Origin of the sequence: Paenibacillus sp. CF384, from assembly GCF_900106745.1 — a bacterium.
Lineage (GTDB): Bacteria > Bacillota > Bacilli > Paenibacillales > Paenibacillaceae > Paenibacillus_Z.
The window spans coordinates 230,687-288,357 of record NZ_FNNV01000006.1 but is presented as its reverse complement, the minus strand read 5'-3'; the positions used below and the strand labels follow the sequence as shown (position 1 = coordinate 288,357).

Annotated in this window: 48 protein-coding genes and 1 riboswitch (2 of these 49 running past the window's edge); of the genes, 40 read left to right on the top strand and 8 right to left on the bottom strand. The window is 51.1% G+C overall.

Annotated elements, in window-relative coordinates; genetic code table 11:
* A protein-coding gene (locus tag BLW29_RS13140) for a Gfo/Idh/MocA family protein (protein WP_090980126.1) crosses the window boundary here: on the top strand, positions 1-671 show its 3' portion. The gene continues 316 nt to the left of window position 1, outside the view; the window shows 671 of its 987 coding nt (coding positions 317-987); its start codon lies off the left edge, out of view; its stop codon occupies positions 669-671.
* Between the two features lie 64 nt (positions 672-735).
* Here BLW29_RS13140 and BLW29_RS13135 read toward each other — a convergent pair whose 3' ends face one another.
* On the bottom strand, positions 736-1,608 hold the full coding sequence (locus BLW29_RS13135; RefSeq protein ID WP_090980124.1) for an AraC family transcriptional regulator: 873 nt from the start codon (positions 1,606-1,608) through the stop codon (positions 736-738).
* 156 nt (positions 1,609-1,764) lie between these two features.
* Here BLW29_RS13135 and BLW29_RS13130 point away from each other — a divergent pair, with 156 nt between their 5' ends.
* From BLW29_RS13130 to sigK (BLW29_RS13110), 5 genes are all read left to right on the top strand, one after another.
* On the top strand, positions 1,765-2,091 hold the full coding sequence (locus BLW29_RS13130; RefSeq protein ID WP_090980122.1) for a UxaA family hydrolase: 327 nt from the start codon (positions 1,765-1,767) through the stop codon (positions 2,089-2,091).
* Positions 2,088-3,251, top strand: a complete 1,164-nt coding sequence (locus tag BLW29_RS13125) for a UxaA family hydrolase (protein ID WP_090980120.1) — start codon at positions 2,088-2,090, stop codon at positions 3,249-3,251. The genes BLW29_RS13130 and BLW29_RS13125 overlap by 4 nt, the downstream gene beginning before the upstream one ends.
* 26 nt (positions 3,252-3,277) lie before the next feature.
* Positions 3,278-4,384: a Gfo/Idh/MocA family protein gene (locus BLW29_RS13120; protein WP_256208585.1), complete on the top strand. Its 1,107-nt coding sequence runs from the start codon at positions 3,278-3,280 to the stop codon at positions 4,382-4,384.
* 176 nt (positions 4,385-4,560) lie between these two features.
* Positions 4,561-4,770: a hypothetical protein gene (locus BLW29_RS13115; protein WP_371264714.1), complete on the top strand. Its 210-nt coding sequence runs from the start codon at positions 4,561-4,563 to the stop codon at positions 4,768-4,770.
* 38 nt (positions 4,771-4,808) lie between these two features.
* Entirely contained in the window at positions 4,809-5,510 is a 702-nt protein-coding gene (gene sigK, locus BLW29_RS13110; protein ID WP_090980118.1) for an RNA polymerase sporulation sigma factor SigK, read from the top strand.
* A 59-nt stretch (positions 5,511-5,569) separates the two neighbouring features.
* On the opposite strand, the gene BLW29_RS13105 is transcribed toward sigK (BLW29_RS13110), so the two are convergent.
* Positions 5,570-7,105, bottom strand: coding sequence for a sulfatase family protein (locus tag BLW29_RS13105; protein ID WP_090980116.1), 1,536 nt, complete (start codon positions 7,103-7,105; stop codon positions 5,570-5,572).
* Between the two features lie 110 nt (positions 7,106-7,215).
* Here BLW29_RS13105 and BLW29_RS13100 point away from each other — a divergent pair, with 110 nt between their 5' ends.
* The 8 genes from BLW29_RS13100 (at position 7,216) to BLW29_RS13070 (ending at position 18,985) form a co-directional block, all read left to right on the top strand.
* Positions 7,216-8,094, top strand: a complete 879-nt coding sequence (locus BLW29_RS13100) for an AraC family transcriptional regulator (RefSeq protein WP_090980114.1) — start codon at positions 7,216-7,218, stop codon at positions 8,092-8,094.
* A 63-nt stretch (positions 8,095-8,157) separates the two neighbouring features.
* A complete protein-coding gene (locus BLW29_RS31415) occupies positions 8,158-8,316 on the top strand; it encodes a hypothetical protein (RefSeq protein ID WP_177186608.1) in 159 nt (52 codons plus the stop codon).
* 73 nt (positions 8,317-8,389) lie between these two features.
* Entirely contained in the window at positions 8,390-9,979 is a 1,590-nt protein-coding gene (locus tag BLW29_RS13095; protein WP_090980112.1) for a recombinase family protein, read from the top strand.
* A 21-nt stretch (positions 9,980-10,000) separates the two neighbouring features.
* A complete protein-coding gene (gene sigK / locus BLW29_RS13090; protein WP_090980109.1) occupies positions 10,001-10,531 on the top strand; it encodes an RNA polymerase sporulation sigma factor SigK in 531 nt (176 codons plus the stop codon).
* A 242-nt stretch (positions 10,532-10,773) separates the two neighbouring features.
* Complete coding sequence (locus BLW29_RS13085) at positions 10,774-16,032, top strand: hypothetical protein (RefSeq protein ID WP_090980107.1); 5,259 nt, start codon at positions 10,774-10,776, stop codon at positions 16,030-16,032.
* 208 nt (positions 16,033-16,240) lie between these two features.
* Complete coding sequence (locus BLW29_RS13080; protein ID WP_090980105.1) at positions 16,241-17,167, top strand: nucleoside hydrolase; 927 nt, start codon at positions 16,241-16,243, stop codon at positions 17,165-17,167.
* Positions 17,160-18,068 (top strand): ribokinase, encoded by a 909-nt coding sequence (rbsK, locus tag BLW29_RS13075; RefSeq protein WP_256208584.1) that lies wholly within the window; start codon positions 17,160-17,162, stop codon positions 18,066-18,068. The genes BLW29_RS13080 and rbsK overlap by 8 nt, the downstream gene beginning before the upstream one ends.
* Before the next feature lie 11 nt (positions 18,069-18,079).
* On the top strand, positions 18,080-18,985 hold the full coding sequence (locus BLW29_RS13070; protein WP_177186607.1) for an AraC family transcriptional regulator: 906 nt from the start codon (positions 18,080-18,082) through the stop codon (positions 18,983-18,985).
* A gap of 55 nt (positions 18,986-19,040) precedes the next feature.
* Here BLW29_RS13070 and BLW29_RS13065 read toward each other — a convergent pair whose 3' ends face one another.
* Positions 19,041-19,823 carry a phytanoyl-CoA dioxygenase family protein gene (locus BLW29_RS13065; protein WP_090980100.1) on the bottom strand — a complete coding sequence of 261 codons (783 nt, stop codon included), beginning with the start codon at positions 19,821-19,823 and terminating at the stop codon, positions 19,041-19,043.
* 217 nt (positions 19,824-20,040) lie between these two features.
* Between BLW29_RS13065 and BLW29_RS13060 the strand changes: the two genes are divergently transcribed.
* From BLW29_RS13060 to BLW29_RS13025, 8 genes are all read left to right on the top strand, one after another.
* Positions 20,041-21,555 (top strand): RICIN domain-containing protein, encoded by a 1,515-nt coding sequence (locus BLW29_RS13060; RefSeq protein ID WP_090980098.1) that lies wholly within the window; start codon positions 20,041-20,043, stop codon positions 21,553-21,555.
* A gap of 198 nt (positions 21,556-21,753) precedes the next feature.
* Positions 21,754-23,556: a sensor histidine kinase gene (locus BLW29_RS13055; protein WP_090980095.1), complete on the top strand. Its 1,803-nt coding sequence runs from the start codon at positions 21,754-21,756 to the stop codon at positions 23,554-23,556.
* Complete coding sequence (locus BLW29_RS13050) at positions 23,557-25,224, top strand: response regulator (protein WP_090980092.1); 1,668 nt, start codon at positions 23,557-23,559, stop codon at positions 25,222-25,224.
* A gap of 142 nt (positions 25,225-25,366) precedes the next feature.
* Positions 25,367-27,094, top strand: coding sequence for a type 2 periplasmic-binding domain-containing protein (locus BLW29_RS13045; RefSeq protein ID WP_090980091.1), 1,728 nt, complete (start codon positions 25,367-25,369; stop codon positions 27,092-27,094).
* A 74-nt stretch (positions 27,095-27,168) separates the two neighbouring features.
* Complete coding sequence (locus BLW29_RS13040) at positions 27,169-28,098, top strand: ABC transporter permease (protein WP_090980089.1); 930 nt, start codon at positions 27,169-27,171, stop codon at positions 28,096-28,098.
* A gap of 13 nt (positions 28,099-28,111) precedes the next feature.
* Positions 28,112-28,990 carry a carbohydrate ABC transporter permease gene (locus tag BLW29_RS13035; protein ID WP_090980086.1) on the top strand — a complete coding sequence of 293 codons (879 nt, stop codon included), beginning with the start codon at positions 28,112-28,114 and terminating at the stop codon, positions 28,988-28,990.
* A 38-nt stretch (positions 28,991-29,028) separates the two neighbouring features.
* Positions 29,029-29,997: a glycoside hydrolase family protein gene (locus tag BLW29_RS13030; protein ID WP_090980084.1), complete on the top strand. Its 969-nt coding sequence runs from the start codon at positions 29,029-29,031 to the stop codon at positions 29,995-29,997.
* A 210-nt stretch (positions 29,998-30,207) separates the two neighbouring features.
* The gene (locus tag BLW29_RS13025) at positions 30,208-31,311 is read left to right on the top strand and encodes a polysaccharide deacetylase family protein (RefSeq protein ID WP_090980082.1); all 1,104 of its coding nucleotides are present in this window, start codon (positions 30,208-30,210) and stop codon (positions 31,309-31,311) included.
* A gap of 273 nt (positions 31,312-31,584) precedes the next feature.
* Here the strand turns inward: BLW29_RS13025 and BLW29_RS13020 are convergent, their stop codons facing one another.
* Entirely contained in the window at positions 31,585-32,127 is a 543-nt protein-coding gene (locus BLW29_RS13020) for a hypothetical protein (protein ID WP_143044398.1), read from the bottom strand.
* A gap of 150 nt (positions 32,128-32,277) precedes the next feature.
* Positions 32,278-32,422, bottom strand: a riboswitch (SAM riboswitch).
* Positions 32,423-32,554: 132 nt separating this feature from the next.
* Between BLW29_RS13020 and BLW29_RS13015 the strand changes: the two genes are divergently transcribed.
* The gene (locus BLW29_RS13015) at positions 32,555-33,532 is read left to right on the top strand and encodes an aldo/keto reductase (RefSeq protein ID WP_090980078.1); all 978 of its coding nucleotides are present in this window, start codon (positions 32,555-32,557) and stop codon (positions 33,530-33,532) included.
* A 68-nt stretch (positions 33,533-33,600) separates the two neighbouring features.
* Here the strand turns inward: BLW29_RS13015 and BLW29_RS13010 are convergent, their stop codons facing one another.
* Positions 33,601-34,539: a helix-turn-helix transcriptional regulator gene (locus BLW29_RS13010; RefSeq protein ID WP_090980076.1), complete on the bottom strand. Its 939-nt coding sequence runs from the start codon at positions 34,537-34,539 to the stop codon at positions 33,601-33,603.
* Positions 34,540-34,634: 95 nt separating this feature from the next.
* Here BLW29_RS13010 and BLW29_RS13005 point away from each other — a divergent pair, with 95 nt between their 5' ends.
* From BLW29_RS13005 to BLW29_RS12970, 8 genes are all read left to right on the top strand, one after another.
* Positions 34,635-35,411, top strand: coding sequence for an SDR family NAD(P)-dependent oxidoreductase (locus BLW29_RS13005; protein ID WP_090980074.1), 777 nt, complete (start codon positions 34,635-34,637; stop codon positions 35,409-35,411).
* Positions 35,412-35,460: 49 nt separating this feature from the next.
* Complete coding sequence (locus BLW29_RS13000) at positions 35,461-36,468, top strand: sugar phosphate isomerase/epimerase family protein (RefSeq protein WP_090980072.1); 1,008 nt, start codon at positions 35,461-35,463, stop codon at positions 36,466-36,468.
* The gene (locus BLW29_RS12995) at positions 36,465-37,271 is read left to right on the top strand and encodes an SDR family NAD(P)-dependent oxidoreductase (protein WP_090980070.1); all 807 of its coding nucleotides are present in this window, start codon (positions 36,465-36,467) and stop codon (positions 37,269-37,271) included. The genes BLW29_RS13000 and BLW29_RS12995 overlap by 4 nt, the downstream gene beginning before the upstream one ends.
* Positions 37,268-38,029, top strand: coding sequence for an SDR family NAD(P)-dependent oxidoreductase (locus BLW29_RS12990; protein ID WP_090980068.1), 762 nt, complete (start codon positions 37,268-37,270; stop codon positions 38,027-38,029). The genes BLW29_RS12995 and BLW29_RS12990 overlap by 4 nt, the downstream gene beginning before the upstream one ends.
* Positions 38,030-38,080: 51 nt before the next feature.
* The gene (locus BLW29_RS12985; protein ID WP_090980066.1) at positions 38,081-39,073 is read left to right on the top strand and encodes an aldo/keto reductase; all 993 of its coding nucleotides are present in this window, start codon (positions 38,081-38,083) and stop codon (positions 39,071-39,073) included.
* Positions 39,074-39,222: 149 nt separating this feature from the next.
* A complete protein-coding gene (locus BLW29_RS12980; protein WP_090980064.1) occupies positions 39,223-41,274 on the top strand; it encodes a molybdopterin-containing oxidoreductase family protein in 2,052 nt (683 codons plus the stop codon).
* Between the two features lie 15 nt (positions 41,275-41,289).
* Positions 41,290-42,177: an AraC family transcriptional regulator gene (locus BLW29_RS12975; RefSeq protein ID WP_090980063.1), complete on the top strand. Its 888-nt coding sequence runs from the start codon at positions 41,290-41,292 to the stop codon at positions 42,175-42,177.
* 99 nt (positions 42,178-42,276) lie between these two features.
* The gene (locus tag BLW29_RS12970) at positions 42,277-43,155 is read left to right on the top strand and encodes a phytanoyl-CoA dioxygenase family protein (RefSeq protein ID WP_090980062.1); all 879 of its coding nucleotides are present in this window, start codon (positions 42,277-42,279) and stop codon (positions 43,153-43,155) included.
* A 404-nt stretch (positions 43,156-43,559) separates the two neighbouring features.
* On the opposite strand, the gene BLW29_RS12965 is transcribed toward BLW29_RS12970, so the two are convergent.
* Positions 43,560-44,447 carry a helix-turn-helix domain-containing protein gene (locus BLW29_RS12965; protein ID WP_090980060.1) on the bottom strand — a complete coding sequence of 296 codons (888 nt, stop codon included), beginning with the start codon at positions 44,445-44,447 and terminating at the stop codon, positions 43,560-43,562.
* A gap of 124 nt (positions 44,448-44,571) precedes the next feature.
* Between BLW29_RS12965 and BLW29_RS12960 the strand changes: the two genes are divergently transcribed.
* The 3 genes from BLW29_RS12960 to BLW29_RS12950 all read left to right on the top strand — a co-directional run bounded on the left by BLW29_RS12960 (position 44,572) and on the right by BLW29_RS12950 (position 48,312).
* Positions 44,572-45,636: a Gfo/Idh/MocA family protein gene (locus tag BLW29_RS12960; RefSeq protein ID WP_090980058.1), complete on the top strand. Its 1,065-nt coding sequence runs from the start codon at positions 44,572-44,574 to the stop codon at positions 45,634-45,636.
* 21 nt (positions 45,637-45,657) lie between these two features.
* Positions 45,658-46,497, top strand: coding sequence for a sugar phosphate isomerase/epimerase family protein (locus tag BLW29_RS12955; RefSeq protein ID WP_090980056.1), 840 nt, complete (start codon positions 45,658-45,660; stop codon positions 46,495-46,497).
* A 1,242-nt stretch (positions 46,498-47,739) separates the two neighbouring features.
* On the top strand, positions 47,740-48,312 hold the full coding sequence (locus BLW29_RS12950) for a nitroreductase family protein (RefSeq protein WP_090980054.1): 573 nt from the start codon (positions 47,740-47,742) through the stop codon (positions 48,310-48,312).
* 48 nt (positions 48,313-48,360) lie between these two features.
* Here BLW29_RS12950 and BLW29_RS12945 read toward each other — a convergent pair whose 3' ends face one another.
* Positions 48,361-49,626: a helix-turn-helix domain-containing protein gene (locus tag BLW29_RS12945; RefSeq protein WP_090980052.1), complete on the bottom strand. Its 1,266-nt coding sequence runs from the start codon at positions 49,624-49,626 to the stop codon at positions 48,361-48,363.
* 177 nt (positions 49,627-49,803) lie between these two features.
* Complete coding sequence (locus BLW29_RS12940) at positions 49,804-52,974, bottom strand: alpha-amylase family protein (protein WP_090980050.1); 3,171 nt, start codon at positions 52,972-52,974, stop codon at positions 49,804-49,806.
* A gap of 151 nt (positions 52,975-53,125) precedes the next feature.
* Between BLW29_RS12940 and BLW29_RS12935 the strand changes: the two genes are divergently transcribed.
* From BLW29_RS12935 to BLW29_RS12910, 6 genes are all read left to right on the top strand, one after another.
* The gene (locus tag BLW29_RS12935) at positions 53,126-54,235 is read left to right on the top strand and encodes a LacI family DNA-binding transcriptional regulator (RefSeq protein WP_090980048.1); all 1,110 of its coding nucleotides are present in this window, start codon (positions 53,126-53,128) and stop codon (positions 54,233-54,235) included.
* Between the two features lie 381 nt (positions 54,236-54,616).
* Positions 54,617-55,084: a stage V sporulation protein AC gene (gene spoVAC, locus BLW29_RS12930; RefSeq protein ID WP_090980046.1), complete on the top strand. Its 468-nt coding sequence runs from the start codon at positions 54,617-54,619 to the stop codon at positions 55,082-55,084.
* Complete coding sequence (gene spoVAD, locus BLW29_RS12925) at positions 55,071-56,087, top strand: stage V sporulation protein AD (RefSeq protein ID WP_090980044.1); 1,017 nt, start codon at positions 55,071-55,073, stop codon at positions 56,085-56,087. Before spoVAC ends, spoVAD begins: the two co-directional genes overlap by 14 nt.
* Positions 56,088-56,113: 26 nt before the next feature.
* Positions 56,114-56,464 (top strand): stage V sporulation protein AE, encoded by a 351-nt coding sequence (spoVAE, locus tag BLW29_RS12920; RefSeq protein ID WP_090980041.1) that lies wholly within the window; start codon positions 56,114-56,116, stop codon positions 56,462-56,464.
* Positions 56,465-56,648: 184 nt separating this feature from the next.
* Positions 56,649-57,605 carry an AAA family ATPase gene (locus BLW29_RS12915; RefSeq protein WP_090980039.1) on the top strand — a complete coding sequence of 319 codons (957 nt, stop codon included), beginning with the start codon at positions 56,649-56,651 and terminating at the stop codon, positions 57,603-57,605.
* A 5-nt stretch (positions 57,606-57,610) separates the two neighbouring features.
* Positions 57,611-57,671 carry the 5' portion of a DUF58 domain-containing protein gene (locus BLW29_RS12910; protein ID WP_090980037.1) on the top strand. The gene runs 1,196 nt beyond the window's last position, so 61 of the gene's 1,257 nt are visible here — the first part of the coding sequence; the start codon lies at positions 57,611-57,613; its stop codon lies beyond the right edge, outside the window.

Below are 57,671 nucleotides of genomic sequence, written 5' to 3'. Positions count from 1 at the left end.
TCGTTGATGCGGCAAAACAGTATGACGTTGTTTTCATGGAAGCGATGAAGAGCACACAACTGCCCGGTTTCGCGTCGATCATGGAGCATCTGCCGAAGCTTGGTAAGGTGCGGCGGTATTTTGCAAGCTATTGTCAGTATTCTTCGCGCTACGATGCCTACAAAGCCGGACAAGTATTGAATGCGTTCAAACCTGAATTCTCCAACGGGGCATTGATGGACCTGGGTGTATATTGCATCTATCCGCTTGTGGTTCTGTTCGGTCAGCCGGATGAGATTCGGGCGAGCGGTTACCTGCTGGAATCAGGCGTAGATGGACAAGGAAGCTTAATTGCGAAGTACCCGGACATGGAAGCATCCATTATGTATTCCAAAATCAGCAACTCTTCGCTGCTGGCGGAAATCCAAGGTGAGGAAGCGACAATGACGATCGACAGCATTAATTTGCCGATCCACATACGCATCCATTACCGGGACGGACGGGTGGAAGATGTGTCTAAACCGGTTGAACGCCACACGATGAGCTATGAGGTGGAAGCCTTTATCGGTTTGATTCAGAGCGGGGAACGGGAATCCAAGCTCAATTCGCATGCGAATTCCTTAGCTGTTATGAGCATCTTAGATGAGGCACGTCGTCAGCAAGGGTTGGTATACCCAGCTGATCTTAAATAAGAAGAAGAAGCTGCAGTTGCATGAGTTTGACGCTCATGTGACTGCAGCTTTTTTGTGCGCGCAATTATAGGTTTCGCTCATCTACGCGTTTATAATGTGCGGGGGTGCTGCCCGCCACTTTCTTGAACATGCGGTAGAAATGAGGGAGGCTCTCGAAGCCGCACAGGGTTGCGATTTCGGCGACTGTATAATCGGTGTCACCGAGCAGCTCCTTGGCATGCATGATTCGTTTGGCGATGACATATTCCGTTACGTTTAGCCCGGTCATCTGCTTGAACATTCTGGAGAAGTAGGACGGACTGACGGCGGCTCGAGCCGCGAGCGCGGACAAGCTTAAGCTCTCTACCAGATGTGCGTCGATGTAGTTCAGCGCGGACTGCAGCCATAACGGTCTTGATCCGCCATGCTGCTGCTTAGGCTCACCGGGGTTCATTTTGCGATTCGTGTGGAGAAGTACGGTTTGCAGCAGCAGCAGTACCGCTTGACTATAGCCCGGCTGACGCTGCAGCAGCTCTTCGTTCATTTCGTCGATGATGGATTCGATGCGAGTGCGTTCAGCCGGGAGCAGCTCAAGGCGGTAATTGCGCAGCGTCTTGGCCAAATCGAAACTGCGCAAGAAAGAGTACGTATCCTTGCCGATTGCGGTCGTTTGCACATATTGTCCGCTGAAGAACATAGCTGATGTCGTGAGCGGTTCATCCGAATGCGGGAGTGTACGATGTATCGTATTGCCGGGGATCAGATAGAGATCTCCGGCCTGCATCTCATAGAAGGTATGATTGATAAAGAACGAGCCGGCGCCGCTGTGAACATAGATGATCTCATACCAATCATGCAGATGATCCGGCAGCTCGGATTGCAAATTCTTCGTACTGTGCAGAGCGAGCTCAATGGGCAGCGAGGAGTCGGGATCAAAATGTTTGCGAAGCGGGTTCAACGAAATGCCACCTCCAGGATGAGTGGTAGTACAAAAAAAGGTATATTTTCAGCGATATTGATTATTTATATTCTGTTTCTTAGTTTCTATAATTGAACTATATCGAAGCTGAAGAAGATTGTCTATCATTCTGTAACACCGGAAGGCGGAGTTTACGTGGAACACCGTATTGAAACAGGCGCAGACGCCTTGTACATGGACGAGCGCGATCATGTAGCAACAGCGCTTCGCGATATGAAAGCAGAAGAAGCGATTCATTACCGCAATGCAGCCGGGCTGCAACTGATCACGCTAGCAGAGGATATACCTTTTGGCCATAAAGTGGCGATCTCGGACATTGCTTCCGGACAAGACGTTCGCAAATACGGAGAAGTCATCGGACGGGCTGTGAAGCCGATTATGATTGGCTGCCATGTGCATGTACACAACATTGAAGGCATCCGCGGCCGCGGGGACCTGGGGACGAAGGAGGCAGCGCAATGAGTAAGACATTCCTGGCGTACGAACGCCCAAACGGAGATATCGGCATTCGCAATCATCTGCTGATCATCCCGACCGTTATTTGCTCGAACCAGGTATGCAATCGGATTATGCAAATGGTACCAGGCAGCGTTGCGATTCCGCATCAGCACGGATGCAGTCAAATCGGCGCAGATAAAGAGCGTACGTTCGATGTACTTGCCGGTACAGGCAAGAATCCTAACGTTGGCGCTGTTCTCATCATCAGCTTAGGCTGCGAGGTTGTAGACCCGATTGCCTTGGCGGAGGAAATTCGCAAAACAGGCAAGCCTGTCGAAGTGTTCGACATTCAATCCGTCGGCGGTTCGGTTAAGGCGATTTCCTATGGTACCGAATTGGCGAAACGGATGATGGCTGAACTGGAGAAGGAACAGAAGGTGCCGGTTCCGCTTAGCAAGCTTAAAGTAGCGGTCAAATGCGGCGGATCTGACGCCACTTCCGGTCTTGCATCCAATCCTGCACTCGGTGCTGCGGCCGATTCGCTAATCGCTGAAGGCGGTTCTATCGTTATTGGCGAGACGACGGAAATTATCGGAGCTGAGCATTTGCTGGCTGAGCGCTGCATAACGGAGGAGCTCTCTGACCGACTTTACTATATCGTCAGCCGCTTTGATAAAGAGGTTGAACGGATGGGCGCAGACATGCGCGGCGGTAACCCGAGCCCGGGCAACATTGCCGGCGGATTGTCCACGATCGAGGAGAAGTCGCTGGGCTGTATTAGCAAATGCGGCAAGGCACCAATTAAAGGCATCATCGAATATGCGGAGTATATCCCTGAGAACGGGCTTTATTTTATGGATTCGCCGGGTAATGATATTGAATGCGTATCGGGTATGGCTGCCGGCGGCGTTCATATCGTCTGCTTCACGACGGGTCGCGGCACGCCGACAGGCGCTGCGGTCGTTCCGGTTATTAAGATTACCGGGAACAAGATGATGTTCCAGCGAATGGAAGATAATATGGATATCAACGTCAGCGATATGCTGGACGGAACGGCTAGCTTAGAACAAGCGGGCGAGCGGATTTGGCAGGAAATCGTGGAGGTTGCGGAAGGCAAATGGACGAAAGCGGAAGTACTGGGTCATCAGGAATTCAGTATTAACCGGATCGGACCAAGCTTGTAGAATCGACCGGAGGAGGTGCGTAAGGCGTGAGCGCGATCAAAGAGAATTGGCTGGATTTAGAATATCGCCCGGCCTTGCCTGCCAATAAGGAAATGGGCATCGGCATCATCGGTGCAGGCGAGATCGTAGATGCCTGCCATCTGCCGGCCTATCAAATGGGCGGTTTGCGCGTTGTCGGTATCTATGACGTGAATACGGAGCGGGCAGAGAAGCTTGCGGCTAAATTCGGCATTCCCAAAGTCTATAAGGAGCTCGATGAGCTGTTGGCCGACCCGGAAGTGCGCATAGCGGATCTTGCGATCCCCGCGAAGATTCAGCCGGAGATTGCGGAACGGGCAGCAGCGGCGGGCAAACATATCCTCTGCCAGAAACCATTGGCGGAATCCTACCCTGAGGCTGTGCGCATGCAGCGAGCATGCGAGCGTTACGGGGTCAAAGGAGCTGTCAACCAGCAGATGCGGTGGTCGCCAAGCATTCGCGCGAGCCATACGATCATTCAGCGCGGCTGGCTCGGGGAGCTGCTGCAGGCTTCGATTCAAGTGAACGTGAAGCAGGACTTTGCCAACTGGGGCTGGCTGCGTGAGATGCCGACGCTCGAATTCATGTACCACAGCATTCATTACATGGATGCCATTCGGTTCCTGTTCGGTACGCCGGAGTATGTGTATGCCGATGGGGCTCGTTTCCCGGGACAACGTACGATCGGAGAGACGCGTACGCTGCTGCACATCAAGTTTGCGGGCGAAGGGCGCGGTATCATTCATGATAATCACAACCATATTGCTGATGAAGACGATTGGTATGCGACGTATCGCTTCGAAGGCACGGAGGGCATCATTAAAGGGACGAACGGATCGCTTTACAACTATCCGGTTGGCCGCGAAGACACACTCAGCTTCTTTACGAAAGCGATTCATGAGGATTACTGGTTCACGCCGAAGCTGCATGGCAAATGGTTTCCGCATGCATTCATGGGAACGATGGGCGAGCTGATGCGTGCCGTGGAAGAAGAGCGCGAAGCAGAGAACAGCGTGGCGGATAATTTGAAGACGATGCAGATGGTGTTCGGGGCGTATTTGTCCATGAAAGAGAACCGTCCGGTGACGCTTCAAGAGATCGCGGATAACGTGTAAGTTAAGAAGAGTCTTGTCATGTGCGATGACAAGGCTCTTTTTGTTATGGCCGTACAGGCACGTATAGGCCGACGCCTACATACACTGTAGAACAGTCTTCACTGCCCCGTTATGGGAGAACTGCTCTTGTCGTTGTCCTCCTGTTAGAGGCGAAATTGTATGGAGGTGGCTTTTCGATGCCCGGAATGTTTGCGGCGATCGCATTGTTTATCAAACAGCTGTCGCTCCTTGTTTCTTACGTCAAGAACAACGCTTTTCCTCAGCCGCTGCATGAAGAAGATGAGCTCAAGCACCTTCAACTCATGGCGGAGGGAAATCAAGTTTCGCGCAATCTGCTCATTGAGCATAACCTTCGTTTGGTTGCCCATATCGTCAACACATTGTGAACACAACCCAACGTCACTACTAAACGGGAGGGATACGAATGCCTGGATTGTTTGCTGCTATTGCGTTGTTCATTAAACAATTATCGCTGCTTGTTTCCTATGTGAAAAATAATGCTTTTCCGCAGCCGTTGCAGGAGGATGAAGAAGCAAGGCATATTCAGCTGATGGCAAACGGCGACCAAAAATCCCGCAACCTTCTGATTGAGCACAATTTGCGATTAGTCGCTCATGTCGTGAAGAAGTTCGATAACTCGAAGGAAGATACCGAGGATCTGATCTCCATCGGCACGATCGGGCTGATTAAAGCGATTGAATCCTACTCGCCGGATAAAGGAACGAAGCTGGCTACATTCGCCGCAAGGTGCATCGAGAATGAGATTCTCATGCATTTCCGCTCCAAGAAGAAATCAAGCAAAGATATCTCGCTGAATGATCCGATCGGCACGGATAAAGAAGGCAACGAAATCTCGTTAATCGATATTCTGGGCACGGAGCAAGACGAGGTGCTCGAGAAGGTGCAGCTAAGCATCGAGAAATCAAAGATCTATCGAAATCTCGATATTCTGGACGCTCGGGAACGGGAAGTCGTTGTCGCGCGGTTCGGCTTGGAAACCGGCGGGGAGGAAAGAACGCAAAGGGAAATTGCTAAGGATCTGGGGATATCCAGATCGTACGTATCGCGTATCGAGAAGCGGGCTTTGATGAAGCTGTATCATGAATTTTATAAAGCGAAGCGTTGAGATTAAGTTAAAGGCGGCAAGGGATTCATGATCCTTTGCCGCCTTTCTGCTGTAATGGCTTATGCTCCCGATATACGAGGCATCGGCATCACTTCTTTACCAAGCTCCGCCCAAATGTATCTGAGCATCAGGTTGGATTTCAACGCAGCGTGTTCCGGATCGTCCCACAAGTTAATCAGTTCCTTCGGATCTTCCTGCAGATCGAAGATTTCACCATAGGTTTGATTGTAGTAAACGGTGATCTTGTAACGCTTATCCACGTATGTTTTCTGATGAATCGTCGTGGGCTCATGACGGAATTCGCAAATCGCGTGATCTCTGGCGGAAGAGGCCGAGCCTTTCCATACGAGGCTTTGATCTACGCCTGTCATCGCAGAGGGAATCGGAATACCGCTTAGCGACAGGAATGTCGGCGCGAGGTCAACGAGCGATTGGATGGCATCCGATGTTGCTCCTGCGGGAACATGTCCCGGATAACTCACAATAAACGGGAGGCGAATCAAATCCTCGTAATGAAAGCCGCCTTTGGCCTGCAAGCCATGCTGCCCGAAGAAATGACCATGATCGGTCGTAAACACGACAATCGTGTTGTCTGCGATACCCAGCTCGTCCAGTTTATCTAGAATGGTACCGATATATTTGTCCATGAGGCTGATCATGCCATAATAGACGGCAACAAGCTTCTTCTTGTGGTAATCGGTAAGCATCTTGTTTTCTCCGTATGCGTAAGAATGATGCGAGTGGTAGCCGTGAATGCCTTTACCGGTTTCATTCCAAGGCGAGAAGTCGGGAGCATGTTCTTGGGTTAGGCCGAAATGAGGAGGGTTCTTGTCATGCTCGCCCGGCACGAGTGAAGGAATCGTGAGCGTGTCCGGGTCGTACATCGTATCCCATGGCTCCGGCGCCAAATATTCCGGATGCGGATCGAAGAAGCTGGACCAGAGGAAGAATGGCTTATTTTCATCCTTGTACTGCTCCATAAGCGCATTCGTGCGTTCTGCGATCCACGTGTTGTAATGGTATTCTTCCGGAATTGGCCATTTGTACGGGATGGCAGGGTCCATGTTCCCGGTAGGGGCAAGGAAGTAGTCCCGCCAATTGGTACAGCCCTTCTCTTCCAGCCATAAGGCGTAGTGCTGACCGACATGTGCTTCGTTTGTATGGTTGCGCGTGAGTTCAACATGCTCGAAGCCATAGAAGGGACCATGGAAGCTCTTCCATTTATCCAAATCTTGCAAGATCGGGTAAGCTTCCACCGAAGGATATTGGTCCGTTGATGCGAGCGGCTGAAAATGAGCTTTGCCAACAAGGGCCGTGCGATAACCGGCAGCGCTGAAGTCCTCTCCTACACAGTGACGGTCTTCCAATAGCTTCGTTCCAAGCGTCCATGCGCCGTGCTGGCTAGGGTATTGCCCCGTAATAATGGATGCCCGGGTTGGCGTACAAGTCGGATTCGGGCAGTAGGCTCTGGTAAACGTTGTGCCTGAACGTATGAGCCGATCCAAATTAGGCGTTCGCAATTCGTTATTGAAATAACCCAGCGTGTCCCAATGCTGTTGATCGCTTGTAATTAACAAAATGTTTGGTTTCGTCATGAAAATTACACCTCCATGAATAAATTGTATTGCAAAATAAGAAGGTGTAAAATAGCGACGTGTATGGTTTGTTTATCAATTTGTAAGGTCGGAAGGCGGGGCAGAGCAGAATGGATACTCCGGTAACAGGCAGCAATGAATCGGCAGCGTTTATCTATTACAATCTGAATGAACTGGACAAGCAATGCTCCATCTGGCCGGTGCGCGGCGGGATAACGGAGACGAAGCGCGGATACTATGTCGGACCCAAGCGAATCGAAAGCTATAGCTTGCACATCGTGAAGGAAGGCTTGCTTCGAATAGAGTGGGATGCCGGAAACCACGTGACGCTATCCGAAGGCGATATCTTTTGCTTATTTCCGATGCGTACCTATACTTATTATGCAATCGAAAACGAAGCTCCGCCGAAGATGAGCTGGATCGTCATTGACGGTCCGCGAGCTGCAGAAATGATAGAGCTGACCGGGCTCAAGAGCGACTATCCTTTCCTGCATGGCAAATGGACCAAGGAAGCGGGGTTGGCGCTGCAAGATTTGCTTCGTTTGATGAGTGGGGAAGAGAAGGAAAACGCCCTTGTACGCTCGCTTGACATGCAAAGTTTGCTATATCGGCTCATTGCGGCACTATGCCGGACAACACCGAAAATAGATACAAGGGAGCCCGCGGATTGGGTTGAGCAGAGCATGTCCTATATCCGGCAGCACGCCTTGGAAGGCATTAGCGTCGAACAAGCGGCAAGGGCGGCGGGGCTGAACCGCACCTATTATTCGGTCGCTTTCGCGAAGAAGGCGGGAATGCCGCCGAGCGATTACATTACGCAGGTAAGAATGGATGCAGCCAAGCGGCTCCTCGCAGAGACGGATGCCTCCATTACCGAAATCGCATATACGACGGGGTATTCGTCCTTATACGCATTTACGCGAACGTTTAAGAATCGTCTTTGCTTGTCGCCGACGTCCTATAGGGAAGCTGTAAGGAAAGGAATATAGAGATTTTATAGAATCGGACTAAGTCAAGCCGCTTGTCGAATAAATCAGTATGGAGGTGGTTAGATGGAGAAGGCAGCTTATGTGTTCACCTATGTATCCACGGCCAACGCTGAAGCAAATAAGAGGAGTACTGAACCATCAAGCGACAATACAGCAGCGATAGAAGCCAAGTGGCGCGTCATTGACTACATTCTCAAGCAGATCATCGTCCAAACCGGCTGAAGGTATTCAGGCGGTTTATTTGATTAGGCATGATAACGGCGAAGGAGCCTCTGCAAGAAAGGAGGTCAATCAGATGTATACCGCTGTTTACGTTCGGGTGTCGACAGGCATGCAAGCGATGGAGGGAACGAGTTTAGACGGCCAAGTGGAGCTTTGCATCAAGAAAGCGAATGAGCTCCATGTACCTGAAGCAGCTATTAAAGTGTATAAGGAAGAGGGGGTGAGCGGCGAGGATATTGATCGTCCGGCTATGAACCTGCTTAGGCAAGATATTGGCGCAGGGCTTATATCCCAAATCATCATAACGCATCCGGACAGACTGTCGCGCGATCTGACCGACAAGTTATTCATTTGTCGTGAGTTCGAAGCCAAGCAAGTGCAATTGACGTTCGTGGACACGGAATATAAGAACACGCCGGAAGGGCAGCTCTTCTTCAACCTGATCAGTGTGATTGCGCAGTATGAGTTATCCCTGATTAAGAAGAGAACCGTTCGCGGACGGTTAAAGGCAGTCGAGAAAGATAAAAAGATCATGCCGATGCGCGTCCCGCCCTATGGGTATGATCGGATCGGCAGCAGTTTGGCGATAAATGAGAGCGAAGCTAAGTTTGTGAAGCTCATTTATCAATGGTACATCCGTGACCATCTAACGATGAGGGCCATTGGAAATCGATTAGTCGAAATGGGAGCAGAACCGAAAAGGGCAGAAAACAAAGCATGGAATGCCAGTTCCATACACCGCATATTGAGAAGTGAAATTTATGTCGGGAAGTATTATTACAATCGCAGAAGCACGCAGAAAGTCAAAGGGGAACGTACAACAAAGGGAGCACCTAAGAAGACCTATACTTATCGCGACGAAAGTGACTGGATCCTTGTCGAGGTGCCGGCAATCATCGATGAACGTTTATTTCTGTTGGCGCAAGATCAGCGCGTGAAGAATACTAGACATGCAGGCAATCGGAAATACGAGTTTTTACTTCGCTCCTTATTACGGTGCGGTCATTGCGGCCGTAAATGGGAGGGGACCACCTATTCAGGGCGTGTCAACAAGTTCACGGGAACTAGGGAGAAATACAAATGTTATCGGTGTCCGAACCGAAATCCAAGGAGGTTTGGCACGTCGATAAAGATATGCCCCGCTCCAACCATACGAGCCGAGCTGCTTGATGAATATGTCTGGAGTTTAGTGATGGAAGTTGTTGCCGATCCGGAGGAGTATAGGAAACGGTTATATCAAAACAAAGAGTCGGTGATTGACGAATTTGTATTCATGTCAGATTCCCTTCAGAAGCTTCTTTCCACTAAGCAGAAACAAGCGGATAAAATCAAAATCATGTTTAAAAAGGATCTAATCGATGAAGAGGAGCTGGAGTCGGAGCTCCGCTCATTAAAGGCCGAGATGGCTGAATTACAACAACGATATGAGTCATGTCAAGATCAGATGGGCTTATTGAAATCGGAAGCATCAACAACGATAAATAACCGATTGGTTTTAGATCAAATAGATGCGTTTATTAGGAGCAAAGGAGAACACTTAGCGTTTGAGGAGAGGCGACATATGCTCCACATCCTGGTTGATGAATTGATAATTAGGGTCGAGGATGAGGCTGTTTATATTACGGCTGTCGGTCACTTAGACACGCTCCTGAGTGATGAATAAGGTGTCCTCGTTTGAGCAAAGATGACATCGGGTTGCGTACACAATATCAAGAAGTTCGACAACACCGGAGAGGATCTGGAAGACCTCATCTCGATCGGTACGATCGGACTTATCAAAGCCATTGAAAGCTTCCAAACAGGAAAAGGGACGAAATTGGCGACATTTGCGGCGCGTTGTATCGAGAATGAAATTCTGATGCATTTGCGGTCATTGAAGAAGACGCGCAAAGACGTATCCCTCCACGATCCGATCGGAACGGATAAGGAAGGCAATGAAATCACCTTGATCGATATCCTCGGCACGGAAGCCGATGATGTCGCGGAGAAAGTGCAGCTCAAAATCGAGAAGAGCAAGATTTATAAAAATTTAGATATATTGGATGACCGCGAGAAGGAAGTCGTCGTCGGCCGCTTCGGCCTTATCGCAGGCGGCGAGGAACGGACGCAGCGGGAAATCGCGAAGGAGCTCGGCATCTCGCGTTCGTATGTGTCGCGCATCGAGAAGCGGGCGCTGATGAAGCTGTATCATGAGTTTTATAAGGCGAAGAAGTGAATTTTGTCGCGACGCCGAGTGGAACTGTTCCATGAAAAATTCAACATAAAAAAGCTGTACAGAATTCTGTACAGCTTTTTTATGTTGAAAAGTCATTACATACAGCTAATACTTGCGTGACTTTGGAATCATTTTTTTGAATCGACGAAACAAGACAAAATCTGAAACAGGAAAAAAATTCCACAAAACAGAAGATAGATTAGGAAGAAATAGCGAAGAAATTGTAATTGGAGGTAGTTTAGATGGCCACACTGCAACAATCAATACGCTACGACGGTGATGCAACGGAGGCTCCAATCAACAAGATTAACCTGACATTTCTAGAACCGGTATTCGATTACTCCGTAATGACTGTACTTAATGGTTTAAACAGGGCACAAATTGGAACCGATAAAGTCGTAATTGAACATGCTTTGCAAAATACGACTTACAATGTAGTCTTCCCAGCGTTCAATCTGGCAGGTAAAACAGAGCAATCAGCGGCTAATTTTCTTAGTTTTTATCTGAGTGCAACCTCTGCGAATCGCATCGGCGACTTAACTTTCAACGTTCCGACAAGCTTTGACTCGGCAGATATAGCGGTCGGTAAAGCTTCATTGAGTGTCTTATACTGGATTCGCACTGTGAGCAAATTGGTCGACTCCGTGGGGATTATGACAAGGGTAAGAACCTATCCCAGCTATTCTGACACGATAACGTTTCTTGACCGGAACTTGCTTCTTCTCAACAAGGACGTGTACGATGGCATCTTACCGAAGTTTAAAGATATAACGGGCAGCGACGATGACATGCTGCTTCTTAGGCTCATCGGACATTTCCTCGATGATACGGGACTAGATCCTTGGTATATCGATTGGAATGATAATTTGCTTATCAAGCTCCTCAGACTTCTCAATGGAGAACATCTCGAAGATCCGGATAAGAGAATTACCGAGTTGATCATTGAGGTTTTCAGACAAATCTTCGATTTTCCTTTGACCGTGCCTGCTATACATGAGCTCGAGATTGCTGGCGATTTCACGATTAATAAATCGGACCAAAGCACGATAAGTCTAAAGGAGTTAAGTCTTTTTGAGCTGTCAGTTGAATGTCCTGTCACGAATGCGAATGGAGCGGTAACACCAATCAAGTTTCCATACGATTGGCACAATAGCATATTCTCGATCGATGCTCATAAAACTAAATTTGCATTCGATTTCAGTTCTAAACAAATTTTACAGAATGCAGTAACCGGGGCAGTAACCGTAACGGTTAAAACCTTTGATGGAGTCCCGGTTTGGCGCAATGCTTACACCGCAGCGAGCCCGATGCTCAAAGAACTTCATATCACTGTGGATCAGGTAAAACCAGCAACACTAAATGAGCCTAAAGGTGCAAGCAATGATAAGCAGAAGAAGCTGCGAGGACAGCTGCTTGAGTTAAACAAAGACGAATGCCAGCTCAAAGACCAAACCGTACTCATTCAGGCAAAAGGCAATAATGAAGAACTATGGCGGGTTGTTGCGGCTGGGATAACGGACGCTTCGGGGAATTTCTCACTGCCATATCCTTTTGGCGAATATGTTGCTGCGCAGGCGTTGGTTTCATTAATGCCTGATTCGCCTGCAGACATCCCCATTCAAAACAATGGAAACAAGAATGAAACGATCTCTGACGATTTCCTATATTTACTCATCAGTAATCCGCAGTGTACACATGATGATGCCAACGGAGATTGCGGTTGTAATGCCCCCAAGAAAGCGCCACGATTGCCTGATCATGCTGACCTGATCAACTCGGATGATTACACGCAAGACATCGGAGGAGCCTGTGTCAATTTATCCACTCCTAACCGCACGCTAAGCGAATATAGCTACCGAGGGGTCGTTCGAACTTCCGATCCGGAAGTTGCTAACTATACGTTAAACAAGAATATAGATGGAAGCTTTGATTTGGTGAGCAGTAAAACAACCATTGAACGTGCCGCGATTAGTTTGGGTAATCCTGTGCGCTGGGCGGATGCCCCGGAAGCACACGAGAATCTAACGCTATACCAAGCGGTAACCGTTGCAACGGGGCATGTGCTTCATTATAAAACGATTTTCAAGGCGGATGGGTACTCCCTCGGCAATCTGCTGTACTCACTTGCTCTTGCTCCAGGACAGAAGAAACAAATCGTTGTACTTGATGCAGCGCATCAATTGCAAGGGACAGAAACCCAACATATTGCACAAGGTGAGAGTTTAGCAGCTAACTTGATAAATGAACGAAACACGCTTGACCAGCTTAGCGGCGCGCTTAGTGAAGCTTTGAGCGGCAACAGTTCGTCAAGCACAGGTGGGGTTAGCGCTGGACTGGGCGCAGCTGGATCGCTGGGCTTCGTTTCCGCATCATTAGGAGTCGCAGGGGGCTACTCCAGCTCAGATTCTTCCGCATCGCAGAACAGTTCCCGGGATACGTCCATGTTTTTCGGCGAGAAGCTGAGGCAATCCATTATGCAGAACGCGGAGAGTTACCGTCAACTTAATGCTTCCGTCGTAACGACAGTGAAGGAAGGTCAGCAGTATAGCGTAACAACGGACGTAGTAGCCAACCATAATCACTGCCATGCTTTGACGATGATGTATTTCGAAGTACTCCGGCATTACGCCATTTACCAGGAACTCGTACAAGTTGAAGAGTGCGTATATGTTCCGCTGCAGATGACGAACTTTTCCCGAAAAAACATTTACAAATGGTCTGACGTACTTGCAAGCAACCTGCTTCCGATGCCATCGAATACCACCTTTCAACCCATTCCGTTTCTACGATACCGGGTCAGCCACCCGCTTATCCCTGCCTTTGATGCGAATGCACGAATCGAGACGAATTATAAATTCGTAGACTTCCCCGAGCCGGGGAAGGCATATTGTGACGAGCCAATCACGTCCGTGACGGGTTATATTACGCTCAGGGTAAACATTCCGCGTCCGAAGACGGTATATGATCGGATATTATCATTTCCGATCGTAACGAAGACTCAGATTACGAATCGCAACGGCGGCGGCATCTGGGGAGCTATCTGTGATGTCGTTTCAGGTCCGGATTTAGTTGGAAACTCGTGGGAAGAAAGACAGAAGTTCACGGATGAACATATCGTAATCTATGACAACTTTCAACAAGGACGTCCTGCCGATGTTATTGAGGTGATCAAGTTCGAAAATTTATTCAATTCAACCAGCCATGACGATGCACTCTGGCAGGAAATTGCGAATTTATGCGGCTACACCGATATCATAGCCTTTATGACTAATTACTTTGCGCATAAGACCATCTCACAATGGGATACGGTCTATAATGACGAGATTTTGCCTGTCGTGTTCGAGCAACTGGTAGATCACTCACTATCGATTCCTCCATTCTCAGCCATCAATTTCTCGACGGTTGGGAAATATCATGGTGGTGAGAGATTGATGAGGATAAACGTTCAGGCGAATACCTCAGATACACGCCAAAAAATCGCAAATGTTCAAGTGTTGTATACAAATAAATTGAAAAACCCAACAAACTTTTGGCAACCAGCAACATTCATGGTTGAGAACTTACATCTTGGCTATACCACCAAACATTATGAAGGCATCATTTTTAGCAAAACAATGGGAGACAGCATAACCGATGGTGCAACCATACAATTTCCAACGCCGATGAATAAAGACGAACAGCGTAATCCAAGGGAAGAAGACCAGAACCTAGTACTGAAGCTGCTTGAACACTTGAACAGTAACATCGAGTACTATAATAAAGTGCTTTGGCGATTGCTGGATCCGGATCGTCGCTATATGATGCTGGACGGCTTCAATATTCAGATTTTTAATTCTCAAGGGCTGCTGATCGGATCTCGGAGTTTGGCTTCGGTTATTAAGAACGAGCTGTTAGGCATTACAGGGAACTCGCTTGTATTTCCTGTTGCTTCCGGCTATCGGGTAAGTCAATCTTATATCGCAGAAGCCAATGAAGATGGTGAGATTGAAGATGTGACACTATTTGACCATTACAAACCTCTCACTCCGATTCCGCCATATCGCATTAGTGTACCATCACGAGGGGTATTTCTTGAGGCTGTTCAAGGCGCTTGCGATGCTTGCGAGAAGGTTAAGGAGAACTCCTCACAAGACTGGACCAAATTCACAACAGATGAACCGACGAGTGTAGCTCCAGTGACATTACCAACTCCTCAGTTTACCGATTGGAAGGCTGCATTCAAGGATTTCGCGCAGCCGATTGTCAATATTCAGAACGCGCCGGCGCTCCCGGATTCAGGGGCAGGTCTTTCCGGTATAACGAATTTGTTAGGTAAATCCGATGCATTCCGTGATATCGCCGGGCTTGACGGAACGCAGCAGAATGTCATGCGTACCTACCTCTCAAACCAGGAGAATGCGAAGGCTTTTGCCCAGATGGCGCAAGCTATGGCCATGCAGCAGCACAACACCGACCACTCGGATAAAATTATGGAATCGCTCAATACGGCAAGGGCGAGCGATGCCATTACCAAAGACGAGTATGGAAGCCTGGTGAAGGATCACCTGCAGAAACAAATTGACGGCGGGGAATCACAAAAGAGAGCGGACGAGCTGGAACAGAAAAAACAAGAGACTTCGCCAATAAAGTCGGCTCTTGATTTAGCAGCTACTAAAAACAACATGACAGTTTCAGCTATAGAAAGTGATAGTAGGGGGACAAAATCAATTAATGTTAAAGATGAAAGTAATCCAATATATGAACCTGCAGTATTTGGGAAAAGTGATGTTGATAAAGCTCAAAAGTATGTTCAATATTGGGGTGAACTGCTTCGATTTGAAGTTCCAATTGAGATAACGAACGGTCTTAAATCTCGTGAAAATGAGATGAGGTTACAAAAATTCACTGATGCGATAGGTGATCTTAATTTAGACTATTATCCAGTGAAAATAAACGTTTTTCCAAATATCGGCGGGGTTAGAGTGGATTCAAATGGATTATTGCGGCATATTCGATTAAACTTAAATAACTTTATTGATACTTCCTACGCAGAATTTATTCCATTTACAGTTGGGAAGGACGATGTTCAATGGACATCATCAACTCCTGCAGGCAGTGTGTTCAAAATTAAAATTACGCCGGATAATGCTGCCGTTGTAGCGAGTCTTGTAGAGAATAATCGGTGGAGATTTTCTACAATTACAACTCATGATACTGGTTCGCATCCTGTTTCAGGCCATCGTGAATTTGGAATTACTACGAAAGCGGATGGTACCACTACTTTTTATATCCAAGGGGCAGATCGAACGACGGATTTTTTCGAATCAATTGGTGACTCGTTTGCTTTCTCCCAGGCAGACAAGTTATGGCTTTCATTACAATCGAAGCTCGTAGACTTTGTGAATAACAACGGGGGCTCTGCTGAAAAACTAAACCGTTTCAGTGATCGATTTAAATGGGATGTAGCAATGATTTTGTTGCGAAATCAAGAAAATACAGATATTCAAACTATGCAGATTTAAGAGTTTTTTTGTTAAATAGCTGCTGCCAAATGACCCATTTGGCAGCAGCTATTTTGTTTTTTTCTGCGAACTGTAAATAGGAAGTGCGGAAAAGTCAGTCAACGGATTACAGTAGTCGGGGCAGATGAAACGATTTTATAATGAACCTGACTCGGCGGTGCTGTACTGTCGAGCTTAACCGTCAATGGATATGGGAGGATAATCAAGGATGACCATTCGAATAGTGCTGGATACGGATATTGGACCGGATTGCGATGACGTTGGCGCGGTAGCGGTTTTGCATGCTCTTGAAAATTTAGATGAAGTGCGGATTGCCGGTATGACGCATTGCACATCCAGTAAGTGGGGAGCGGGATGCCTCGACGCCTTGAACCGGTTCTACGGAAGAGGCGACATTCCAATCGGCACACTGACATTACCGTGGTTTCTCGACGATGATCACGTACATGCGAAGTACAACAAAGGGATTACGCTTGGTTACCCGAATCGCTATCAGACGGAGTCTGCGCCTGATGCGGTGGAGATCATGAGGAAAGTGCTTGCCGAAGGTGAGGATGGCGAGACGGCAATCGTTGCGATTGGTCCATTGATCAATCTCATGAGGCTGCTTGAATCAGAAGGAGATCAGTATTCTCCGCTTAATGGATTGCAGCTGGTATCCGCGAAAGTAAGCAGGTTGGTTGCGATGGGAGGTTATTTTCCGGCAGGGAAGGAGTGGAACTTCGAAATGCATCCGGCTTCCGCTGCTCATGTTGTCGCGAATTGGCCGACTCCGATCGTATTTTCCGGATTTGAGATCGGTGCTCCGATTCATACCGGCGGAAGTTTGCACAAGGCTTTACCGGATACGCATCCGCTGCGTAAAGCTTACGAGTGGTATGTGGGCGTAGGCGAGACAAGGCATAGCTGGGATTTGACTGCCGTCCTTTATGTCGCGAGAGGGCATCATCCGTTCTGGGAGCTTGAAACCGGCACTGCAACAGTCGACGCGCAAACCGGAGAGAACGGCTGGACGCCGAATCCAAATGGGAAACATGCGTACTTAAAGGCGGTAACGAGTCCGTCTCTGGTGGCGGAAGTATTGGATCAACTCATGACCCATGAAACAGAGGAAGTTGGACTTAGCCATGCATAATAGACCGGCAATCGCAATTGCAGGAAGCTTGAATATGGACCTAGTCGTCTCGATGGAGCGAATGCCGAAGCAAGGGGAGACCGTGAAAGGCGAGCAGTTTCACACCGTCCCTGGCGGGAAAGGGGCTAATCAAGCGCTTGCCTGCGCGAGGCTTGGCGCGGATGCTGCCCTAATCGGAGCAGTAGGAGACGATGCGTTCGGTTCGATGATGAAGCAACAAATGAGCACAAATAACGTTCGCACTGACGCAATTGCAACGATTCAGGATGCGCCTACCGGTATCGCCACAATTATGCATGCAGCTAATGACAATAGTATCGTTATCGTTGAAGGAGCGAACGGCATCTGTACGCCGGCTTGGACCGAGCGGCATGCGGATATCATTCGGCAGGCACAGGTGCTTCTGGTACAACTGGAAATTCCATTGGAATCGGTTAGAACGGCCATGCAAATTGCTCGAGATTCCGGTGTCCTTACTGTCCTGAATCCGGCTCCTTACGTGGAGCTGCCGGATGACATGCTTCAATTGGCCGACTATATTACGCCGAATGAATCGGAATTCGAGAGTCTTACCGGTGCTGTATACGGCACCGAAGAGGAGCTCGAAGAGGGAATGCGTCAATGGGGGAAGGAGGGACCGACCTTAATTGTGACGAGGGGCGGGAACGGCGTTTCTTTTCTGAAGGACGAAAGACTGCATACGATAAAAGCTCCTCAGGTTGAAGTTGTAGATACAACAGGTGCAGGAGACTGCTTCAATGGCGCGTTCAGCGTGGCGATCGCAAGCGGGCTGGACTTGGAGGAGGCTGTTGCATTCGGCATCAAAGCCGCTTCGCTGTCGGTCACGAAGTTTGGGGCACAAGCAGGCATGCCTACATGGGAAGAGGTAGACGCAGGGTAGAGGAGGGTACAATGAAAATCTACGAGGACCGAGATTTCTTCCCGAAACCGTCGTATCCGTTCTTCATTGACAAATATACCATTCGTAAAGGCGAAGTCATCCCGATGCATTCGCATAGCTTCTATGAACTCGTCTTCGTCGTGGAAGGCCATGCGTGGCATGAGTGCAGGGGCGAAACGCGAGAGCTTCAAGAAGGCGATGTGTTCATTGTCGATCCTCAGACAGCGCACAGGTATCGTGGACGCGAGGACGAGGTGACTGTCGTCTACAACGTCATGTTCCAGCTGTCGCTGCTCGATCGGGAACTCAGCAGGTTGAGCGAAATCGATGGATTCGTCGATTTCTTCTACCTTGCGCCATTTCTACACCGTTCTCCGCACAGGAGTCCGTATTTGAACGTGAACGGCCGAGCTCGCGCGACGCTGGAAGGAAAGCTGCAAACGATCAGCTGCGAAGATGAGCGGAAAGTGCCGGGATATGAACTGATGGTGCGTTCCCAGCTCATTGAATTCTTCGTCTGCCTAAGCCGCTACATGCTGGAGCATAAGAAGGAGCCGGCAAGGAAGCAGGTCGAGGAAACGGAATGGTTGTCTTGGGTTACGGCATTGCTTCGAGAAATCTACAACCAACCGATATCCTTGAACCAGTTCAGCCGAATGTGCGCGATGAGTCCTTCCGCGTTTGCGCAGAAGTTCAAGCAGCGTACGGGCAAGAGCTTTCTGCAATTCAAGCGCGAGCTCCAAATAGCCGAAGCTTGCCGCCTGCTGCGTGGCACGGACCGAAGCATCGTTCAGGTAGCAGGGGAAACCGGCTACGACGACCTCAGCCATTTCTACCGGATCTTCCGCCGTCAAGCAGGCTGCACGCCTCTTCAATACCGTAATCATCAAGAAGCCTGCCCTACCGCTGCGCGTTAGTCAGACGCGCGATCGGATGGAGCGGGCTTTGCTTCGTCGAAGAGCGGTCAGGCGCTTAAACCAGCTTCGGATAGAGAGGGCCGGCTATCGGAGCGCCTGCAACCAGGCTTGGATCCAGATCGCATAGGATGTGCGGCTGGCCGGTGTAAATGGTGCCATCCGGCATAAAGATGATCGCGAGCACGCGCCGCGGCTTGTCGGTAAGGTTCGCATGGGCGTAGTGAAATGTCAGCCCGTCGTGGAAGGTGCAGCTCCCGGCCTTCATCGGAACGACGACCGGCCTTGTATTGCGCACGGATTCGCTTTCCTCGAAGGCGTATAGATCCTGCGGGTTGACGAGGTCGACCGCGTTTAACTTGCCTACCTGATGGGAGCCGGGAACGAACATCATGCAGCCGTTTCGCTCATCGACATCGTCGAGCGGGAGCCAGATGGACAAGGCGCCGCGTTCTTTCATCGGCCAGTACGGAAGATCCTGGTGCCAAGGCGTCGGCTTGGAGTCGCCGGGCATCTTATACAGCAGATGGTCGTGAAATACCCTGATGCCGTCTGCCCCCGTCAATTGTCTGGCCATGTCACCGAGCCGGCGGCTAAGCGAGAATCGGGACATGCCGCCGTGGTCGCGCCATGTGTTGAACCGCTGGTTGAGTACGCGATAATAGCCGCGGTTGGTTTTGTCCGGCTGAGTAGATTGGGACACCTCGACATGCATCGCTTCATCCGCGCATAAGCGAAGTTCGCGAAGCTCTTCTTCGCTAATGACGCCGTCCAATTGAACAAAACCGTTCTGCCGATAAAATGCTATTTTCTCCTGTTGAAGCGCTGTTGTGTCGTACATGATTCTATTCTCCTCTGCTAGGAATTTCACTGCCTACTATCGTTATACCAATGGTCAAGCATAGCGGTCTTGGCAGTTATTCCGAAATTCATTGGACGTAATTAAGGTCAATAGAAGACAGGGCCGGGAGTAAAGGAATCAAAGTAGCTTGTTCGCGATTTGGTAGATTAAGATAGAGCTGCAAGCATCTAAAAATGTTGAGGGGGAGTTTATAACGATGAAGGGGAAGTATCGCGTTATCCTTACCGTAATTGCACTGTATGGTCTGGTTCTAGGTGTGTTTGCAAGCGTTTCCACGGCAGCCGTCTCATGGAATGCCGCTACGCTGCAGAGCGTGGACGATCCGAGCGGAAATATTTACACGTACGCACCATCGGTTGTTGTGGACGGCAATACGGAGCATATCTACACCTGCCATAACAAGAACAGCGGCGAAACCCATGATAGTATTTACTACACGAAGCGAGTGAGTGGCACGGTAGTAGAATCCAAGGAAGTGCTCGCTTCGGGCCCGAATGGAGCATGGGATGATTTCCACCTATGTGATCCTTCGGTAGTGGCCGGCAAATTCAACTATAACGGCACGCTGTACAATTATGCGATGTTCTACCTCGGCAATAATGATGATTGCAGCTGCAATAATCAGATCGGCGTTGCGTTCTCCAACGATCTGTCGGCGAATGCTTGGGTGAAGTATCCGAACGCAATTGTTCAGCATCCGGCAGATGGGACTTGGGGGCTCGGGCAACCGGCGGCCACAAGCGTTGACGGTAACGGAAGAGTGCTCCTGTTCTACACCGGGGAGGAGCCGCAAGCGAGCAACGACTGGGGCGCATGGCGCCGCGACATTAACCTGAACAACATGTCGAGCCCATCGATAGGGGCACCGGTCAAGTTGACGACCTCCGGGCTGAATGGGACGGACGGATCCGCCGACTACCTGAATAACTTTGACGTCGCCTACGACGGCACGCGCGATCGGTTCTTCATTATTCGCGAAATGCATCCGTACCCTGCAAGCGATCCGAACTTTATCGGAGACAGCCTTGAGGTCGCCAGTATTCCGGCTGCGAACATCTGGAGCGGCGGCGGTGCCTGGCAGCGCGAGGCCGTGATTTCTCCGTCACTGACCGGCTTCGCCCGCAACCATAACGGAGGAATCGCACGTGATGCATGGGGAGGACTCCCATCCTCGGCTTCGTTCAAAGCGGTATTCACGGATGCCTGCGCGAATTGCGGCAATTCACTATGGAGCTACGATCTATGGTCAATCACGGGTTCCCTTACCGATGGCGCAGGCGGTGGCGGAAGCAGCATAGAGTCAGGCAAGACGTACGCGCTTTACAACAGAAAGACGAATAATGTGCTAGACTGCTACACTTCAACCAACGGCACGCAATGCTACACCTGGGATTGGACGAATGTCGTGAACCAGAAGTGGATCATTACTGATGTAGGCGGCGGATATTATAAAATCATTAATTCTTCGACCAACAAGGCGCTCGATAACTATGACGCGGCGAATGGAAGCTCCGTTTACGCCTGGGATTATGTCAGTGGAAATGATCAACAGTGGCAGATTCTCCCGACAAGCGATGGCTACTTCAAGGTTATTAACAGGAAGACGGGCAAAGCGCTTGACGCTTATAACGATGTTAATGGAGATCCGACGTATGCCTGGGATTATGTAAACGGTCTAGACCAGCAGTGGCAGCTCGTGAAGCTGAATTAACTGCCAATATGCTCACTGACAAGCCGGCGGCCCGACAGGGCCCCGGCTTTATTAATGTTGGCAAGCAGTCAATAAAAGGCAGTCAATAAAATGCAGTGGCGACCTTCCTTTAGCATCAGATACAATGAAGTATCCGGGCATCCCTCGTGAAAACGAGTGGAACTTGCCTGCCGCTGTCGTATCTAGGGAGGCATACTTGTGAAAGCGCTTCAGACCTTACGTTCCCGTATTCGATTTCGTATCTATGAGAAGCTTGTAGCTGCGTTTCTACTGACGCTGATCCCGATTCTAACGATCAGCTTCTTGGTGACGCTTTCCAGCGAAGCCACGATTCGTAAAGATATTTCCGTATCGCTTCGTTCCAAGGTGCACTCGTATTTAAGTACGTTTGAAACCGAGATGACCCGAATTATCCGGATGAAGGAACGATATATGGTTGATGAAGACGTACAGAATCTCATCATGTTCCATGAGATCATGCCATTCGATGAGCAGCGGATAGCGATGCTTTCCATTCAAGAAAAGCTGCGGCAATTTCGCGATTCCAGCTTGTTCGTCGAAGGGCTGAAGCTGATGGTGCCTGAGCTCGGGCGCGATATTCAGGATGAACGCATCGATCATAATTTTCCTGCCGATGAAATTAATGCCCTGACGGAAATGCGCAGAACCCGTCAAATTCTAATGCCCGTGAACGATAAATTAATTCTGGGCGACAGTTATCCGAACGATGCCATGTCCATGCAGACCCCTGAGGCATGGTTGGAAGTCGTGCTATCCACGGCGGATATCGAGAGTTCCTTGCTCCAGTTTTCCGAGTTCCGGGACGGCCAAGCCGTGCTCTTCGATCAAGGCGGCAAATGGACGCTTGGCGTACCGCCGAAGCAGAAACAAGAATCCGATGAGACGGAGGCAAGCTCACTTAAGGTACCGACTAATGTCCTGCAGGCCGCCACAAAAGACGGAATCGGACGATTCGAGCTGGATGGCACGATGTATTATTTTGCAAGGGAGACGTCTGAGCTTCTTCATGTCACCTTGCTCATGTACGTGCCCGAGAAGACCGTGCTCGGTCCGCTGGACTGGTACAAGCAGCTGCTCTGGATTCTTGCGGCGACGTCGATTCTCGTTATTCTCGTCTTCTCCTTGTGGATTTACAGGTTAATTCATCGACCTATTCAACGTCTGACAATGGCTTTCCGGCAGCTGGAGAAAGGCGAGTTTCAGCAGTCCTTGGCCTTGCAATATCGGTATAAGGACCAATTCTCGGACTTGTATCAGCAGTTTAACTATATGTCCTCTAGGCTCAAGCAGCTGATTCAGGATGTGTACGAGCAGGAGCTCAGCTTGAAGCGGGCGGAGCTCAAACAGCTGCAGTCGCAGATCAATCCGCATTTCTTATATAATATCTTCTTTCTGCTCAACCGCATCTTGCAATTCGAGGACGTAGACAACGCCAAAGCACTTACCCGTAATCTCGGTACGTACTTCCGATATATTACGCGAAGCTCAAGCGACGAAGTGGAGCTGCAGCAAGAGATGGACCATGTCCGTTCTTATGCTGCGATTCAATCGATTCGCTTCGGCAGCAAGCTGCAGATCGAACTGGATGAACTGCCGACAGAGGCCAAGACGATCCGTGTACCAAGGCTGATTCTTCAGCCGATCGTGGAGAACGCGTTCGAATACGGACTGGAGGATCATCCCGACCAAGGGCAGTTGCGCATCAGCTGCGCCTTGAGTGCCGGGCTGCTCACCATCCAAGTAGAAGATAACGGGGAGAATCTATCGGACGACTTGCTCAAGGATATCTCCTCCAGAATGAAGATCAAGGACGCCGCGGTTGAAACGACAGGCATGCTCAACGTCCACCACAGACTTCAATTGAGCCTGGGCTCCAGCGCGGGATTATCGTTATCGCGAAGCGCGCTTGGCGGTTTGGCTGTACGTATTCAAATTCCGGCGGCAACGGACAACGGCATTGCGAATAAGGGGGATGTTTAAATGTACCGTCTGATGATCGTGGATAATGAGGAATATGTCGTGAATGGACTGGTTGATTTGTTCAGCCGACTGAATGATCCGGATATGGAGCTGGAGGTCATCGGCGCCTATTCCTCCAAGGACGCCCTTGAAACGATGATGCGAACCAAAATCGATATCGTCATCAGCGATATCCGGATGCCGGGCATGAGCGGTTTGGAGCTGCAGCGCATCATTCAAGGCCGCTGGTCCCGCTGCAAGACGATTTTTCTGTCCGGGTATGACGATTTCAACTATGCCCAGGAGGCCATGCGATACGGATCGGTCAACTACATCCTGAAGACCGAGGGCGACGAAGTCATTATCGAAGCGGTTAAGCGGGCTATTGATTTGCTGCGCGACGATTCCGAGCTCCAGCAGATCGTGCAGCAGGCGAAGCAGCAGCTGCAGAAAGCGATCACCCCGCTGCAGCGGGAGTACTTCAGCATTTTGCTCAATGGAGATCCTTACGCGTTCCGGCAGATGGAGAAGCAGTTCGCCGAGCTGGACATTCCGCTGTCGCCGAACAAACCCGTCTTTGTCGTGGCGGGCCGTATCGACGAATGGAACGAGCAATATGGCTATTACGATCAATCGCTGCTGCTGTATGGATTGCAAAACATCGCCAAGGAATATCTGTCGCTCTCCGCTGTCCATGTATCGTTCGTTCACGATCGGTCGCGCGTCGTTTGGTTCATTCAACCTGTCTCGGAAGACAACGCGCCTACTCCTGTCTTGCGGGAACATCTGTGGCGAATGACCCGGCACTTCATCTACGGGACGTTCGAGAGCATTCAATCGACCTGTCTCGATCTGCTGCATCTCCCGATTTCGGTAGCCATTAGCAGGGAATGCGTCCCATGGGACAAAATCGGCCGCGAATATGCGCAATTGGGTAAATATTTTCAATCCGGCACCAAGAAGCAGCTGCTTGTCGTCGAAGGGGAACGCATGGACGAGCAGGAGATACAAGAAGAGGTCGCGGTCGATACGAAGCAGCTCATCACCCAATACGAGCTGTTAAGCTACAACCTGGAGCATGGGCAGCATTCCGCATTCCATCAAATTCTCCGCAACCTGCTCGACACCGGAAGTCAGGCTTCTCGGCTTGGCAACTGGCTGCTGGCAACGCAAATTAGTACGACGGTGCTTGCGATTTTCGATCCCTTCGTGAAGAACCTGCCTCAGCCGGATTCAGCGGTCGTACAATCATCGTACAATCCCGAGCTGCTGCTAAACTGGCACGAAGCCGAAGCGGAAATTAGGAAGAGGGCCGATGCCCTGTTCGAGCATAAGAAGATGGATGCGGAGACCGAAGGGGATGAGATCATCCATAAGGTCAATGCCTTCATTCAAAGCCGTCTGGGCGGTGATCTGACCTTGAATGCGATCGCACAGGCGATTGGTCATAATCCATCTTACCTCTCCCGGCTGTATAAGCATAAAGCAGGCCAAGGCCTGTCCGAATATATCATGGAGGCGAGACTGCGGCTGGCTAAGGAGCTGCTGGCACAGCCTCAGTACAGAATCAGCGAAGTATCCAAAGGCGTCGGTTTTCTGTCCGAGCATTACTTCTATCGGTTCTTCAAGCGTGCAACTAAGCTGACCCCGCAAGAGTATCGCGAGCAGTTAGTCAACAAAGGCCAGTAAACGGCGTAAACAGAACGCAGTAGATGAAAGCGATTTATACCTTCTATACTAAAGCTACCGAGAGGCCGGCTCTCCTAGGTTGATCAAGAGAATCATGATAAAGGCCATTCAGATGAGATGATGAATACGGGAGGTCCAGAAGATGACGAAGAGAAAATCGCTTGTCGTGCTGCTCGGCATGACGCTGGCCATGAGCAGTTTTCTAGGTGCATGCAGCTCGGGGAACAACAATAACGGGGCGAACGATACGAAGAACGCGGTGGAAGGTACGAACACCGGCGATAATGCGGCAGCAGCCGATAACAGCGGGACAGCTGCAGACAATACGGCTTCCCCTTCGGATGAGAAGCTGGATCCGATCAAGGTTGACTGGTATGTAGACCTCTCATGGTGGAAATACAACGGCGACCTGGGCAAGGATAAGTTTTCTACATTCGTTAGAGACAAGTTCGGTCTGAATTTGAATTTCATCACGCCGGCTACCGATGACGGACAGAAGCTTGCGGCTATGCTCGCTTCGAGCAGCCTGCCGGATATCATTACGTACGAGGGCTGGAAGGACGATCCGGGCTACAAGCTGTATAAGAGCGGAAACCTTGCCCCAATGGACGAGTTGATCGCGAAGTATGCCCCTGAGTTCAAGCCATACCAGGACGTTGCAGACTGGTACCGCCAGTCGGACGGTCACTTCTACGGCTTGCCGAACTACGCATACTCCAAGAATGAACTGAAGCCCGGCGAGAGACTGGAGCCGAACAGCGGCTTTACGCTCCGCAAGGACATTATGGAGAAGCTGGGCAACCCGGATATCTCGACCGCGGATAAATTCATGGCCGTGCTGGAGCGCGTGAAGAACGAGATTAAGTCGTATGACGGCAAGCCGCTCGTTCCGCTTCAGCTGTATGAGTTCAGCGACCAAGGGAACGGCTCGATGAACTGGCTACAGCAGTATTTCGCGACACCGTTCGAATCGCCGGATGGCAAATACCTCGATGTTCGCTTTCAGGAGAAGTACTGGGAAGGCGTGAAATTCCTGAACGAGGCTTATCGTAAAGGACTCGTCTCGCAGGACAACTTCACAGACAAACGCGACCAAATCAATGAGAAGGTGGCAAGCGGACGCGTTTTCTCGCTGCTGACTGCAAGCCAGGATTTCAATGAGCAATTCAAAACCTTGTTTAATGTGGACAATAACGCGCAATTCCAAGCCTTTGCGCTGCGTAACTACAATGGCGATGCTCCTTATTTGCAAGACCTTCGCGGCTACGGCTGGCTGCTTACTTCCGTTAATAAGAACAGCAAAGCAGCAGATCGCATCACGAAGCTGATTGCGTATCTGAACAGCAAGGAAGGCCAGGACCTGGTTGCATTCGGCTGGGAAGGCGAGACGTATACGAAAAATGCGGACGGCACATATACGATGACGCCGGAATACAAAGCTGGCGAAGCAAACGGCGAATCTGCGAAGAAATACGGAATCGGCTTTAACCTCCAACAGGATTGGCTGACCATTAAAGACCTGTATGCGAAACCGACGGAGCCTGTAGATGTTTATCTGGCTGACATGAAGAAACCTCTCGTGGAATTCAGCTATGACTTCAATGCCGCAACGCCGAAGTTCGATCCGGAGAATCCGCAATATAACGATATGACGGAGTTGCGCACAAAACTTAATTTGCTGTGGGGCCGACTGCTTCCGAAGATGATTCTTGCAGGTTCCGAGGAGAAGGCGAAGCAGACGTATGACGATGCGGTCGCGCAAATGAAGAAAGCCGGCTGGGATAAGCTGGATGCCTTCAACCAAGAGATGTACCAAGCAACGAAGAAACGTCTCGGCGTGGAGTTCGGCTGGCCGGGCAACATCAAGTAATAACGGATAACTTGGGCGGGGCATGCTGCTGACAGGTGGCGGCATGCCTCGTTTATTGGGAAGGAGTGTGCAGCATGCACAAATCTAGCATCTTCATGCGGCTTGCCGCTCAATGGCAAATTCAGCTTATGTCCGGGCTCGGCTTGTTATTTATCCTCTTATTTGCCTATTTGCCCATGACCGGCGTCATTATGGCGTTCAAGGACATGGATCACTCCTTCAACCTGATCCATGATATGTTTCATGCCCCATGGGCAGGGTTCTCGTTCTTCAAGGAGTTTTTTAACGACGATCAATTCAGCGATATTTTGAAGAATACGGTCCTTCTGAATCTGCTGCAGCTGATCATTAATTTCCCTGCACCGATTATCTTTGCCATCATGATCAATGAGGTGCTGCATGCCCGATTCAAACGATTCGTGCAGTCGCTTTCCTATCTGCCTCATTTCCTGTCTTGGATCGTCTTCGGCGGCATTCTGACGACGCTGTTGTCCATGCAAGACGGCGTAGTGAACATTTTCTTGCTGAAGCTGGGCATCTTGAGTCATCCTTTTGACTTTCTCGGCGATGCGAACCACTTCTGGGGCTTGATTATCGGCACATCGCTGCTGAAGGGACTCGGCTGGGGCTCCATCATCTATTTGGCCGCGATTACATCCATTGATTCCACGCTGTTCGAAGCAGCGACTATCGATGGTGCCGGCCGCTTTCGCAAAATCTGGCATATTACGATTCCGAGCATATCCGGGACGATTCTGATCTTCTTCTTGCTGTCGATCGGCAATCTGCTTAATTCTTCTTTTGACCAAATTTGGATTTTTCAATCGCCGCTCAATATTGATCGCAGCGAAGTAATCGATACATTCGTGTACCGGGTCGGCATCAAGGAAATGCGTTATTCCTATACGACCGCGGTAGGATTGTTCAAGTCGGTCGTCGCGCTGCTGCTGCTTGTGACCGGTCATTACGCCAGCAAGCGAATTGCGGGCCGAGGCCTTTTCTAAAGGAGAGATTCTCATGGTAGGTACGAAACGCTGGGACCTGTTTACGGTCATCAACTATACGCTGCTGGCGGTTTTTTGCCTCATGACGTTATATCCGCTCATCTATGTGCTCGCCGGTTCGTTCAACGACGGGAACGACTATATGCGCGGAGGGGTATACTTCTTCCCGCGGGAGTTCAGTACGGCCAGCTACCGCATCGTATTCAAGGATGACCGGCTCGTATCGAGTTTGTTCATCTCGGTGATGCGTTCCGGTACCGGAACGGCAACGAGCTTATTCTTCACGGCGATGGTGTCATATGCCATGTCGCGCCGCTATTTGATCGGCCGCAATGGCTATTATTGGATTCACCTTGCGACGTTATTTATCGGAGGCGGCTTAATTCCTTACTTCGTGCTGCTCAAGTACCTGCACTTGCTGGACTCGTTCTGGGTGTACATTATTCCATCGATATTTTCGGTGTTCAACATGATCATCCTGCAAGGTTTCTTCCGGGAACTGCCGGAGGAAATTCATGAGTCGGCGACGGTAGACGGTGCTTCCGAGTTCAAAATATTCGGCATGCTGTTCATTCCGCTGTCGGCCCCCGTGCTTGCGACGGTTGCGCTCTGGAACGGTGTCGGACATTGGAACTCGTTCTTCGATGCGATGCTCTTCACGAACAGCGAGAAGCTGATGCCGCTGCAGCTGTATCTGATGAAGCTGATTAAGGAAGCGGATGTGCTGACGGCAAGCTCGCCTTTCATCCCACCGCAGATGAAGAAGCAATTCAGCGCGCAGACGGTCCGCATGGCAGCGATTATGATCAGCACCGTGCCAATTCTCGTATTGTTTCCGTTTCTGCAACGCTATTTTGTAACGGGCATTATGGTAGGTTCGTTGAAAGGCTAATGCAATTCGCATCCATAGCGTGAAAGGAGTGTTAAGGGATGGAGTTGGAATGGACGAGTACGCTTGCGGAATGTTTTGCGCCGTCGAAGTCTGAAATTTACAATTATGCGCCATGTGTCGTACAGACGGACGACAGTACGCGTTATGCCTTCTATTGCACCAATATGGAGTCCGGCATCATTGTGGATTACATCGGTTGGCGCAAGGGAGTGAAGGAGTCCGATGGGCAGTGGCGCTGGGGCGAAGAGGGGATTGCGCTTTCGCCGGGCGAGACGGGATGGGATTCCATTCATGTGTGTGACCCTGATCTGCTGCAAGGGGAGTTCCGATACAAGGGACACACGTATTCGTGGGCGCTCTTCTATCTCGGCTGCGACCGGCTCGATTGCAACCATAATCAAATAGGGGTCGCGTTCGCTGACTCCATTGAAGGTCCTTGGATCAAATGCGATGACAATCCCGTCGTATCGGGCGCATTGGAATATTGGGGTACCGGTCAATGCACCCAGGTTACGATTGACGGCAAAGGCAAGTTCGATCTCATCTATCGCGACGCGGACGAGACGGGAGACAATTATAAGCTCGCTTCATGCGACTTCTCGGATATGGATGCTTATGTGGTCGGGACTCCGGTTCGCTTATCCAAAGCTGGATTACCGGACGTGCCGTTATGTATGTCTCATGTCGCCTACGATTCGGTCAACGATACGATGCTGCTTGTCGCGGAGAAGGGTTGGGACGGTGTCGTACGCTGCTGCCAAGAAATCGTCGTTGCGGCGATTTCAGGGACTTCTTTCCGCAAAGGGGAAGGGACGTGGGAGGTTCTTGCCATCATCGACGAGTCGTTGACAGGTAGTTACGGTAATCATAATGCTGCGTTGTGCAGAGATCCGTTCGGCAGGGTGCCTGAACGGGATGAGCTCGGCATCTTCATATCTTCTGCGACGAAGACGTATATTTGGTCTTTCCGAATTTGTGAGCTTCGGGCGAGGCTGCTGAGGCAATAGCGGGACGGATAGGCTGAGTATATGACAAAGAAGTGAATACGGATATATGGAGTAGGGCGGATGTCATCATGACATTTCGCCCTTTCTTTGTTTATTGCTGGCCTAATTAATCGCTTGGCTTAGGCAACATTTGTCGAATTAGCTTCGTTAAAGACATGAAAGTGCGATTGGCAGAATCCCTTTACATTGAACTCCGGAGAGTTGATCCTTTTGTCATTAAAAACGAGACATATTGTTCTTACATCCTTGCTGCTGGGACTTACCGTTCTTTGCTGCGTATTGATTATTCAAACTTATCATGCTCGCATGCCGCTAGTCGGACGATTGTTCTATGGAACGGGGAGTGCCGCTGGCAACAGTGATTTAAGGCCGGGGCAGAATGAACCTCATGGCGAGTATTATAAGGATCGCGTGATTGTACTCATGTATCACGAAGTCATGAAGAATCCACACAACGATGCCGGGGCGCTATCGATCAGCAAGTTTGAGCGCCAGCTTGACTTAATGAAGGCCAACAATTTTCACTGGATAACGATGGATCAGTATCGCGGATTTATTTTGCGGGGAGACCCGGTTCCGGATAATGCGGTGCTGCTCACGTTCGATGACGGCTATGAATCTTTCTATCAGGATGTCTATCCGATCTTGAGCAAATATGAGGCACCGGCGACCAACTTCCTAATCGTCAACACGATTGGCAACCCTCGTCACGTCGGGGTTCCCAAGCTGAATTGGGAGCAGGTAAAGGAGATGAGTCGGACCGGAATTACATTTTACAGCCACTCGTTTGATTCTCATCGCTATGTGCCCACGGATGCGAAGGGCAAGCATCGGATTGCTGCGTTGACGGGACCTATTTATTTGAAAGATAAGGGGAGAAGGGAGACGAAAGAGGAATATAAGGAGCGGATAAAAGCCGATTTGGAACAAGCGAATACCATATTGGAGCAGAAGCTTGGCACCGCGAACCATGTGCTCGCTTTCCCGTACGGAGCATTCTCCAAGCCATTGCTCGATATTTGTGCGCAGCTGGGCATTGACGTGACGCTGACTGTCAAAGATGGTCTCGACAGACCCCGTCAGAGCAACGGTTTCCGTCTTAACGCAGGAGGCGCGCAGAACGATCCCGATCTGCAGGTGGCGCTGATGAAGCAAGCGAAGCAGCGGCTTGGACATGCCCACTTCGATCGCGCGCCGGAGCGCAAACGCGAGGCATTATGGACATTGGCCGCGATGATGATCGTCGCCGCATTGTTGGCGGAATCGGCGTTCAAGCTGCGGCAGCAGAAGAGGCGCATGAGCAATGGTTGGTGAGATGGATTTGCCGAATGCTGCATTCCGCTCAGAATTCTAACGGATCGTACAGGCCTTATTTGGCCGAATTTCTGGGCTTTGAAATTCTAACGAACCACAGCGGCCTTATTTCAATGAAAAGCGCTCAAAACGACCCATTCGCAGCCAGATAAGACCGCGTGGTGTTTTCGGCTAAATAGGACCTGTACGGTTCGTTAGAGCTTTCGGTAAGTTTGGTGCAAGGGCCGATGCCGGGTGCTGGTGTGTTGGGTGCTGGTAGCCGCTATTTCTCGTCTAGAACGAAACATACGCCTGCGTATTGCGAAGCAGGTACGAGCGATCCCACAGATGCCGTTCATCCTCCTGCTGCAATGCAGCAGGTTCAGGATTCCCATTCAGTTTCAATAGAGCTGTTGCAACGAGCTCAGACCTTGCCGGTCCCCAACAATTGATCTTGCTCTGAACGTAACTGAAGCTCTCGAGCAACGTCTGCGCCTTCATCCGCTGAAGCGGGGAAGCCCACATGACTAAGTCACAATTGAGACTCTTGCGTGGGATGGCAAACTCGGCCAGCCCGACTGCACCCGTTGTCGTAGTAATCCCAACTAAACCGCAGAAATAATCGCGGCCATGGCCGGGCTGCTGCTTCTCTGCAAGCTCGCTTTGGAATTGAAAACATTCAATGCGGCTAATCCTGCACTGCTGCATAAACTCGAGCGAATAGCCAATGACCGAATTTCTCAAATTGAGCAAAGCAATGAGCTGTGGCAGCGTATCCCGTTGGTACTCGGCCGATTCATCTATAGTCGTATGGTCAGGAATCGTGTTTAACATCATGATCCTCCTCCGCAGATTGGTTGGCGTTCGAAGCCGAAGCTTCGCATGCAGCATTCTGCTGTATATACAAGTGTTGTCGTTTATAGAAAACAAAAATGACCCCCTCTGGAATCAGAGAAGGTCATAGGAATGTAATGTCATTGATCCTCGCTCTTATCTCCCAGATTCGCTTAATTAAGCGTTCCGCAAGAATTAGCACCGTGCATCCCATAAGTAATGACGAATCGTCAGTTACAAAGGTTTGTCGGTTGCCGGGTATCATCGGGCTTGTCCCTCCACCTACTCTTGATAAGAAAAAACATATTAAATTTTTACCATTATGCTACATAAACAGGCTTGATGTCAAGGGGAACCTTCATTTGGCGGCCGCAGCATTTAAGGTATAATAAGTTAATAGAATCGTCATTGAGGAAGGGGCTCAGCAGCTATGAAATATCGTTATCTCGGGAGAAGCGGGCTGGAAGTGTCCGTATTAGGTTTGGGAACCAATGCATTCGGGAAACGTGCCAATCAGGACACATCCATACGGATCATCCATCACGCCATGGATAAAGGCATTAATTTTATCGATACGGCTAATATTTATGCAGGCACAGAATCGGAACGAATCATAGGGTTGGCATTAGAGGGGAGACGGGACCAAGCCGTACTGGCTACGAAGGCGGGGTTAGTGAGAGGCGAAGGTCCGAATGCGAGAGGATCCTCTCGCCGCCACCTGATGCTAGAGCTGGAGAACAGCTTGAAACGTCTCCGAACCGACTACGTTGACCTGTATCAAATTCATACCTTCGATCCGAACACGCCGCTCGAAGAAACGTTAGGCGCGCTCGAAGATATGGTTCGTTCAGGCAAGGTTCGCTATATCGGCGCTTCCAACTATGCAGCGTGGGAACTGATGAAAGCGCAGGGGATCAGCGATTCCAGAGGAACTGCGAGGTTTGTTTCGACTCAAACCAGCTATTCGCTTGCAGATCGGACACCTGAGCAAGAGCTTGTCCCGGTATGTTTGGATCAAGGGGTAGGCATCATTCCGTATTTCCCACTGGCAGGCGGCATTCTGACCGGCAAATACGGCTTAACGGTTGAAGAAGCACCAACAAGCTCCAGAATGGTTACCGACCCGAGCTTCGTTCGTTTTCTGGATGAGCGAAGAATTACGTTGGGGCAGCAGGTAAGCAGACTCGCGGCTGACAGCGGGTATAGTGCTAGTGCGATGTCGCTGGCATGGCTCATGCAGCAGCCAGCAATTTCGACTGTCATTGTCGGTGCGACACGCGTAGAGCAGCTTGAAGATAATTTGACTAGCGTGGGAATGAATCTCGGCTCGGAAACGACGGATACGCTGAATGAATGGAGTGACGCATTCCGTTACGGCAAACCGTTTGCGCTCTACCGATTACCTTAAGGAAAAGGACAGTCTTCAATCATCCGACGAATCGGGTGATACAGAGGCTGTCCTTCTTTGTCCTTCTTCTATATCGTCCGCGACAGTTTCCTGAACTGCATGGCAGACATCCCTTCCCAGCGTCTGAAAATACGGCTGAAATAGTGAAAGTCCTCATAGCCGACCGCCCCTGAAATCCATTCGATCGTCTGATCCGTTTCCCGCAGAAGCCGTTTGGCTTCCTGATGGCGCACCGTCTGCACGAATTTATTAGGACCGATACCCATCATCGCTTTAAACTGTCGGCTCATATAATCTTCATGGACGAGCAGAAACTTCGCCATATCCGTGCTCGACCAGCGACGGCTGCAGTCGTTGCGAATCTCTTGAACGAGCTCAAGCAGACGCTTCTCATATTTCGGATGCGGCGTTCCTCTTCCTTCGTTCTGCTGCCGGAGCAGCAATCCAATCAGCTGGATCATCAGCCCTTTGCACACGCTGTCGTAATCCTGCTGCCGATCATTCCATTCCTGAATGACATTTTCAAACAGGGAGATGATTCTCGGAGACACGTTCGTCAGCAGTGATTCTGTAATAATCGGTCGATCCGCCCCCAAATAAGGCATGTCGCTGAACGCATCCGGGTCCGGATTGTATTCATCCGCAATAATGGTATGACTGTTAGTCGCGCCATCGAAAAAGTCAAAATGGATGCCAAGCAGCTCCGCATGCGGTGCTGTCAGCACTTCAATTCGATGATGCTGCCAAGGTGCCAAGATGAGCAGACTGCCTGCGCGAGCCTCAATCAGATCACCTTCGATAGTAGCCCTAATCTCACCGTGCTTCACATAAATGAGCTGAAAATCATAGATTCGACGGCTCCACCTGAAATCCGGAGTACGGCAATGCTGCCGCGCCCAATGAATAACAGGAGAGATGTCCCGCAAAGTGGTTTGCCTGATTCGAGGAAATAGAGCGTTGTCCAATTGTTCAGCACCGCCTTGTACGCCGAGTTCGGAAAAGTCCAAAAAACGATCACCTTTATGTAAAGCCTTCCAGATACTGAAATGGTAACATGTAAGCGCATTCCTTAACAAGGATGAAAGGACCAGGTGATCTCTAAATGAATAGCAGTCATAGTCTTTTATTTCAATTAACAGGTAAAGTTGCCTTAATTACAGGCGGGACCGGCGGACTTGGCGTTGTCATGGCTCAGACCTTGGCGGAAGCGGGAGCAGCAGTCATTATTACGAGTCGTTCAGAGGAGAAAGCAGCTGAAATTGCCAAGCAATTATCTATCGATACAGGTAGTGAAATCACAGGAATGGCAGCAGAGCTAACGGATGCCGACCAGGTAGAGCGGCTGGTGCAAGCCGTTAAGGAGCGCTTCGGTCGGATCGATATTCTAATTAATAATGCCGGAGTGAACGTTCGCAAGCCCATCGAAAACTACGATGAAACAAGCTGGGATCTGGTCATGGGTACCAATTTGAAAGCCCCGTACCTGTGCATCCGCGCCGTTACGCCGCTCATGAAAGAGCAGCAATCCGGCCGCATTATTAACGTAGCCTCAATGCTGGGGATGGTCGGTCTGCCGGAGAGAAGTGCCTACTGTGCAAGTAAGGGCGGCGTTATACAGTTAACCAAGGTGCTGGCACTAGAGCTTGCTCCCTTCAACATTACCGTGAACGCGCTATGTCCCGGACCGATCGCGACCGAGCTTAACACGGTTGTGATGAACAATCCCGAGGCGAATCGTTTCTTTGTTGATCAAATCGCGCTGGGGCGGTGGGGAAGACCGGACGAAATTGCGGGTCCGACTTTATTCCTCGCTTCGGATGCATCCAGCTTCATGACAGGCTCTACGTTAACGGTCGACGGAGGTTGGACGGCCAAATAACCGGGCTTCATCTCCTAGCTGGATAGCTGGATACGAAAGGGTGATCGGGATGCGTTTTGGCTTATCTGTATTTGGCACGACTTATGCAATGGGCTTGCACCCACGTGCAGGAAGGCCGAAGATATCGGCCGAGGGAGTCATCAACATGGCGCTGCAAAATGGCCTTCAAGGCGTCGAGCTGCCTCTCTCGATGCTTGCAGGCAGTGACCACAAGGCTATAGCAAGCAAAGTCGAGGCGAATGAGCTTTATATTACGATCGCTTCAGACGGCTTCGATGCGGCACGACTAGGTGAGGCTTTCGATATGGCAAAGTCCGTGGGAGCCAAAGTAGTACGAACAGTGGCAGGCGGAGCGAAGTTCGGCGGAGATCGACGCCACTTAGTCGGGAAGTGGCAGCCATTTCTGCAGGAGGCACGCGAGGGTCTTGCTGCAGCGACTGCTCTGGCGGAAGAAGCAGGCGTCACTCTGGCGCTGGAGAACCATCAGGATCTCTGCTCCGAAGAGCTCATCTGGCTGTGTGAGTCCATTGCATCGCCGAACTTCGGATTAACGCTGGATACCGGAAATCCGCTTGCTACCGCGGAAGAGCCGGTCGAATTTGCCAAACGAATCTCTCCTTATCTCAAGCACGTCCACTTGAAGGATTATTGGATTTATCCGAGTGCAGAAGGCTATATGCTCGTCCGTTGTCCGATTGGACAGGGTGCGGTAGACTTTCCTGCACTGATGGAGGTTTTTCGTGTTAGCCAAGCAGCGCGGACACTGTGCATGTCCATCGAAATCGGAGCATTGGAAGCGAGGCATACCAGAGTCCTTGCCGATGATTACTGGCCGGAATACCCTGCGCGATCAGCCAGAGAACTGGCGGAACTGCTTCGTTGTGTCCAGCGAAATGCCAGGCCGACAGCGGATTGGCGTACGCCACATGAACGGAGCGAGTCGGTGGAGATCGTGGCAGCCTATGAGCAATCACAGCTTATGTCGAGCATCGCCTATGTACAGCAGCTGATGTACAGCTTGAACACTTCGAAACCAGAGGAGGAGGCAATCTCATGATCATTGATTTACAAGGAAAAGTAGCCATCGTTACCGGCGCCGGCAGAGGCATTGGACGTCATATTGCACTGACGCTTGCGAAGGAAGGCGTCATTACGATAGGAACGGATATTAGGCAAGAGCTGCTCGATGACCTGGCTTTGCAATTTGCGGAGGAACAGCTGGGCGGAGCGCAATTCATCTGTGATGTGCGAGATTCGGCAAGAATCGCTGAGGTTGTGGAGGAGGTACGGAGCCGTTTTGGGCGAATAGATATCTTAATCAACAATGCCGGAGTGGCCAGCGGCGGCACTGTTGAGCTGCTCAAAGAAGACGTGTGGGACGCCAACATGGATATAAATATGAAGGGCACCTTCCTGATGTGCCAAGCGGTTGTTCCGATTATGAAAGCCCAAGGCTCCGGCCGCATCTTAAACGCTGCTTCCTTCGCTGCCATAGTACCGTCATACGGCAGTGCGGCGTATGCTTCCTCCAAAGCGGCTGTAAAACAGTTCACACGGGTGCTTGCGGGCGAGCTTGGCCCTTACGACATTACCGTGAATTGTTATTCGCCGGGGATGATTCCGACGGAGATGAACCATTTCGCAGAGCAGCCGGAGGAGCGGCAGCAGCGGCTCCTAGATACGCTTACACTTCGGCGATGGGGCAGCAAGGAAGATGTTGCGAACCTGCTCTGTTTCCTCGCTTCCGACCTTGCCGGTTACATAACAGGTACGATGATCGATGTGAGCGGCGGCAAATTGGCGACGCAGATTCCGAGTATCGCCTATGAGGCGGCGCGGAAGGATGCGCTGCGGACATGACGGCGCCGCTCATTACGTTTGAAGGGAAGACGGTCGTAGTCACAGGCGGGGCCAAAGGCATTGGTCGTGCGATTGTTAAGAGATTCCTAGAGTGTGGGGCAAAGGTCGTCATTGCCGATTACGACGAGAGCGGTGCAGAGACGGCGAGGCAGCTTGCGGATACGGGCGATGAGGTTTATTTTATTCGCTGCGATGTTTCCAAGCGGAGTGAAGTGGAGTCGCTCGTTGCCGAGTCGATCCGTCAATTCGGCGGTTCAATTGACGTGCTCGTCAACAATGCCGGTATATTCCCAAGAGCGGATCTTCTGGATACGGATGAAGCGTTCTGGGATAACGTGCTCGGCATTAATCTCAAAGGCGCCTATATGCTGTGCCAAGCCGTCGTGCCGGGCATGATCGAACGGGGCAGCGGCGTCATTATCAATATTGGTTCCAATCACGCGACAGCAGGCGAGCCGGCTACGATGGCGTATGCGGTTTCCAAAGGCGGCATCGTCACCTTGACGCGAAATCTCGCAAAGGCGTTTGTGAAGCAAGGCATTCGAGTGAACTGCGTGCAGCCGGGCTGGGTGGCATCGGAAGGCGAGGTCGCAAGGTGGAAAGCGAACGGAATGGACGAGGAACAAATGGCTGCCTTAGCCGCGCGCTTGCAAACCGGCGAAGATATCGCGGATGCCGTCTTGTTCATGGCGTCCGGCATGAGCAAGCAGATTAACGGCCAAGTGCTCATAGTGGACGGTGGCATTACTTTGAAGTAAATTGATTTGCTTGCAGCTGGCCGAAAATAAAAGCTGGGAGGAATTGAATTTATGCTTTATCGCAACATACCGGGAACACCTTTAAACGCTGCCGTCATCTGTATGGGGACAGCAGGCTTCGGCGGCGGCATGCCGCGTGAGGACGCATTCCGCCTGTTTGATCTTTACGTGGAACAGGGCGGCAATTTTATCGATACGGCGCTTGTCTACGACGACTGGCTCGGACGAGAGAGAAGCTTGACCGAAATCCGGATCGGTGAATGGCTGAAGGAACGAGGTCATCGCGAGCAGCTCATCCTGGCAACGAAAGGCGCGCATCCTGAGCTTGCAACGATGCACATCCCTAGGCTTGGACGAGCAGATATCGAAGCGGATATCGCCAGAAGCCTGCGCCAGCTGCAGACTGATTATATCGATCTTTACTGGCTGCATCGCGACGATGCGAGCGTCCCCGTTGATGAGATCATGGAAACGCTGCATGATGAAGTGAAAGCCGGCCGCATCCGCAGCATCGGCTGCTCCAACTGGACGGTGGAGCGGATCAAGCAGGCTCAAAGTTATGCCGCCGAACATGGCTTAACGCCATTTGCTGCAAGTCAGCCGCTCTGGAATTTAGCCGTATGCACGCCGGGTTCAGTCGGAGATCCGACACTCGTGGTGATGAGTGATGCGGATCGGAGTTATTTTGCGGAGACGGGGATGACCGTCATTCCGTATTCGTCGCAAGCGAACGGCTTCTTCAGCGGCCGCTATGCACGGGGCAAGGATGCAGGCACGCAAGGCAGTGCGGCAGGCGTGCAGAAGATGTATTTCAACGACGCCAGCTTTGATCGGCTGGAGCGTGTACAGCAGCTGGCCTCGGAGCTTGGTACGACCAGCACCGTAATAGCGCTGTCGTATTTAACCTCGCAGCCGTTCCCGGTGTTCCCGATTATCGGCGCTTCGAAGCCGGAGTATGTGCTGGATAGCTGCGCTGCAAGCGAGGTTACGCTCACGCCGGCGCAATTGCGATTCTTGGAGACGGGCTCTTACGTTTCCGTATAACAATGGAGAAAGGCTTGCACCCTACAGTACAGGGATGCAGGTCTTTCTTGCTTTTCACGCAACGCTGCACTCGATATAATAGATTCATGTGTACTCGTTGTACTCGTGAAAGTGAAAGTGAAAGTGAAAGCGAAGGAGTGACTTACAGCATGACAGCATCAACTTATGTGGAATCGGCGAATGGCGTATTTCCATCGGTCTGCTCACTGGATTGTCCCGATCAGTGCGGACTGCTTGTTCATAAAGAGAATGGTCGAATTGTGAAGATCGAAGGTGATCCCGAGCATCCGGTTACGCAAGGGGCGATTTGTAATAAAGTTCGGAATATGACGGAGCGCATCTATGATAAGGATCGTTTGCAATTCCCGCTAAAGCGCGTCGGTCCCAAAGGGAGCGGGCAGTTTGAACGCATTAGCTGGGAGGAAGCAATCGGTACCATAACGTCGCAGTGGAAGAATACGATCGCAGCCGAAGGGCCGGAAGCGATTCTGCCTTACAGCTTCTATGGCAACATGGGCCGTATTGGCACGGAGGGGCTGGGCCGCCGCTTCTTTAACCGGATGGGTGCGAGCAAGCTGATTTATTCGATCTGCGAGGCAGCGGGTACGGAAGGTTACGGCTACACGATGGGCGGCAGCTACGGTACAGATCCGGAGGAAACCGTCCATGCGAAGCTCATTATCATGTGGGGCATCAATGCGGTCAGCACGAATATGCACCAAGTGACGATTGCCGAGAAAGCGCGGAAGAACGGTGCGACTGTAGTGGTCATCGATGTGCACCGCAATCGGACGGCGAAATGGGCGGATTGGTTCATCCCGGTTATGCCGGGTACGGATGCGGCGCTGGCGCTGGGAATCATGCATATTTTGTTCGCTGAGAAGCTTACGGATGAGTCGTTCATGGAGCAGTTTACGGTTGGCCGTGAGCAGCTTCGCGAACATGTGAAATCGTACACGCCTGAGATTGTCTCCTCGATTACAGGCGTGCCGGTCGATGATCTCTATAAGCTGGCTCGCATGTACGGCGGCAGTGAAGCTGCGTTTATCCGTATCGGCAACGGTCCGCAGCATCATGATAACGGCGGCATGACAACACGCGCGATTGCTTGTCTGCCTGCGGTAACAGGGCAGTGGCTGAAGCGGGGCGGAGGCGCGATCAAAGGAAATGGCGGCTATCTGGCGCTGAATAAGCCCGCGCTCGAACGACCGGATCTGCGGGCCAATAGCGGCGTGCGCGAAGTGAATATGAATTTGCTTGGCAGCTCTCTGATGGATACGGATGGGCTGCCAATCTCCTCCTTGTATGTATTTAACTCCAATCCGGCTTTGGTAGCACCGAGTGCAACCAAAGTAAGAGAAGGCCTCCTGCGCGAAGATCTGTTTACGGTCGTGCATGACTTGTTCCTGACCGAGACGGCTGCTTATGCAGATATCGTACTGCCGGCTACGTCCAACTTTGAGAATACCGACTTGTACCTTTCCTACTGGCATCATTATGTACACCTGCAGCAGCCGGTTGCAGCGCCATATGGGGAAAGCAAGTCGAATTCCGAGGTGTTCAGGCTTCTTGCTGCGGCGATGGGTTATGAAGAAGAAGCACTTCAGGATTCGGATGAAGCCATGATCGAGCAGGCGCTGAACAACCCGAATAATCCGAACTTGGCCGAAATTTCGTTGCAGACGCTGCAGGAGCACGGTGCGATGAAAGCCAAAGTAAAGCCGCTGTTCCCGGGCAAGCTGCGGACGCCAAGCGGCCGGATCGAGCTCTACTCTGCGGCGATGGAACGCAAAGGCTACCCGCCTATGCCGACGTACACGCCGCTTATGGAGGACGGTCCATACCCGTTCCTATTCATACCGACGGCTAACCATAATTTCTTGAATTCGACGTTCTCCAATAACGAGAAGCATATCGCAATGGAGAAAACGCCTAAGCTTTACATGAACCGAGCTGATGCTGAAGCTCGGGGCATCGAGAACGGCGATATGCTGCGCGTCTGGAATGATCGCGCAAGCTGCGAACTGACAGCGGCAGTAGGTGATGATGTGCTGGCCGGTGTCGTCGTAAGTCAAGGGTTATGGGCTGACGGGGCTGACGGCGGCAAGGCGATGGTCAATGCGCTCACTCCAGACCGGGTGGCGGATATGGGGAGAGGGGCGACCTTCTTCTCCGGACGCGTGCAAGTCGACAAACAGTAATGAGGTGGCAGGCGCATGAGCTTACGGCTGGTGATGCAGGGGCAAAGCTTTCGTCCGGAGCATGTTACGACTGATCGGCAGCAAGGCCGCAAAGGGATGTTAACGACTAGGCACCAACATCCGGTTTTTCATGTGATGTATATTACCGGGGGAGCGGGCAGCTTCCTCGTTAACGACAAGAAGAGCCGGGCATTGCCCGGCTTCTTGTATGTCATCAACCCTAACGAATGGCATCAATTTCATGCTGATGATGACATTGGACTGCATAATTTGGAATGTACGTTTCTACTGCGTGATGAAGAGAGCAATGAGCCTGCGAAAGCGGTGAATCTGTTCGATTGGATCGAAGAGAAAAGTGGCTATGCTCTGCCTGCCGTTATTCGTGATGGACCGATTCTCGTACCGCCCGCGTTAAGGCCGTTTCTGCTTGAAGGGTTTAATCGGCTGCTTGACCCCAGCAATCGGTATGTCACAGCAGAGCATCTGTCCCTGCTGGTGATCGAGTTAATGCTGCGCGTTGAACAAACGATAGGGAAACTCAGTGAGCGGGTCGTCGATTCGGCGTCGACAGAACGGCAAGCTAGTGCTTTAGCCGGTGAAATTAATGCGCTGCAGCAATATATGCGCGCACATATAGGTGAACAGCTCAAGCTAGAGGAGCTGGCCCACTATGTACATTGGACGCCGAATTACCTGTGCCGCGTATTTAAAGCGCATACATCGATGACGCCGATGGCGTATTTGCAGCAATTACGCATGGCGGAAGCGGAGAAGCTGCTGCTGTACACCGATTTTCCCGTATTTACCATTGCCGAGATGCTAGGCTACGAGGATGCTTCTTATTTTGCCAGACTGTTCCGCAGACATCATGGACGTGCACCGAGCGAATATCGGATAATATAGTCCGCATTCGGTGTGAGATTCTACCTTCCTATCAATTGGCGGCACCGCTATGATGAAGAAGAGAAGAACAATCCCAGATCAAAGGCGGTCGGTGAGCAAATGCGATTAACGCTTGAGCAAATGATCCGATATCAAACTGAAGGATATTTGATTGTACCGAATGTGTTCACGGATGAGGAGCTGCAGCCCGTTATAGACGAGCTTTCGGCTGAGCTTGATGCTAGAGCCAGACAGCTTCTTGCTGAGGGCAAGCTGACAGACCTGCACGAGAATGAGCCCTTTGAGAAACGTTATACGAGGCTGTATGAGCAGAATAAGGAAATCAGCAGAGGTTTTGACATTAACGGCTATTTGGGTGAGGCCATCTTCCGGTTCATGGGCAGCGACGGGCTGCTTGATCTCGTTGAATGCCTGTTAGGAACGGAGCTTAGCTGCAACCCGATTCAGCATATTCGCGCGAAGCATCCTGCAAAGTCGACACAGTCGGAACCGGATTATTTTCAAAATGTCCCTTGGCATCAGGATTGCGCCGTCACCTCGCCGGATTCGGAAGCGTCGGAGATTATTACGTTCTGGCTGCCGCTGGTGGATGCGACTGCCGAAACCGGCTGCATGGAGATTATGCCGCATGTGTTCAAGCAGGGCTACATCAACCATCGCGCCGAAGGCGGCACAACGATCGTCCCTGAGAAGCTGCCCACGGTAGCGCCTGTATTAGCGGAATGCAAGAAGGGCGGTCTCGTCATCATGAACAAATATACGCCGCACAGAGGGATTTCCAATCGATCCGATATCATCCGCTGGTCGATTGATTTCCGCTATCATAAGACAGGCGCTCCGTCAGGACGCTCGATTCATCCTTCCTTCCCGGTTCGAAGTGCATATGACCCAGCGAGCGTTCTGTCAGATGTTACAGAGTGGCGCAGATTGTGGCGTGAGGTAAAGGAAGAGAAGGGGAAGAGCATGCACCGCGTGTAGCTGCTGCATTTATCTGAAAATAGGCCCTATTCAAAAGTCTGCAAGCCGACTTCTGAATAGGGCCGATTGCCGCCCGTTTTCTCCGCGAAAGCATCGCCTAGATTAGAGTTACAGCCTCTTCCATGCCCAAGCGGAATATTGCATAAAATGCAACAAAATGATCTGTCCCAGCACCGCGGCTCCTCGAATGTTGCATGAAATGCAACACTTTTTCGGATAAGGGGCACTAAATGGCCAAATCGAGGTGAAATGTTGCATTCCATGCAGCAAATTCACCTTCCTAAGCTTATAGCCCTGAAAATGCTGCATGGAATGCAACATTCTCAGATGAAGAGTGATTTTGGGGGTAAGTCGCAGGGGCATGGCAGGTAGTCGGCAGGTCACAGTGGATAAGAGTGAGACGCCTAGTCGTCCTTCATCTTACTTTGGGATACTCGTTTTGCTTTGCGATAGGCCATCGGCACCATGCCTTTGCGTTCACGGAAGATACGGACAAAGGTTTTGTAGGAGCCGAAGCCGACCTCAAGCGCGACATCGACGACGCTGTAATCGGTCGATACCAGCAAGCTGCTTGCATGCCGCAGACGCAGATCTTGAACGAAATGAACGAAGGTTTGGCCCGTCGTTTCCTTGATCACCTCGCTGATGCGAGAGACGCTCATACCGAAACGGTCCGAGAGCTGCGACAACGTCAGCTCTTCGCGGTAGTTGCGGTGAATGTAGTGGATGATGGGCCAGATCGACGGATTGGTTTTGGCAGGGGCGGTTACAGGAACGTTCTCCGGCTGTGTTGCTCTGCGCTCCCGGTCGAAGCAAACGAGCAGCTCTTTCAATCTCGCCAGAAGCAGCGTTTGCCGCCACGGTTCGTTCCCGGCATACTCCGTCAGCATATCTTCCATGAGAAAAAGCATTCTCTTCTGCTTCGAGCCGGTGAATGTTGTATATGGCTCTAGAAGGTTTGGTTCAATTAAGTCTGTGAGACCGTCGCCGTGTCCGGAATCGATGAGCAAATCCATGCTGAAATTGCAGTTATAGAGCACAAGCGTGCTTCCGGGTTCGGTGAAGATCTCATGGACTTGATAAGGCTGCACGAACGTAAACGTGCCCGGGCGCATCTCATGTTTCTCGTCGTTGATGCTTTCCCAGCCTCGACCTTCTATGACATAAGAGAATTCAAGGAAATCGTGGCGATGCGCACGAAATCCTTGTTTGAGTGTGTTTAAGCTCATATGAAGCGGAAACGCGGTATCCATATTCGGGTATGTTTTCAAGTAATCCGGAAAAAAGGTCATAGAATAAGAGGCCTCCGAAGAAATGGGACGTTTATCGAAATATTAGTCACGCTTTTTTCTCTGTACTACTTTATCATAGAAATGGTGGAAGTAGTGATGGATCCGAGGAGGCAGATGGATTAACATGGCGATTCGTATTGGTATTATTGGTGCAGGAAATATTGGAAGCGTTCACGCAGCGCAATTCTCGCAGCTTGGCGAGCTCTGCCAAATCACCGCAATCACAGATGTGTTTCTGCCTTTGGCTGAGCAAAGGGCCAAGGAATACGGCATTGCCGAGGTGCTGGCATCGCCCGAAGCATTGATTCAAAGCGACAATGTGGATGCTGTTGTAATCGGCGTTCCCAACCAATATCATGCGGAGCTTGCGATTCAAGCGATTGAAGCCGGCAAGCATGTGCTGCTGGAGAAACCGATGGGGATCAATGCCGATGCAGCCAGACAAATTCTGAAAGCGAGCCGCTCCTCCGATCGTGTCGTCATGATCGCACATCAGATGCGCTGGGAGTCGGTTCCGATGCAAATCAAGGAACAGATCGACCGCGGCGAACTGGGGCATATTTATACAGCCAAAACAGGCTGGTACCGCCGTAAAGGCATACCGGGCTGGGGCACATGGTTTACGCGTTCCGATCAATCCGGCGGCGGTCCGTTAATCGATATCGGCGTTCATATGCTGGATCTCGCGCTTTACCTCATGGGCAATCCGAAGCCGGTGTCCGTCTACGGCGCTACCTATGCCGAGTTCGGGCCGAAGCGCAAGGGCATTGGCACTTGGGGCAAGCCGAATTGGGACGGCATCTATGACGTAGAGGACTTGGCAACGGCTTTGATCAAAATGGATAACGGCAGCACACTGTCGCTTGAAGTCAGCTGGGCCGTTCATATGGACACGGACAATACGCCATTCGTGCATTTGATGGGTACGGAAGGCGGGGCAAGCTACCGAGGAGCTCAAGGCAAGCTGCTCACGGAGAAGTTCAATAAGCCGATGGAAGTTCCGCTCAGCAAACCGGAAAACGACGAGAATGAACGCTTGCGTCTCAGCCGCCATTTCTTGAGCTGCATTCAAGAAGGCAAGCAGCCGATTACGTCAGCGATGTCCGGGTTTACGAACAATCTGGTGCTGGATGCGATTTATGAATCTTCCCGCACGGGTAACGAAGTGAAGCTGGACTGGAATCTATAAAACAATTGGAGGATCAAGCATATGCTAAGAGGTTTATCACATGCCGGACTCGGCAATATCGGAAGCGACGAGAATTTAATCGCAGCAGCAAGCCGGTTCGGATTTCAAACGGTAGATATTAATGCAAAAGGACTTATTGAGCGTAATGGGCTGGAAGGCGCTAAAGCGCTTCTGGCGAAACATGAAGTTGCCATTGGCTCAATCGGTCTTTCCGTAGAATGGCGGGATTCGGAGGAAAAGTTCCGTGAGGGACTCAGCAAGCTGGCCGAGGAAGCAGCGGCTGCTGCGGCGCTTGGCTGCACTCGCTGCTGCACGTATGTGCTGCCTGCTACGAACTTTAAAGCAGCGCATTTCACAGTGCTTGCTACGCGCAGATTGCGCACATGTGCACAAATTCTCGGTGCGTACGGCATTTCATTGGGACTTGAATTTGTTGGCCCGCATCATCTGCGCAGCGCGTGGACGAATCCGTTTCTATGGACGCTGGAAGAAACGCTCGATTGGATCGCCGCGATTGGCGAACCGAATGTCGGCTTGTTATTCGATGCGTACCATTGGTACACGAATGGCTTGAGCCTTGCCGATATCGAGGCGCTTACGCCGGATCAGATCGTTCATGTTCATATTAACGATGCGCCGGATCTGCCGGTAGAAGAGGTACGCGATAATGGCAGACTCTATCCGGGCGAAGGCGTAATTGACCTGGCCGGATTCCTTCGTGCGTTGAATGCGATTGGCTATAAGGGTTCGGTAACGCAGGAGATCCTCACTGCCGAGGCGCCTACCCAATCGTCGGAGGAGCTGCTTGCACGCTCCAAGGCCGGGTTCGATCGCGTGTACACTGCTGCTGGACTAGCATAATCGAGATATATGGAAATCCCGCAGGGGGCGGCCGTGATGGCCGACTCTTGCGGGATTTATTTTGTTTCGCAGACTAGGGTTAGTTCCGCCGATGTAGACTCCCTGGTTCGCTTCATACGCACGATCCGCCCACTTTGCTACTATGTAGACTCCCTGGTTCGCTTCATGCGCACATTCCGCCCACTTTGCTACTATGTAGACTCCCTGGTTCGCTTCATGAGCTCGATTTGCCCACTTTACTACTATGTAGACTTCCTGATTCGCTTCATGCGCACATTCCGCCCACTTTGCTAACTATGTAGACTTCCTGGTTTGCTTCATGCGGTCGATCCGCCAAATTTGCTACTATGTAGACACCCTGGTTCGCTTCATGAGCTCGATCCGTCCACTTTGCTAACTATGTAGACTTCCTGATTCGCTTCATGCGCACATTCCGCCCACTTTGTACTATGTAGACTTCCTGGTTCGCTTCATGAGCTCGATCCATCCACTTTGCTAACTATGTAGACTTCCTGGTTCGCTTCATGCGCACATTCCGCCCACTTTGCTACTATGTAGACTTCCTGGTTTGCTTCATGCGCACATTCCGCCCACTTTGCTAACTATGTAGACTCCCTGGTTCGCTTCACGCGCACATTCCGCCCACTTTGCTACTATGTAGACTCCCTGGTTCGCTTCATACGCACGATCCGCCCACTTTGCTGCTATGTAGACTTCCTGGTTCGCTTCATACGCACGATCCGCCCACTTTGCTACTATGTAGACTTCCTGGTTTGCTTCATGCGCACATTCCGCCCACTTTGCTAACTATGTAGACTTCCTGGTTTGCTTCATGCGCACATTCCGCCAAATTTGCTACTATGTAGACTTCCTGGTTCGCTTCATGAGCTCGATCTGCCCACTTTGCTGCTATGTAGACTTCCTGGTTCGCTTCATGAGCTCGATCCGCCAAATTTGCTGCTATGTAGACTTCCTGGTTCGCTTCATACGCACGATCCGCCCACTTTGCTACTATGTAGACTTCCTGGTTTGCTTCATGCGCACATTCCGCCCACTTTGCTAACTATGTAGACTTCCTGGTTTGCTTCATGCGCACATTCCGCCAAATTTGCTACTATGTAGACGTCCTGGTTCGCTTCATGCGCTTGCAGCTGGGAACTTCTTGCATGGCATCCGTGGATCAAATTCCGAGACGAAATATGCTATGATTATAGTATCACTTACTAGAATAGGAGACGGTCCATGAATATTCACGAGGCAATTCGAACAAGAAGAAGTATTGGCAAAGTAACGCAGGAGCCGATCGACAAAGCGGTTATCGAGCAGATCTTGGAAGCGGGCATATATGCGCCGAATCATCGCTTAACAGAGCCTTGGCGGTTCTTCGTTCTTCGCGGCGACGGACGCAAGCAGCTCGGCGATGCGCTTGCGCGTATTGCGCTTGCAGGCGAGGCAGATCCGGCATCACCTGAGAATGCGCTCAAAGCAGAATCAGCCATCAAAAAAGCGTTCCGCGCGCCAGTCATTATCGCGGTTGCCGTCTCGCCTGCTGAGAGGCACGATATTATCGAGCTCGAGGAATACGGAGCCGTAAATGCAGCCATCCAAAACATGCTGCTTACCATACACGCGCTCGGCCTTGGTGCTGTATGGCGCAGTGGAGAGCCATGCTACCACCCGCTGATGAACGAAAGCTTTGGCCTGCGTCCGCAGGATAAGATGCTGGGCTTCATCTATCTCGGCGTACCGGATATGGCTGCGCCGCAAGCGAAGCGGGCAGCAGCTGAGCTCAAGACGACTTGGATTGACGGCTAAGTTAACCAGCAGCCGGCTGAGAACAACAAAAAAGAGATGGTTCCCGGATCAACCGGGAAGCATCTCTTTTTTGTTCAGCGGCGACTTGCCTTTATTAATCAAGAAACTGGCTGTTTCCAGCGCCAGCTCCTGTTGACCGGTTGACAGATAATAGTTGAATAATTCCTTCTCGCACTTCTCTACCAGCATCGCATCGCCATGATTACGAATGACGGACAGCGCGCTGTTGCGCAAATAACTATAATATTGCTCGTGCTGCTCTTCGATCTTATAGAGGAGGAGCTGAAACCGAATTTGCAGCATGTGGTCATGAATTTCTTTGGCGGAACGGAGTCCGCCTTCCGTAACTCGCAGCAGCTCTTCTTTGCTCAGTAGTTTCCCCTGCAGGGAACAGCGGATATAACCTTCGAGCGAGAGCAGGTACAGCATCGTCTTCGGGTTATTCAATGCCATCGAAGCTTGATAATTGTTGGCTGCCAGCTCGTAATTGTTCTGTTCCAGATATTCATAGGCTAGATTATGCAACGCTATCCGCTTGCGCTCAGGCGTGTTGCAGATGTCGCAGGACTTGATCAAATTCTCGAAACGCACAATAATATCCGCTTGGTTACGATTCTCGTCGAACACAACTTGCAGCAGCAGCAGCATCTCTGCATCGATGGTGCGCACGAAGTTCCGGCTGTCTTTGAAGAAACGAAGCGATTTCTCCCCGTAATAATAGGCCATCATGTGTGATCCGATCCAATGATAAGCCACAGCCATATGATAGTAATATTCCGGATTGTTATATTCCTCATCGTCAATTTGCTTCAAGGTATCTATTGCAGATCGATAGTCTTGTCTGGCCAAATAGCAGATTCCCGTGATGTGAAGGAGCAGGTTGCTCTCGTAGGTTGGGAGTTTGGAATGGCTGCGCTGCATCTTCAGAACGATGGCATAGGCAGGGTCCGATTGGGAATGAACCAGATAATAACGAGCCTGAATGAGCTGGTATAAGGCGGTGTAATCCGATATTTGAATCAGCTGCTCATTCTCCAGCTCGAGCTTGATCGTTTCCATTTCATCCAGCAGCAGCATTACGATCGCCTCATGCCAGGCAAATAATCGCTTCTTAATCGTGTTTAGTTTAATGAGCTCATTGTCGAGGCAGATATTCAAACGTTCGGTGAGAAGCGCAATAACCTCGGGTGAGAAGTCCGTCGAGCCGCGTTCGATCTTACTGATATGCGTATCCGAGCAAATGCCTTTTCCAAGCTGTTCTTGGGTCATACGTGCTTGTTCGCGATAAAATTTAATAATTTTGCCTACATGCATGCGTGATTCCTCCAACTGCACCTTCGTTTCCACAACCTTACATTCTTGGTGGGACGAAGCCTAAGAATGATACGATTTCACCATTATAGCATGACCTTGAAGGCGGCATGACAAAAAGAAAAGACAAGCAGGGAGTTCGTTGTACTCCGGTCTGCTTGTCTTAGCCTTCATTCCTAATTAAAGGGAAACGTCGATTTGAACTTCGTGCGGACGATATACGGCAAGAAGTTTGCCGGCAGCATCTGCAGCGAACATCACAGTCCGCTCCTGTGGAAGTGTAAAGGCGTACACGGCACCGGTCTGCGGATCGCGCACTTCAATAGCCGTATCGCAGCCGAATTCCGATACGAAGATATAAAGCGAGCCGGAAGCGAAGGCCAGCTTGCGGCCATAAACGCCTGGCAGCTCCCCGCCATGCAGCCATTCGAGCTCATCAGCCACGCCGGCTTGCGCCAATGCAGCGCCGTACACCGCTTGCAGCGGCTCCAGGCGTTCATTCAGCTCAAGCGGAAGCGGGCACCACAGCAGGCGGCCGGCGCCAAGCGCAATATCCGTTATTTTAGCCGGGCCTTTATCCGCGGAAGTGAGTACGCCTTTGTTGCTGTCCGTGATGCGATCGCCGCCGAAAGATATCGGATGCAGCGCACCGTTGCCGAGCTCCAGCAGCTCTTCACGAAGCAAATTGCTGACTGCGTTCTGTCCCAGCTCGCCTGTCAAACGCTCAACCGGGCGCCAGTACTCGTCCAGTCCAAGCGGACCGGTGAAGAGGAGCGTACCGCCACTTGTCTTCACATGCGCGAGAAGCTGATCCAGTGCTTGGCTGCTGAAGTTATGCGCACTTGGCACGATAATAAGCTTCGGCTTCGTAACTGCAAGTGAATCCAACTGATATTCGCCAAGGCCGAAGGCATGCACATTCATCGTGTAGGACAGTGTCCGAATCGCGCGAGTGGTTGCTCCATAGGCAAGCTTGCGGTTCGAGAAGTCGTTGGAATAAGGGAAAATAACCGCAACCTCTTCCAGCTTGCGATCCACGAACAAGTCGCGAATTTGCTCCATGAAGGCGCCGAAATCATACGATACATTCGCTTCGGGCTTCTCCGTGCCATCTGCGCGCAGCGCTCCGATATGGGATTCATTGATATTGTTCATATAGAAATTAATGTTCCAGATCCACTGAACCGCACCTGCTCCGCCTGTGGAGAAGGCATACGCATATTTGCGCTCCAGAATGTTGCGAAGCTCTTCCTCGCTGCGCTTAGCACGACCGTCAGGCGTCTCTACGTACATAATACCGGTTTCCTGAATCAGGTTCGGTTTATCCGGTGCTTTGGCGAAAATACCATCCCACACGAGATTGTCCATCAGCCACCACGAGTGAACGGTTGTATAATCGACCTCTTGCGCATAGAAGAACGGCGATGGACGCTGAGCTCCGAGCCCTTCATCCTGGCCGACGGTCACCAGCTGCTTCGGCTGAATCGCACGAATCGTTGCAACTAATTGGGAAGCCCAGCGGTTATGCATATCCATCGTGAACAAAGTATAGTCAAGCCAAGGACCGCCGAGTTTCTTCAGCGTATTGGTCGTACCGAAGGCGATTTCGCTCTGCTCCGGCAGCTTCACAGATTCAAAGGAAGGCAGCTCCGAAGGCGTCATATTCCAGCGCTCTTGAAGCACGCGAATCGAGCCATGGCGCTCCTGCAGCCATTTGACATAATGTGTCTTCTCGAACTGATCGTGAGCGGATCGTGGTCCGGAGAAGATTCGTGTCGGATCGAACATGGATGGCTCATTGATCAAATCCCAATGGACATGCTTGGATTCAGCATGGCGGGACACGATAGCCGCGATGAAACGCTTCTGTGCTTCAACGCTGCGCGGATCAAGGTATGGGTTAACGCCTTCCCATGCTTCCGGCGTGAAAGCGAAGAAGTTGAACGTAACTTCAAGGTCATATCGCTTAGCGGTTAGGAAGAAGGCATCGATCGCGCGCAGCACTTCTTCATAAGGATGACCGTCTACAAACATGACACTGCGATACGCTGTCCAGATGCCGGTACGAATGGAGTTGATGCCCGCGCGTTTCATTTGGGCCATGTCGCGATCCCATACAGCAGCATTCGGAAGGAACAAATATTTACGCGCCACATCGCTCGTCATGTAAGTCATGCCGACAATCGGAAGCGGACGGCCGTTCTTCCAGAAATAGTCCCGGTCGCACGTAATCATCTCTCCGGAGTGGAGCAGTTCCTCGTCCATACCCCAGAAGCCCTGGCGGAGCAAGCGACGCTCGCCTTCAGGAGAAACGGCCTCGCATTCTACGATATAGAAGCCTGCTTCTAAGTTAAAAGGCAATACAATACGCTTAAGGCTCAGCTCACGACCAATCGCAAGCTCTGCGTCGCTGCGCCATACTTCTGTGAAATCCGCTTCCTCATAGACAAAAGAAGGAGTAGGCTCGCTGACCGTATTGCTGTTTGCTTTGCGCACGCGCATAGTAAACGACCATGCTGCCGCCGTGTGATTGCTTGTCCGCTCGTCACGAGCCAATTGCAGCTGTTGACCTTGCAACATCAAGACCGGACGCTCGCCAAGCTCATACGAGCCGTAATTCGGCTTCAGCCATAACTCTGTAACGCCTTGCGATGTGAAGTCCGCCCACTCGGAGAGCGCGGCAGCGCCATTGCCCGACCAGAACGAGCTGCGCAGCGGCTGATTGATAAGAATCCAGCGGCCGCCGCTGAAAGGACCTTTCGTATGCTCAAGCAAGATAGCAGGCGCTGACAGCTCACGCGCAAGGCCGTCTCCGCTGATCCCGCGAAGCAGCGGGTAGATGTGAGCGTCGATGGGGCCGGCAGAGCCGCCTTCGCCCGGTGCGTCATCCGCTCTTGTGACATGCAGCGCAAGACCGAAGGTGGACTCGATCGTAAATAACGATTCATAGCCTGCGAAGAGAGGAATATCACGGAAGTGCTGCAGTTTGGCAACGCCATCGACTGTAACCGGCAGAGCCTCATGGATATGCAGCTGTTGGTGATAAGCCGTTTGATCCGGCTCGAATTGCCATTCGCCGTTCTCTTCATATACAGGAGTTTTGAATGGTGCGCCGCCTGCTACGAGCAGCCCTTTACCTCCACTCGCATGCGCCAGAATGGCTGGCCAAGCTGATTTAGGGAAATAGGAACCGTGAAGATGTACATATGTAGAAGCGCCTGGCAACTTATCAGCAAGCTCAGCTGCGGTTACGATTTGGAAGCTTTCACGCAGCTTCGCGAGCGTCCCGGCATCCGGGCGATCTCCTGTATAGGGGAAACTTTCATCATAGAACAAAATAGTGCTGCTCATTCTCGTGTCACTGCCTCTCATTATGGGTTCGTCTTTGTTCACATATTGTTAGGTTTGTTAGGTTGAACCACTCTTTATTCGGGGCCAACTTTAGAGGTAAACTAAAGAAAAGTCAATCGGAATTATTGCGAATTTGAAGGGAGAAGCAGCCGTGGCACAGAAAATATCGATGCAGCAATTAGCCGACCGGTTAGGTGTGTCCAAATATACCGTTTCCCAAGCACTCGCAGGCAAACCCGGTGTCAGTGAGGCGACCCGCAGGGAAGTAACAGCTCTGGCCGGCGCACTGGGGTACAAGATGCGTCCGGTACCACCCGGGCCGGCAGATGAAGTACGCGGGGCACGAATCGTTCATATCGGTTTAGATGAACATCATGCGAAGGAGCCGCATTTCTGGCAGCGCGTCAGAGAAGGGCTGGCGGCAGGCTGCCGGATGCATGGGCTGACGCCGAAGTTTTTTACGTTCGGAATGGCGGGTAATCGGACTGCCCAAGATTGGCTGGAGCCGGAACGGGAGTCTGAGCATGCGGCAGCCAGCACGGTGTCAGGGTTCATTATTGCCGGCAAATGCCCGCTGGACACGCTGCTCAAGCTGAAGCGTCTTGGACTTCCTATTGTGCTGGCTGATCACGAGGAGCCATTGATCGGAGCAGATGCTGTGCTCAATGCGAATGCGGATGCGGGCCGAATGGCCTGCCATCATCTGCTCACGCAAGGCTGCAAATCCATCGTTTTTGTCGGTCGTGACAGCTTTGCCGTAAGCTTCCGAGAGCGTTGGTGGGGATGCAAGCTGGCAATGGATGAATCAAGAGAAGGACGACGAGGTGGAGAACGAGAGAAGACAGTCGCTCAATTGAAGAAATGGACCGTTCCCTATGGAAGCGCGCAGTGGAGTTCATGGCAAACCGCGCTTATTCGGCGATTAGATGCGATGTATGACGACGTGACGGCGGTTGCAAAGGACGGACCTTATCAGCCTGACGAACTGCCGGATGGATACATTTGTGCCAACGATGATATCGCGCTATACCTGCTTCAGCTGCTGCATCAGAAAGGTGTCATGACGAAAGTGAGGGTTATCGGGATTGATAATACGGCTCCGGGGATGGATGCGGTTATTCCGCTGACGACAGTGGATCTGGCGAAGGAGTGGCTGGGAATACGAGCCGTGGAGCAATTTGCACGTAAGCTTGCTCTGTCCGAGGCGCAGCAGGAGAAAATCATCCTTTCGGCCAGACTGGTCGTGCGTAATTCAGGCTGATCGATTTATTCACGGCTGGACAAATCTCGTATCCGCAATAGCCCGCATAAGATAGCGCAGAAGCCGTTTCAGGCGGAGAGGAGCCTCCCCACATGCAAATGGAGCAACATGCCCGTAGAGTCTCGATGCTGCTTGCGCTTGTGCTGTTCGTGCTGCTGGTCGTTTTGTTGTTTATCGCGTTTCTGTAAGCTTCACTTCCGGACATTGCTGTGTAAACCTTTGGTTGCCATACCGAAGGTTTATTTGCATGGGACGGATTACTTGTCTCCCCTTCCAAATTCGGCATAATAGACGGCAATTTAACACATACTCCAGAAAGACGAACCCAAGGAGGCAACCATCATCGCAACGAAAAGCGCAGGACAAGGCAAATACAAAAAAATGTCTATGTCACCCAAAGAATACCAGGCCTACGCCAAAAAACGCGAGCCGGCACGTTCCGTACTGGCGAATTGCGTTCGAGCCTTCATAGTAGGCGGCTTCATCTGTGTACTCGGACAAGCCATAACGGAAGCGTTCATATATGGACTCCATATGTCCAAACAAGATGCCAGCAATCCGACGGTAGCCGTGCTCATATTGATTTCTGTCATTCTGACCTGTCTTGGCGTATACGACAAGATTGCGCAGTGGGCAGGAGCAGGCACGGCGGTGCCCGTTACAGGCTTTGCGAACTCGATGTGCTCCGCGGCGCTCGAGCACCGCAGCGAAGGACTGGTGCTCGGCGTGGGCGCCAACATGTTCAAGCTGGCCGGCTCTGTCATCGTATTTGGCGTCGTTGCTGCATTTGTTGTCGGAGTCGTCTATTTAGTGTTCGGAATCGAGGGGAGTTTCCATGCTACGCGGTAAACAAACATGGTGGTTTGATCAACGTCCGGTCATAATCGGCGCTGCTACGGTCGTCGGTCCGGACGAAGGAGAAGGTCCGCTGGCAGCAGATTTCGATCTGGTCCATCCCGAGCTCGATATGCAGCAGAAGAGCTGGGAGAAGGCGGAGCGCCTCTTACTTGAGCAAGCGTCCGAAATGGCGCTGAAATATGCCAAAGTGAACAAGCAGCAGCTGCAATTCTACGTCGGCGGCGATCTGATGAACCAAATTATCAGCAACAGCTTCGCGGCCAGAACCATCGGCGCTCCATATCTCGGTGTATTCGGCGCTTGCTCAACGTCGATGGAATCGCTTGCCATAGCATCGCTAATCGTCAATTCCGGCTCGGGCGAATACGTGCTCGCAGGTACTTGCAGCCATAACTGCACGGCGGAGAAACAATTCCGTTATCCGACGGAATACGGCTCCCAGAAACCGCCTACGGCGCAATATACCGTAACCGGGGCAGGGGCGGTCGTTGTTGCCCCGTCAGGCGACGGTCCGATCGTGGAATGCGCGACCATCGGACGCATCGTAGATCTGGGTATTACGGATCCGTTTAACATGGGGGCGGCCATGGCTCCGGCTGCAGTCGACACGCTGCAGGCCCATTTCAACGATACAGGCAGACAGCCGAAGGATTATGACTTGATCGTGACCGGGGATCTGGCGACGGTCGGACATGGCATCGCCAAGGATCTGCTGAAGCGGGACGGCGTCCCGATGGAAGATACTGTTTTTGGCGATTGCGGCTTGATGGTCTACGATGTGCAGAACCAAAAGGTGCAGGCCGGCGGAAGCGGCTGCGGCTGCTCGGCGGTAGTGACCTACGGTCATTTGCTCAAGCGTTTGAAGCAGGGGGAATTGAAACGGATTCTAGTCTGCGCAACCGGCGCATTGCTCTCGCCGCTGTCGTTCCAACAAGGCGAATCGATCCCTTGTATTGCTCATGCCGTGGCGATTGAAAGTCCGATGCACAACTAATAGCAAAAGAAAGGAGCAGAGCTTACATGATCTATTTATGGGCTTTTATCGTAGGCGGAGCCATTTGCGTCATCGGCCAGCTGATGTTTGACATCGCGAAGCTGACACCTGCGCATACGATGGCAACGCTCGTTGTTGCAGGTGCCGTGGTGGACGGGGTCGGCTTGTACGAGCCGCTGGTCAAATTCGCCGGCGCGGGAGCAACCGTGCCTATAACGAGCTTCGGCAACGCGCTTGTGCACGGCGCGGTAACCGAGTATCAGACCGATGGCTGGATCGGGATCATTACCGGCATATTCAGCATCACGAGCGCAGGGATTTCCGCCGCGATCATTTTCTCATTTTTGGCAGCGCTGGCGGTTCGGCCTAAAGGGTAACCTAAGCGGAACAACACCTTGTGAATGAGCGGAAAATATAGACAGTTTTACTGAATTGGAGGGTCCCTGTGGGATTCTCCAATTTTTTTTGGCGGATATGTTGCTATACGAGTTGTTGTATTTTTTGTAAAATAATAGAATCACCACACTCATATCCAACTATCATCATCCGGGAGGAATTGTCATGGACAATCGTACAGCTGAGTATCGTTTATGTAAGGAAATTCGCCGTAATTTAGGCAGTTGTATATTGGGTAAAGATGTCGAAATCGAGAGACTGCTTACAGCGCTGCTTGCCGGCGGTCATGTTCTTATCGAGGATGTCCCGGGGACAGGAAAGACACAGCTTGTCAAGGCACTCTCCCGTACGATAGGCGGTCAATTCCGACGGATTCAATGTAATCCCGATCTGCTTCCTACGGATATAACCGGCGTTGCAATCTATCATCCCAAGAATGAAACTTTCATGTTCCGGCCCGGCCCGGTAATGACGAATTTGCTGCTCGTAGATGAGATAAACCGTGCCACCACCAAGACGCAATCGGCGCTGCTGGAAGCGATGGAAGAGCACCATGTTACGGTAGATGGCGAATCTCATGAATTGCCGGTACCGTTCACGATGATTGCCACGCAGAACCCGATTGAATTCGATGGCACGTATACGCTCCCGGAGGCACAGCTTGACCGGTTTATGATGAAGCTTACCCTGGGCTATCCGGATGCCGTGACGGAGAGACAGATGATTATTTCTCCTAATGCTTCTTCGCCGGCGGATAAGCTGGAGCCTGTCGTAGATGTCGAGCAAATCGCCGTTATGATGGAAGCGGTCAAACGCGTGCATCTCGATGAAGCGGTTGCCGATTATATCGTTCGAATCGTCCGCGCAACGCGCACTCACAGCGGCGTACAGCTTGGGGCGAGTCCGCGTGCCGCGATTTCTCTGACAGCGGCAGCACGAGCGAATGCCTATCTGCAAGAACGTGATTATGTCATACCCGATGATGTGAAACTGCTAGCTTCTTCGGTACTTGCTCACCGGATTATTATGCATACGGAATCCAGAATGAACGGTTTGAAGCCTGAGGACGTGATCCAGTCCGTCATCCGCGACACGAATGTCCCTGTCCGAATGGAGCGCTGACGCTTATGCTTACGGCTAAAGCGACAATGTTCAGGTGGCGTTTTATCGGCCTTGTTTATGTGATTT

Excerpts from the sequence above, each read along its gene's own strand:
- BLW29_RS13125 (WP_090980120.1), top strand. The coding sequence starts at position 2,088 with ATGAGTAAGACATTCCTGGCGTACGAACGCCCAAACGGAGATATCGGC.
- BLW29_RS13115 (WP_371264714.1), top strand. The coding sequence starts at position 4,561 with ATGCCCGGAATGTTTGCGGCGATCGCATTGTTTATCAAACAGCTGTCG.
- sigK (WP_090980118.1), top strand. The coding sequence starts at position 4,809 with ATGCCTGGATTGTTTGCTGCTATTGCGTTGTTCATTAAACAATTATCG.
- BLW29_RS13105 (WP_090980116.1), bottom strand. The coding sequence starts at position 7,105 with ATGACGAAACCAAACATTTTGTTAATTACAAGCGATCAACAGCATTGG.
- BLW29_RS13100 (WP_090980114.1), top strand. The coding sequence starts at position 7,216 with ATGGATACTCCGGTAACAGGCAGCAATGAATCGGCAGCGTTTATCTAT.
- BLW29_RS31415 (WP_177186608.1), top strand. The coding sequence starts at position 8,158 with ATGGAGAAGGCAGCTTATGTGTTCACCTATGTATCCACGGCCAACGCT.
- BLW29_RS13095 (WP_090980112.1), top strand. The coding sequence starts at position 8,390 with ATGTATACCGCTGTTTACGTTCGGGTGTCGACAGGCATGCAAGCGATG.
- sigK (WP_090980109.1), top strand. The coding sequence starts at position 10,001 with ATGACATCGGGTTGCGTACACAATATCAAGAAGTTCGACAACACCGGA.
- BLW29_RS13085 (WP_090980107.1), top strand. The coding sequence starts at position 10,774 with ATGGCCACACTGCAACAATCAATACGCTACGACGGTGATGCAACGGAG.
- BLW29_RS13080 (WP_090980105.1), top strand. The coding sequence starts at position 16,241 with ATGACCATTCGAATAGTGCTGGATACGGATATTGGACCGGATTGCGAT.
- rbsK (WP_256208584.1), top strand. The coding sequence starts at position 17,160 with ATGCATAATAGACCGGCAATCGCAATTGCAGGAAGCTTGAATATGGAC.
- BLW29_RS13070 (WP_177186607.1), top strand. The coding sequence starts at position 18,080 with ATGAAAATCTACGAGGACCGAGATTTCTTCCCGAAACCGTCGTATCCG.
- BLW29_RS13065 (WP_090980100.1), bottom strand. The coding sequence starts at position 19,823 with ATGTACGACACAACAGCGCTTCAACAGGAGAAAATAGCATTTTATCGG.
- BLW29_RS13060 (WP_090980098.1), top strand. The coding sequence starts at position 20,041 with ATGAAGGGGAAGTATCGCGTTATCCTTACCGTAATTGCACTGTATGGT.
- BLW29_RS13050 (WP_090980092.1), top strand. The coding sequence starts at position 23,557 with ATGTACCGTCTGATGATCGTGGATAATGAGGAATATGTCGTGAATGGA.
- BLW29_RS13045 (WP_090980091.1), top strand. The coding sequence starts at position 25,367 with ATGACGAAGAGAAAATCGCTTGTCGTGCTGCTCGGCATGACGCTGGCC.
- BLW29_RS13040 (WP_090980089.1), top strand. The coding sequence starts at position 27,169 with ATGCACAAATCTAGCATCTTCATGCGGCTTGCCGCTCAATGGCAAATT.
- BLW29_RS13035 (WP_090980086.1), top strand. The coding sequence starts at position 28,112 with ATGGTAGGTACGAAACGCTGGGACCTGTTTACGGTCATCAACTATACG.
- BLW29_RS13030 (WP_090980084.1), top strand. The coding sequence starts at position 29,029 with ATGGAGTTGGAATGGACGAGTACGCTTGCGGAATGTTTTGCGCCGTCG.
- BLW29_RS13020 (WP_143044398.1), bottom strand. The coding sequence starts at position 32,127 with ATGATGTTAAACACGATTCCTGACCATACGACTATAGATGAATCGGCC.
- BLW29_RS13015 (WP_090980078.1), top strand. The coding sequence starts at position 32,555 with ATGAAATATCGTTATCTCGGGAGAAGCGGGCTGGAAGTGTCCGTATTA.
- BLW29_RS13005 (WP_090980074.1), top strand. The coding sequence starts at position 34,635 with ATGAATAGCAGTCATAGTCTTTTATTTCAATTAACAGGTAAAGTTGCC.
- BLW29_RS13000 (WP_090980072.1), top strand. The coding sequence starts at position 35,461 with ATGCGTTTTGGCTTATCTGTATTTGGCACGACTTATGCAATGGGCTTG.
- BLW29_RS12995 (WP_090980070.1), top strand. The coding sequence starts at position 36,465 with ATGATCATTGATTTACAAGGAAAAGTAGCCATCGTTACCGGCGCCGGC.
- BLW29_RS12990 (WP_090980068.1), top strand. The coding sequence starts at position 37,268 with ATGACGGCGCCGCTCATTACGTTTGAAGGGAAGACGGTCGTAGTCACA.
- BLW29_RS12985 (WP_090980066.1), top strand. The coding sequence starts at position 38,081 with ATGCTTTATCGCAACATACCGGGAACACCTTTAAACGCTGCCGTCATC.
- BLW29_RS12980 (WP_090980064.1), top strand. The coding sequence starts at position 39,223 with ATGACAGCATCAACTTATGTGGAATCGGCGAATGGCGTATTTCCATCG.
- BLW29_RS12975 (WP_090980063.1), top strand. The coding sequence starts at position 41,290 with ATGAGCTTACGGCTGGTGATGCAGGGGCAAAGCTTTCGTCCGGAGCAT.
- BLW29_RS12970 (WP_090980062.1), top strand. The coding sequence starts at position 42,277 with ATGCGATTAACGCTTGAGCAAATGATCCGATATCAAACTGAAGGATAT.
- BLW29_RS12965 (WP_090980060.1), bottom strand. The coding sequence starts at position 44,447 with ATGACCTTTTTTCCGGATTACTTGAAAACATACCCGAATATGGATACC.
- BLW29_RS12960 (WP_090980058.1), top strand. The coding sequence starts at position 44,572 with ATGGCGATTCGTATTGGTATTATTGGTGCAGGAAATATTGGAAGCGTT.
- BLW29_RS12955 (WP_090980056.1), top strand. The coding sequence starts at position 45,658 with ATGCTAAGAGGTTTATCACATGCCGGACTCGGCAATATCGGAAGCGAC.
- BLW29_RS12950 (WP_090980054.1), top strand. The coding sequence starts at position 47,740 with ATGAATATTCACGAGGCAATTCGAACAAGAAGAAGTATTGGCAAAGTA.
- BLW29_RS12945 (WP_090980052.1), bottom strand. The coding sequence starts at position 49,626 with ATGCATGTAGGCAAAATTATTAAATTTTATCGCGAACAAGCACGTATG.
- BLW29_RS12940 (WP_090980050.1), bottom strand. The coding sequence starts at position 52,974 with ATGAGCAGCACTATTTTGTTCTATGATGAAAGTTTCCCCTATACAGGA.
- spoVAC (WP_090980046.1), top strand. The coding sequence starts at position 54,617 with ATGTCTATGTCACCCAAAGAATACCAGGCCTACGCCAAAAAACGCGAG.
- spoVAD (WP_090980044.1), top strand. The coding sequence starts at position 55,071 with ATGCTACGCGGTAAACAAACATGGTGGTTTGATCAACGTCCGGTCATA.
- spoVAE (WP_090980041.1), top strand. The coding sequence starts at position 56,114 with ATGATCTATTTATGGGCTTTTATCGTAGGCGGAGCCATTTGCGTCATC.
- BLW29_RS12915 (WP_090980039.1), top strand. The coding sequence starts at position 56,649 with ATGGACAATCGTACAGCTGAGTATCGTTTATGTAAGGAAATTCGCCGT.